Origin of the sequence: Legionella gratiana, assembly GCF_001467695.1 — a bacterium.
GTDB lineage: Bacteria > Pseudomonadota > Gammaproteobacteria > Legionellales > Legionellaceae > Legionella > Legionella gratiana.
The window spans coordinates 375,729-433,399 of sequence record NZ_LNYE01000022.1; the positions used below are offsets into that span (position 1 = coordinate 375,729).

Sequence of the window (57,671 nt, forward strand, 5' to 3'; positions counted from 1 at the left end):
ATACATTTTATGAAAAGCATGGTGGAAAAACGATTATTTTTGCGCGTTTCCTACCTATTATACGCACTTTTGCACCATTTGTTGCAGGAATTGGAACCATGCGTATCGTACACTTTACTCTATATAATTTAATTAGCGCATTTATATGGATTGCTAGTCTCCTAAGCCTTGGTTATTTCTTAGGATCTATTCCTTTAGTTAAAGAAAATTTCTCATTGGTTATTTATGGGATTATCTTCATTTCTATAGTGCCACCTATTTTTACATTACTGAATCGAAACAAATGAAAGTCTGTTACAATAAATTGCTATAATGAGTCAAAAATAACACATTGATTTTCTTGTAAAATATGCCAAACATGACCGTTTTCTGAATGGGGTTGATCTATTACCCCCTAAGGAAAAGATGAGGTTTCGATGAACTCTCAATTTCGAAAGCACGTCACCCTCCGCAAAAGCGGAGGGTCTAAATACTTTGCTAAGCATTAAGCGCCTTGTTAAAACAATTGTACTTTTATATTAAGACTTTGATTGAGGCCCCCGCTTTCGCCTGAATCTTCTACACATCTTGTCTATCGCAAATAAAACAGGATCCAATTATTTCTTTTGCAGAAGGAGACGGTATTGAGAGCATCGTCACCCTCTGCGTAAGCAGGGGGTCTCGTAAGCGTATGACTGCAAGGTGAAGTTTAGAACAAAGATTTGTTACTTTTAGACCTTCCGCTTTCGCGGAGGTTGACGATGTGCCTAGAGGCAAAGATTGGTCAAGTTGACGCCATTACCTGAACGGGATACGGAAAATAAAAATTAATCCATAAGCAATAGTTGAGATAACATACCGTTTTGAATCCAGCCTTTCAAATAGGAAGCTGCACGCATTCCTACTTCTTCAGGATCTATCCACTGACATAACCCTTCACACAAAGAACCAAAGGACATACCTTGTAGCAAGTTATCCAAAGCCCAAGCCTCTTCACAAGATAAACTATAAAATTGAAGGATGTATTCAGGTTTTCGCCACAGAACCCAAGCAGTAGGCTCTGAACTTTGTTGTAGTTCAGGCAATTTTTGATCATGAGTCAACGCTTGCCAAAGAGGAATTGTATTACACATATAATTGATTCGATGCAAAGAAGGGTGAAGAATAAATTGTAATCCTGCCCATGCATCTGGAGGAACTGCAGCCATATCTTCTACCCGCACAACTTGAGCATCCGCAGCATCAAAAGCCAAGCTCATTTTCCATTCAAAATCAGCAAGCTCCGCCAAATGGGGGTATTGAGGATATTGACTTTTAATGAAATCAGGAAGTAAATCACCAAACCAACGAATAGAGCGATAAGATGAAGGATATGCATTGACGTAATGAAGAGCAACCTCATCAAATTGCTCTGAACCTAGATAAGTATGTAACGAAGGAAAATTAGACGACAAGCATTCGATCAAGCGAAGTTTATAAGCATCACGATAAATACCTAAGCGCGTATCCACTGACACCAATTCGGTTTGAATAATTGAATCATAAATATCTGATTGGCCTGATAATAAAAACTGTTGAAATTGCTTTTGCAAATGCAGAAGATCGGTCATATAAACACCTCCTCAATGAATACAGATTCGGCAATTTCCTCAGCGTGCTTTATTTCCGCAAGTAAATCAGCCAAAGGCGGCATATTGTCATCTCGTTCTATCATAGTTGAAACAGGACCCAATCGTTGTAAAGTTGCTGCATAAAGATCCCAAACAGGCTGGATTACTGGTGCATCATGTGTATCAATAATGTAATGACCATGATTGGAATGACCCGCCAAATGAATTTGGGCCACACGATCAGCAGGCATAGCAAAAATATAGTCCATAGGATTGAACTGATGGTTTACAGAACTTACATAGATATTATTTACATCGAGTAAAATATAACAATCTGCTTTTTTTACAATTTCAAGAATAAATTCCCATTCCGTCATTTCAGATTGCTTATAAGTAAGATAGCTGGATACATTTTCAATTAAAATAGGCCTACCTAAAAATTCCTGGACCTGATGAATACGAGAAACAATATGATTTACTGCCTGACGCGTATAAGGAATAGGCAATAAATCATGGGCATTAATCCCATTGATTCCAGTCCAACATAAATGGTCAGAAATCCAAACTGGCTCAACTCGAGTAGCTAAATTCTTTACTTGCTGTAGATAATCATGATCCAAAGGATCAGAACTGCCCAATGAAAGAGAAACACCATGCATCACTATAGGATAGTGGGCTCGAATTTGATCAAGATAATAAAGTGGCTTTCCTCCGGGAACAAGATAATTTTCAGTTAATGCCTCAAACCAACCTAAATTAGGTTTTTGAGTTAAAATTTCTTCATAATAATTAGGTCGTAATCCCAGACCAAAACCAAGAAAAGGCATTTGTTGCACAATTTTATTTTGTGGGGTACTCATAATTCAGCCTAATAGACAAAAAAATCCAGGCATGTAACATGCCTGGGTCATGCGATAACTTATCTATAATTATTGAACAACAGTACCGCCTGCTTTTTGACAATCTTCTTTGTTCATTTCTGCTACGCCTTTTCCTTTACACGAATTTTGTCCTTTACACGCATTATCAGCTGTTTTGCAAACACTTTGTCCTTTGCATGCATTACCGCCTTGGCACTTAACCATGCCAGCAGAAGCGTCGTCCGCAGCAAAAGCAGGAGCTACAGCAAACATAGAAGCAGCACCAATAGCTAGAGCAACGCCTGTTAATTTTATCTTGTTCATTATAATTAATTCCTTTTAGAGTTAGTTAATAAGCATAAAGGTAAAATATGATTTACCCGATAGCATTTTAGGAAGTAAAATTTATTTTTGTCAAGTTTGCTTCATTGAAAAATAAAGAATAAACGTCACCACTCTTCCAATAAAATATGCTGCTTCATTTTAAGTGAACTCGATCTACAAGGCATAGAAAACAAGGAGGGAATAAGCTCGATTTCTTATGTGTTCCATGGTCTTGTTTTTTGATAACCCACCTTAATCTTGGCTTAATACTGGTTAAATAGAATTTTATATATACCTTAACTTAAGGAGATAAAATTATGATTGATAAGAAAGCCAGTTCATTCTATTCCACTGGGGGCGCTAGTGTGGGTGCGGCCATTGGTGGATTCATAGGTTCCGCCGTACCAGGATTAGGCACAGTTGCTGGGACAAATGTTGGAGCTGCTCTCGGGGCAAGCGTTGGATTAGGTTTCTATAAGTTGGCTGAAATGAGGGGGTTTACTGGAGTAACTGGCGTTCCTCGTATGATTGTAAGTGACGCGATGGCAGTTAAAGACTTCCTTACTCAAAATCAAAACCAGCCTGGTAATCAAAATACTACTGTCAATAAAGCGAGTAATGCTGAGCAAAGCTCTTTAACAAAGGCTGCTGAAACAATTTTCTCTGAAGTAGTGGAACCTGTTCTTTCTCAAAAATTAAATCAGGAACAGCCGATTATAGAGTCAACAAATAATATGCTCCGATTAATGCCCGCCAATCAAGATAGTAATGCGAAGCAAAGCTCTTTAACAAAGGCTGCTGAAACAATTTTCGAAGCAGTGAAACCTGTTCTTTCTCAAAAATTAAATCAGGAACAGGTTAAACAGGCTGAACAGGTTGAATCGCAACAATATGAATCCACATATAGATTTTAGCTAGGAATCTCCTTCAATGACTGCAAGTTAAACATAAACATCCATTAGGACTATGCCTGAGTAACGTTTTACCCAGGCTAGGAAGGCAATTAAATGAATTTGGCGCATCTTGAACAAAATAATCCTTATCGGGCCTCACATACTAATGTATGCAATGGCACTAGTTAAGGCATTATCTAATAGTCATTACGATACGCTTACTTCAAAAACAAAGTCTATACTAAATAATAAATTAAGATGAGTAGTAACTATAAAAATGAACACTCCCTTATTCACACACAAAGAAATTTATGACTTTATCAAAATGTTTGAACCTTTTAGTGCCTTGAGTGACGCTTGTCTGAAAAAACTCTCCTATACGCTAGAAATTGAGTCTCATGTTGGTAATTCCTTACTCGTAAAAAAAGGAGAGAACTCAAATGAGCTCTACATTCTAATTCAAGGTAGACTTTTCTATCAAGTAACAGACACAGAAGATAATGTGACTTACCAGGGCGAAATGAATGAGGGTTCAATCATAGGTGAAATGTCCCTTTTATCTGATTTGCCTCGCTCTGCTAATGTGTATACGCTACGCGATAGTATCATCTTAAAATTATCAAAAAATAATTTCTTGAGATTATGCAAAACATACCCTGAACTACTGAATAAAATCACCGAATTTACCATTAAGCGGTTAACGAATTCGCTACAAGGAGTTCCTCCTACTCCATCCCGCAATAAATCAATAGCCATAATTCCTATAAAACCCATACCTGATTTTGAATTTCAATTACAAGAAATAATTTTTCGCCACTCCTATGGAGAGAAAATTCTTTTGTTAACCAGTCATTGCTTGGATATACAAGAAAATTTCTTAGATGAAAATGGGAATATGAGTAATAAAGGAATTTTATGGATTAACCAACAAGAAAAAGAATTCTCTTTTATATTTTATCTGGCGGATGAAACGCTCACAAGTTGGACTAAATTTTGTATTCGCCAAGCGGATTCACTTGCCTTTTTAACCGTTGCAGAAGCACGTGATTTTAGTTTATCCGCAGTAGAGCGTTATACCATGGAGACCCAGCATAATTTTGTAAAACGAAATGTTTTAATACTTTTGCATAATACTGCAAATCGCCCAAGCGACACCCAATATTGGCTCCAAGAACGTTCAGTGAATGCACATTATCATGTTCGCAGAAATACAGCAGCAGGAATTTCACGCATGATGCGAATTTTTACGGACAATACAATTTCATTGGTTCTAAGTGGCGGAGGAGCACGAGGCCTTGCTCACATTGGTGTCTACCGCCTCCTAGAAGAACGCGGGATTCCTGTAGATTATATTGCTGGAACAAGCATGGGGGCTATGCTCGCTGCTACATTTGCCATGGGATATACTTCTAATGAAATTGTTGATTTAGTTGAAGAGTATTTAATTAAGGGAGCAAAAATTGATTTCACTTTTCCTTATATTGCAATTGCAGCCGGTAAGAGAGCTGAAGACAATCTCATACGGCTTTACGGTGAAAAGAATCAAATAGAAGATTTATGGCTTAACTATTTTTGCGTATCAACCGATTTAATTAGCCAAAACTCTTATGTCCATGACAGAGGATTATTATGGGAGTCAATTCGGTCAAGCATCTCATTACCCTTTATTTATCCACCTGTATCTTTTAATGATAAACTACTTATCGACGGTGGAGTACTCAATAATATACCTATCGACGTCATGAGACGCTATTCAAACAGCAGTAAAATTATTGCTTCCAATATTAATAGTAAACACTCCTTCAAATCGACTCCATTACCCTATTCACTCTCCGGCTGGAAATTGCTTTATAATAAGTTCCTGGGTAAAAAAATGTCATTACCTATAAGCTTAGGCGAATTAGTCCTGCAATTATTAACAATTAGCTCGCAACAAAATACTGAACGAGTCATGTCTATGGCAGATTTTGGTATTTCTTTAAAAGTAGAACAGTTCGGTATATTAGATTTCAAAAAATATAAAGAAATTACAGAAGCGGGCTACCAGCAGGCAAAAGCTCAGTTTACTATCCAAAACGTAGCTGAATTATTAAAAAAGTAATTCCCCCATAACACCAATAAAAGTAGGATTTGAACTATTTTTTCATTTTTCTCGCCATAATCTGATCGAAAAGAGCTTTTTTTTCTGGTGACAATGAAGCGCGTCGCAAAGTCATCATTTCCTCTATTGATCCCTGCACACAATCAGGCGTTAAACGATCAAGAATTAAAAAACCGTTTAAATGATCCACTTCATGTTGTACAACCCGGGCATAAAATCCTTCTTCTATTTGCTGATAAAAATGACCCGATTCATCATAATAACTCACTTCAATTTGTTCGTAACGCGGCACTTTTCCAGACTTACTGGAGACTGAATAACACCCTTCAAAGTCAGGTTGAATAGCAGAGCCCACCACCGGTGTATAACTTGGGTTAATCATAATATGCATGGGGTAAAACTTTGTAACATTATCACGCAATAGAGTAGCTTCTTCTGGAATATAAATAGCAATAATCCGCTTAGAAACATTAACTTGAGGAGCTGCAAGACCAACTCCACCCAGCTCTTGTAATTTGCTTTTCATTGCATCAATTAAGTCTTTATCAGCTTGGCTTAAGGGAAACTGTACTTCTTGAGCCTGATGCTTTAGAACCTGATGATATTCAGGTTGCTCTATAGTTACTATTTCTAAATCCATAGCCATCCCCATTCCTCCTATGATGAAAAAAATTAATCCAACAATAACCTTCATATTTACTCATTTGTTTTTTGATTTATCACAAATTTTGCAGCAATAGTTACCAAATTTTAGCCAACAATTGCCTATAACCTTTAACTACTCGCTCCGCAGTTAAAAAATACTGTCTCTCATAAGTAGTCATGAGGCCAATAACTTGCATTCCGGCAGCTTTAGCTGCGTTAACTCCATGAGGAGTATCCTCTATTACCAAGCAATGAGGGGGCAAAACATCTAATCGTTTAGCTGTTAATAAATACCCCTCAGGAGAAGGTTTCCCAATTTGAACATCTTCAGCGGTGACAATAATATCAAAATAAGCGCGTAATTTTCCCTGCCTTACTTTGGAAAGAACCGCCGTTATTTCACTACGACTTGAACCACTACAAATGGCAATTTTTTTCACTTTAGATGCAATTTTAAAAATAAATTGATCGAAATCAGCAATTAAAGGGAGGGTATCACTTGAGTTGATAATATCGATATAGGTTGCACTTTTTTGTTGAATGAAATGATGAATTTCTTCGTTAGAAAAACTGAGTCCTTCATTTTTTAGTAACTTAGGAAACATATCTTTATCCGCTAAACCTAAATATTTATCCATGTACTCTTTATAACTTATTGTTATCCCTAAAGGTTTAAGTACCTCACAGCATGCTTTATAATGAATAGGTTCACTGTCTAGAATAACGCCATCAAAATCAAAAATAATTGCATCAAACATGGTATTCAATATCCATTTTTAAGAGAAGTTCTAAAATAGTTAAGTGATGAATTTAAGTCACTGTTCTTTTTGGTGTTTTTTATCAAGTAAATAAAAAAATGTAATAAGACTGGTAAAAATATAAAGCAACATGCTCATGTGAGTGTGTCCAGCTTTATATTGAATGAATAGTTCATCAGCAATCAAAAAGCATACGAACAAGGACATATTTAAGATAAATGCCTGCATGGTTCGATATACATAATAGTTCCTATGGGTATAATAGGAAATGAACGCACGCCAATAAAACACTGCAATGGTCACTACCCATAGATTGATTATTGAAAAAAGGATCAGACACAGCACATCATTATCAAGACGGTACAATTTAAGGAAGGTGTAGATCCAATCAAGATTATGAGATGACGCAGGAAAATTGGTTGGCAATAGGCCAAACCCAACCATGAGATTGCAAAAATCGGTCAGAAAGACAACAGATATCCATAATGCCCACATGAGTATAATGCTCTGAGCAAAAATTTGAAATAATTGTTCTGTGGCTGCTTTGATAAATAGTTCCTCGTCCAAACATGAACTCCTTACGTAGTATGAAACTCATGTAGTTTAATGGATCTACAAATATGTTCAATAATACAATTGTTTCATACGACCAAGAGCAATATGAAACTTGACAAAACAAGAAGTTGAACCAGAATTTATTAACAGTAAAAAACTTTTTACATGGATCATAAGGTTTAAATGGAGAAAAGTTATGGCTACTTCTAATAGACTTAAGGAGCAATATCCTATGAGCGAAATAGAAGCAATTTACAAGCGCCGGGCTGTACGTAATTACCTACCACAAATACTTGACCGTGAAACAATCAATTCATTACTTGATGCGGCAGTTCAAGCCCCTACTGCCATGCACGAGGAACCTTGGTCTTTTGTTGTAATTCAAGACAAAGAGACATTAAATAGTTTATCAAATAGTGTTAAAGCGCGTATCTATGCCGAAACCCTTAATTATCCGAAAACACAAACCAAACATCTATTAGAATTGGTGAATAATCCTGATTTTCATGCATTTTATAATGCAAGTACTTTAATCATCATTTACAGTAAATATCATGGTCCATTTGTCGCAGCTGATTGTTGGTTGGCTGCTGAAAACCTCATGCTGACCGCGTGTGCACAAGGACTTGGTACCTGTGTGATTGGCCTTGCGATTTCAGCTCTAAATACTCCAGAGTGGAAAACAAAACTAAATCTACCCTCTAATATAGAAGCTATTGCGCCGATTATTGTAGGTATTCCTGCCAGTGAAACTCAAGCGGTACCTCGTAAATCACCAGAAATTTTGTTATGGAAATAAAGACATCACTAAGGATATAACTCATGAAAAAAAATCATAAAATCACGCTATTACCCCATTAAAACTTCCTCCTTTCCCTACTAAAATTCTTAATAAACAGTAGCATAAGAAGAGCATGGAGGTTCATCTTATTAGTTATAGAAAATAGGATGAACCTCCAAAGCTGAGCATCATAGAGAACTTCACTCCATTAAGAACAAGAGTCTTATGGCTCGATAGGATCACGAATTTGTGTTCTCTACCAACAAATCATGAGTTGCTTTTTGGTAAGTATTTAAAAAATTATCCTGGACAACTATAGCCATATTGTTAATTGCTTGCACTGTATCGGATTTCTTAAGAACTCCGGTTTTAAATTGCCATTTGCTAGGTAATTTAAGCGTTGAACCTAACTGTGAAAGCGATTGTTCTGTTTGTGGTTTTTTTTGAACACTATAGGACTGCATGACATATACATTACCTTCTGGGTCAATAAGCTCATAAACAGGTTTACCTGCATCATAAACCCATGTTGTTTGACGGGCCACTTGATGTTGCTTATAGGGAGCGCCTGATTTAAATAAACTCCAAAAACTAACATGAAGAACACCCGCTTCACGCATCTTTAACCCATTAAATGTTTTGATATCAGGATTCACTAAATCGGAGTTTTTAAGTCCATCAATAACCCAATAACGAGGTCCATTTAAATGGACATGAGCAGAACCTGTTTCACTTTTCACCAAGGCGGGTGTTATTTTATCCCAAATTTCTTCCGGGCAATTATTGAGCCCAATTGTATTATATACCGCATAGTCTCTGGGGCTTTTTTCTAAAAGAATTTCACAATATCGTTGTCCACGCAGATGCGATTTTTGCGCTGCAAATGAGAAAGTGGGTAGAATTAATAAAGCTAAAGCTAGACTTTTTATGTAATCAATACGCATTAGTACTCCTGTAATTTAAATCTATTAGACCTCAAAAATGATACCTAAGAAACGCGATAAAATATAGCTCAGTAATCACACTAATATTAGTTGCTCCTGTTTCTTCAAATTTAAATTTTTATTTTTTAACAAAATCACTTTGAATACGACTTATAAAGTGACAAAACATAACACAAACTAAACCGATTAATCCTCCTATGATAACGTGTGTAAAACGCTCTGAAGCAACACTTGCTGAATGAGTAGCCAGCATCACGGCTATTGCAACAAACAAACAACGGAAAGTATAGGCAATAATATAACGACGAAATGCAACTAAGGTTAAAAACACACAGCAAGCAGTAAGTGTTAAATTTAAAGAGGTATTAGGTATAAGAAATTGGCCTAAGAGAATACCTGAAGGGACCCCTATAGAAACACCTATAGCTCGTTGACGCAATTTTTGCGGACTTGTCGCAATATCTCCTGTAATGACACTTGCTGTTCCCCAAATCATCCATTGTCCATTTTCCATATGAAAATACTCTACCAAAAATGCTGAAATACAAACAGCGATCGCCATGGAAATCATATTTTCCATATAAGGATTTTGCTCCCCTAAATCTTCTAAACCTCTGAGTCTTAGTGGATGGTAATGAGTAACTTGCTTTTTATAAAATGCTTTCATTTTATCATACTGCGCGATCAATAAACTAGGAAGCAAAGCAACCAAGAGATAAGGTAAAAACTGAGGGGCTTGTTGCAACAATTTTGTTGGCTGAGTTTCAGCAGCAAACTCTGTAGCAAGAATAATCGCAGGAATAAACGTCCAACTCCCTAAATGACGTAATTTATTTCCCATCATTGTAATCCAAAATATGGTCATTGCAGCCAAGGAACAGGAAATAACATAAAGCACAGGCTTAAGCTGTGTTAAAAACAGTAAATACAACATGATAATCACAATAAATCCATGGAGCAATACACCTAATGCCGTCAACTCCAGTCGTTCCTCGACGATTAAAGTGGCCATGGTTAAAACAGAGGACTGTAGCCACAAAGGATTATTGGTTCTTAAATAAAGAAATGCAAAAGGGAGTAATGCAATGATACCCCGTAGCAATGACCAAATCTTAATTTCATTTTTTAATGCATTTATGGCTTTAGAGAGAATGTTCATAATAAATTTTTTAACTCATTCACAGAAACAATCGTGCTGATTTTTTCCATTAATTGGATGGAAAATAGATGTTCTTCTTGAGTTCCTGCAGCGCAAATTTCTTCGACAATATAGACCTGATAATCACGATCATGAGCATCACGTGCTGTACTTTGCACCGCCCAAGAAGTACTTACTCCCCCTAAGATAACACGTTCGATTTGATTTGCTCTTAAAGCAGCATCAAGTGCAGTTCCATAAAATGCACTAATACGTGGTTTCACAAGCACTAAGCTGTTACCCACATGCAAGTCTGGATGAAACTCTGTTCCCTCAGATCCTAATTTTAGTGCCCCCAATTCATGAACCTTACCAAATATAGGAGAATGTTTAGGTTGTTCAATATAGTGCGCACTAAATCCAACTTTAACCATAATCGTTAACCAATTTTTCAATTTTGCGATTTCAAGTACTTCATTCACCTTTTTAATAATATTTCGTTCAAGTGCATGGGATGCGGAACGCGCGAGCTTGCCCTGAGGATGCATAATATCAATAATATAATCTAAACCTATAAACGCAGTACGCATCATTATCTCCTATAATTTTTTTACCAAATAGGGTCTCGCTAGACTGAGTCAAAATGACATGTTTTTAGAGCACCGAAACACAGCATACACGAAGTGTGTGAGTATCGGAGCGCATCAAATCATGTCATTTTGACCAGGATAGTAAAATTGTCAACAGCCCCTAATAATCGATTGAATTATTTTTCAACTAGTACTTTACTCATTGATTATTGAGCTTTTTTATATTGTTCTTCCACAAGAAATGGGACATAATCTAATCGACAATCAAAATATATAATCCTAATTATGCCAAATTAATATACAAAAAAGAACGATTAGAATAGCTCTAGTAACCGTAGCCATGATGATGGATATCATCCCTGGTTGTGAATCACTAGGCTATGTTGGGAAAAGGACTATTTATGCAAAGGAAAAGGCTGCTACATTGCTGTTTTAGTTTGATGATGATGTTCGCTTCCACAACAATGGCTTATGATGAACCTGTTGTTAATCTAGGTTACACGAGTTTCTATGATGGAAGCCCTCCTTCGGGTCCAGGCTTTTATTTTCAAGATTATTTTCAATACTATACGAGTAATCGATTTAATGATAAGAATGGCAATAAACTTCCACTCCCACGTACGGATTTGGATGTTGTTGCTAATGTGACTCAATTCATTTACGTCACCACAAAAAAAATTTTTGGAGCCACTCTCGGGTTTTCAACACTTTTACCCTGGGTTGTAGACGACAAAGTAGACGACGGATTAAACAATAAAGTACTTAAAGCAGAAAATGGTCCTGGTGATTTATGGTTCGGTCCTGCCCTCCAATTTGATCCTATTATGCGCAAAGATGGCAAGGGGCCTTTATATGTTCAACGAATTGAATTGGATGTTATTGCGCCAACAGGTCGATATGGCAATATCAATGCAATAAATCCCAGCAGTAACTTTTGGTCATTAAATCCCTACTGGGCATTCACACTTTGGTTAACTCCCAAATTATCTACTGCTGCCCGCTTTCATTACCTCTGGAATGGAGTCAACCATAGTCCAAATGCTTCTTTGGGACCTAATGTACGTTCGACTCAAGCTGGCCAAGCTATTTTTGCTGATATTGCAGTAGGTTATGCACTTATTGAGAAATTCACAGTAGGGGTGAATGGTTATTTTTTCAATCAAATTACCAATACACGATTCAATGGCATAGAAGTGCCTGGTAGAAAAGAAAGCGTTTGGGCAATTGGACCTGGTATGGTATACAGTCTGAGTAAAAATCATTTTGTCTTTTTAAACGTATATTCGGAGCAAGACGCTAAAAATCGCCCTCAAGGCACTAATGGCATCCTACGCTTGGTTGTTCATTTTTGACTATTACGTTCGTCATTGCTTCATTAGGCTTTTCAGTAGGATGTGTTGACAATTCGGTTTGATAGAGGAGCATTTACCTACTCATTCCATATCCTCCGCCTCCAGGCGTTTCAATAACGAAAACATCACCTGGATGCATTTCAACACGAGCACAACCACCCAGCTCTTCAACCGTACCATTTGCCCGTTGCACCCAATTATGCCCTAGCTTTCCCGAAGCTCCCCCCTGAACTCCATACGGAGGTATGACACGATGACTGGAAATAATATTCGCTACCATTGTTTCTAAAAACCGAATTCGCCGCACAACACCATCACCTCCACGATGTACACCGACACCCCCACTTCCTTTTCGTAGGGCAAACTCTTCTAACAAAACGGGGAATCGCCATTCCAAAATTTCGGGATCGGTGAGATAAGTGTTAGTCATATGTGTATGAACAGCTGAAGCACCATCAAAATCTGGGCCTGCTCCGGATCCTCCACATATAGTTTCATAATATTGATAGTGCTCATTTCCAAAAGTGAAATTATTACAAGTTCCCTGCGAAGCAGCGACCACTCCTAAGGCACCTAATAAAGTATCAACAATACACTGTGACGTTTCCACATTACCTGCGACAACAGCAGCAGGATAATTTGGATTTAAAATACTTTTTTCTGGGACAATGAGTTCAATTGGCACAAAACATCCATTATTTAATGGGATATTTTCTGCAATTAAACACCGTAAAACATATAAAACAGCAGCCTTACAAATAGCTGTAGGTGCATTAAAATTACCTGGATGCTGTGCACAACTGCCAGTAAAATCAATTTGTGCCTGCTTTTTTTTGCTTATCAATCGTAAGCACCACTTTAATCGGGCTGCCATCATCTAAAGAATAAGTAAATTCGCCATTATTTAAATGTTCTAATAAGCGTTCAACAGATAAAGCAGCATTGTCGCGCACATGTTTCATATAAGCATGAACAACATCCAACCCAAATTGCGCAACTAGATCCAATAGAGCCTGTACACCACGTGCATTCGCTGCGATTTGCGCTTTGAAATCTTCTATATTTTGGTGGGGATTTCGAGCTGGATATCGTGCTTCAGTGAGCAAAGTTAGTATAGCCTTTTCTAAAAAATGACCTTGATCCATCATTTTAAAATTATTAATTAATATCCCTTCTTCTTCTATCACTCTACTTTCCGCAGGAATAGATCCTGGGGTAATCCCACCAATATCAGCGTGATGGCCACGAGAACCAACTAGAAACAATAAATGAGTTCCTTCTTTATTAAAAACAGGAGTAATTAAAGTGATGTCCGGCAAATGAGTTCCGCCATGATATGGGGCATTTAAAGCATATACATCGTTAGGATGCACTTTTTGATTGCTTTTCAATATAGATTTGACACTTTCACTCATTGACCCTAGATGCACTGGAATATGAGGGGCATTTGCAACTAATTCACCATGATCATCAAAAATGGCACAAGAAAAGTCCAGTCGTTCCTTTATGTTGACGGAACTTGCTGTTTTACGCAAAACCTCTCCCATTTGTTCTGCAATATTCATAAAACGATTATTAAATACTTCTAACATTGCCGGATCAACGTTGATATCTACTTTTTTAGTCGCTAAAGTTTGATAACGTGTTAATAAGAGATGTTTTTTAGGCGTCACTTCAGCTTGCCAACCTGGTTCCACAATAGTAGTCGCATGATTGTCTGTAATCACTGCACAGCCTTGAATGCAATCACCAGCCCTTAACTCTTCACGTAGATATATAGAGGCGTTATGGAAAGAACCATGAGTAAAAACTTTAACCATTCCACGTTGAGGTATTTTATGTTCAGAACGGCATTGGATTATTTTTTCAGTAAATTCCACATCTGTTTCACTTGGAATAGAACACTCAATAGTGATTGCTTCAACGATTAAAGGTTTTCTATATGCAGCAAAACCAAATGTCTTGCGGTGTTGTGCTATAAATGCTTCTCTCATCGATTTCATTGTTCCAAACTCGACAATTAACTGGGTATCTGATCCTTCATAACGTAAATGCACGTGACGTTTGCTCTTCATTTCTCGGTTTTTTAAACCTTGAGATTTTAATTTCCGATGAGCCATTCGTTTCATTTTTTCAAATTTCGAGTGTAAAAAAGAAACTATGCCGCGCCGAAAATATTTTTCAATTGCTTGTTCATGCACCACGCTGATTTCTGCTAATCCCATGCCATAGGCAGAAAGTACACCCGCTAAAGGATGAATTAAGATTTTTTCAATACCCAAATTATCAGCAACCATACAGGCATGCTGCCCAGCAGCCCCACCAAAACAATTTAAAACATAGGGTCTTACATCGTACCCACGTTGTATGGAAATTTTCTTAATTGCATTGGCCATATTTTCTACAGCAATATTAAGAAAACCTTCAGCAACTTCTTCGGCTGTTTTTATATGCCCTGTTGCATCATTAATTTTATTTACTAAATCCTGAAAATGTTGATGCACTATCTGTACATCAATTTCCTGATTTGCTCCAGAACCAAAGACTTTAGGAAAGAATTGAGGTTGTATTTTGCCAAGCATCACATTGCAATCTGTAATTGTAAGAGGACCTCTTTGACGATAACAAGCAGGTCCAGGATTTGCACCAGCGGATTGAGGTCCAACTGTGTAACGTTGGCCATCAAAATTCAGGATTGACCCACCTCCTGCAGCAATAGTATGAATCATCATCATCGGTGTACGAATATGCACCCCGCTAAATTCATAACTAAAACTCCGTTCATATTCACCCGCGAAATGGGAAACGTCAGTGGATGTCCCTCCCATGTCAAAACCAATAACTTGATTAAAACCAGCGTGCTGACTGGTCTTAATCATTCCAATAACCCCACCTGCAGGGCCGGAAAAAAGGCTGTTCTTACCCTGAAATAATTTTGCATGAACCAGACCACCATTAGATTGCATAAAAAACAAAGGGATTGTACTTAATTTATCACGTAACCCTTGTATGTAACCGTGTAAAACTGGAGAAAGATAAGCATCAACAACAGTTGTATCACCACGACTTACTAATTTCATAACGGGTGCTATTTCATGACTTATAGAAATTTGAGTAAAACCAATAGACTGGGCAATTTTTTTTAATTTTCGCTCATGTTTCGTATATTGATACGCATGCATCAATACGATAGCAATTGTACGGTATCCCTTAGCATAAGCTTTTTCCATCTTTTGCCGTGCATCCTTTTCATCTAAAGGCTGTAACACGGTACCTTTGGCATCAATACGTTCATTGATTTCAATAACTTCGTCATAGAGCAAAGAGGGTAATTTAATATTTAAAGCAAAAAGTTCAGGGCGGTTTTGATAACCAATTCGCAAAGCATCACCAAAACCTTGAGTTATCGCTAAAAGTACTTTAGCACCTCTGCGTTCCAATAACGCATTCGTTGCCACCGTTGTTCCCATTTTGATAAATGCAATTTCATCAGTAGGGATAGAAGTACATTGCAAAATATTTTGAATGCCTTGAATGGCTGCATTGGAATAGCACTCTGGATTTTCAGACAATAGCTTATCACTATACACTCGTCCTTCAGGGCTACGTGCTACAATATCAGTAAAAGTACCGCCCCTATCAATCCAAAATTCCCATTTCTGTTTTTTCATCTTGCCCAATCCTTGGCACTTTGATAAGTTAAATTATACTACACGGTTATAACTTTATCGTTCTAAAGGACATTTATGCCAATGAAAATCGCTATTATTGGAGGCTCAATAGCAGGTTGTGCTTTGGCCCTATTATTAAAGGACAAGTTGCAAGTTACTGTTTTTGAGCGAGGGCATAACTTACAATCACGAGGAGCAGGGATCACTTTATCAGTTGAATTACTGCAATCCTTAATCAACAAAAAACTTATTGATGAAGATACCCCATCGCATAGACTGACTGCACGAAGTTTTTACTGCCAATCCAATAAAGATCCTATTTTCGGCAAATTTTTATGGCAACAAAATCTTTCCATGGCCAGCCTACATTGGGACACTTTATTCACCAATTTAAGAAAAAGAATACCCAATCAAATGTATCATCAAGACTGTCAGGTAGTTGAAGTACAACTTCAGCACGCAACTAAGAAAGTTACTTTAGCATCGGGTGAGGAACATTCCTTTGATTTTATCGTTTTCGCCGATGGAGCTCAGTCTATGGGGCGAGAGCTCATATCGCCTCAAGTTCAATCTGAACTTCACTATTCAGGTTATGTGGCATGGCGAGGCACTTTAGATTTTAACGTGATAAACAATAAATCACTTTTCGATTCTCAAGGACTGTATTATTGCTTTAACAAAGGGCATTTATTAACTTATCCCATATATCATCATCAAATCAACAAACTCAATTGGGTTTTTTATGAAAAATTAGCTCTTGAAGATCTAGAAGCATTAGGTTCTACCTCGTTAACCAATTTTTCAACAAAAGCAAAACAACATCTACATCAATTAGCTCATGACAACTTACCCCAAATAGCTGCCCAAATAATACTCGACACTCCATCTCCATTTATGCAAAAAATTGTGGATGTATGCAGCGATCGACTTACATCACAAGGAGCTCTTTTATTAGGAGATGCCAGCACTGTATTACGCCCTCATGTAGGAAATGGTGCCTCTTTAGCGATACAGGATGCTCTCAGTCTCAATGGACATTGCATCCAAACTAATGACTTTCAACAAGCGGTTGTTGCCTGGGAAAAAGAGGCTCTTCCTAAAAGATTAGCCATGTATGATTTATCAAAACGAATGGCCGAAGCCTTAGTTTTAAATCCTGTAGTATGGCAAAAAATGAATGAATCGAAAATGTCTTCGTGGTGGGAACAAATTATTCTTGGCGAACAATGGTATACAACTATGGATCAAAAAAACTAGCCCTTAGAAAGTATAACGATTGCCGAGCTCTGGTCTATCAAATCCCATTTGTTCAACAATATCGGCAACTTTTTCATCATCGTTCAATTTAATCCTGAGAAAATCCAAAGCTTCGGTAGGAATTGTTGCTTTATTGCCATCATTTTCAAATCTCACAATATGACTAAGCTCTCGACCATTATGTTGCATAGGATATTTTTCTCCCGCACCATAATAAGAAACCCCTTTGAATCCGAATTCATTCAATAATTGCTTAAAAGTTTGTGCATCTTGCGCAGTATCAAAAGCCATTTTGAAGGTTCCTTTCATACCTCCCTTACTCACCACCGGGATATCGCTGCCCTTTGGAGCTGATTTACTGTCAAACATTTCTTGAATGGCTGAGCTAACCTCCTGACTCGTACCTTTTTTTGGTGGTGTTTGACTTGATTTTGGTGATGTTAAGCTTGATTGAGGTATGCTTGAGCTCTTATCGTGTAGATCTGGTGACCTCCTTTGTCGTTTTTGATTAAAGTGATCGACTAAACCTTGAAACTGCCTTAGATCTCCACTTTTTTCCCAATTGGAATTTGAACTTCGCCTAAACTCATAGCCAACAATCCTATTGTTTTGAATAACAAGACGTTGATTACGATTCTTACTGTACTCATACGTTGGCTGAGGAGGTGAAAAAAGATTCTGGAAGGGATTATGATGATTCACATGAGTTTGTGGGGGTGTTGGCGATGTCGTAAATGATTGTGCATTTTGTTGCTTATTTTTAATCGATGTAGCAGAAGTTTTTTGTACGAGTGTTGGGCTCAAGTCCGACGTATCAGGCTGATTGAATCCCTGATCTTTTCCTGATTTTTTTCTAACGTCGGTAAGTGCAACTTGAACTCCTTGCTGGTATTGAGTTTGTGCATTTGCATAGTAACCTGCTACTTGCGTTGTTTTGAACGTTTTTAACTCCGGCATTGGGGAGTTTTTATCAAATTGCTTATTTTTAATCAACATAGCAAATGCGGTTTGTGAATTACCAAGAATGTTCTTCCCTTTACCACCGGGACCGGTTCCCCATTCTTCTTCTACTTTTTTCCCTGCTTTTAAACTACTAGTATCTTCAATAATAGTAGCAGGTCCTTTATTGTCTCCAAAAGCATCACCGAGCTCGATAGACTTTTGAATGCTATTGCGAAATTCTTTAGATTGCTGATATTTAGCCGCGTTAATTTGCATTTGCACAAAGATTTTGTCATTATCCCATGCTTTATTAAATACGTTATTGTTCATATATGCGTGATGGTCATTGGGAATATAGTAAGGGCTACTTTGCTCTGTTATTCCTTTAAGAATGGTTAGAGGATCTTTCTCAGCTTTCCAAGTATCATAATAATCTCTTTTATGTTCTGGTTTTATTTTTTGAAAATGCAGATAATGTTCCGAAGTTTGAAAGTGAACTAGTCCTATATCCGGATCTATAAAATCATAGCCTTTACCATTATTATCATCAAAATTACTTAAAGCGAAGTCTTCTGTACCTCTTTGATAACCGGACACACAAACATTTGTCCTATTAGGAGGTTGTCCATTATTAAGATAAAGTTGTCCGCCCATAATACGCCTCTCATACAAACATATATATACTCATTATATACAATAATATATCCTTGCACGGCTGAATAAGAGTTAAATTTTAGGATGGATAAAAATCTTGAAGGAAAAATATTAAAAATTTTTTGATTTACTTATGCCTCTCTCGTAGATGTATCAAATAACGGGTACCCAAAAAACCGATAATCACCCCAGCAAAATTTACCCAATAAATTGGCCAGGAAAAAATTCCAAGACCTACAATATTAGGACCCGGACAAATTCCAGTAATCCCCCAACCAATACCGAAAACTGCTGCGCCAAGCATCAGTTGCCAGTCAATTTTTTCTTTAGTAGGCAAATCATAACCTACATGGAGTAAGGGTTTGCTCAACCAGTGACGTAATTGGAACAAGAGAAAAGTAACCAATAAAGCACAAGCAAAAGTAACATATAAATTGATACGGAATGTAGGAGCACCAATTTTTAAACCCGATATAATAATATCTGGACTGTACATACCTGTTAAAATTAAACCAAAACCAAATATCAAGCCAGCAATTAATGAAATAAACCCTTTCATATTTTATCTCCTTAATGAACCAGCCAAGCGGTAATAATTGCAATAGGGAAGAAAACTCCTACGGCAATCATAGAACGTTTACGTAAAAGCGATAATCCACATAATCCATGGCCACTGGTACAACCGCTACCAAGAAAAGTACCTCCCCCTACAAAAACGCCACCAAGAAACATAAGTCCATAATTTGTTTTAAAAACAGCAGTGGGATTAGGCACATCCTGTGTTAAATTAAAGAGTAATCCCGCTAAAAACAATCCGGCAAGAAATAAAAGATTATCCCGATTGGGTCTATACGTTGTAAAATCCCATGAACGAAAAAGAATGCCGCTACAACCAAGAATCTTCCCTTGAATCAATAACATACCTCCAGCAGCTAATCCAAGGAGAATCCCTCCTAGAATTACTTTCAGTTCAATGATCATTTTGGCTCTTCCTTGCGTTCCATTCACTCCAACTTTCAGGATAACCTTTTAAAAATTGTTGTGCAAACCGATAGAAACGAGACAGAAAAATAATTCTTTGCTCATAATAAGGTGTTAAGTAGGGATCCGCTCGATTGACCTCAAATAAATTATAATAAGGTGGAATTGAAGCATGACGTGCAATAATGTCATCAAAACTTACTTTATTTGCATTTTTTAACATATCATACATGACTAAAAAAGTAGTTGTACGCCCTTTTCCCCCCCGACAATGTATATGAAACCAAGCATCTTTGGATGCATTTTTTATTATTGTCAAAAATGCATCAACTTCTGAGTCACCTGGGGCCATATGATCAGTCACATATAATCTATGATATTCAAAACCTAATTGAGACACTAATTCCTTCTCATTTTTAACTTTTTTTACCGGAATGGTTTTACCGCTCGCGTACTCCTGTGCCGCAAATTGTTGGGAGGATAAAACCCCACTTATTTTTTTCTCTATTCTTAATGAGTTCAGCCAATTTTCTTGTGCAAGAAGACTTTGACTGTTACTTTTTCCTCGATTTATCCAATCATATTCACTCATTAAAGTAATTGCTCGACCATTCAGATACCCATGACTTTCCTGACGTAAATCTAATACCAGTACGGATTTGCTCTTTACACTCTTGTGTTTCGCAATATAGTCTGCAATTTCTTTCCATCCTTTTTCACTAGGCTCCTCACTACCAGAAATCAATAATTCATTAACACCCAGGGTATTCCCTTGATAAGCATCAACAATCATGGAGGCATTGCGTAACCATTTTAACGGAGAAGAAGCAAGCTCACTGTCTTGGACAATACAAGGATTATTAAGCGTCGCATCACATATTTGAGTTCCTGTTTGGGCCAAAACAAATCCTTGAGGTACTATTAGAGTACTAAGAATCATAATGCCCTTAAAATAACCCATGAATTAAACTCTTAAACGAAACATGATTCATTCTATGTTATTTTTTTTTTACCGCAAGCTTATTAAAATAAATTATTTTTTATTGTTTTGAATGGTTACAATATGCATGAATAAAATGAATCACTACATCAGCAAAATGAGCATCCCACAAATTATGATGTCCTTTATCCGGGAACTCGAGCCATTTCTTGGGTTGGTTTGCAAAATGAAACAGAGTTAAACCTTGAGTATAAGGAACGATCTCATCTAATTGACCGTGCACTATCAAGATAGGTGCCTGAATCTTTTGAATACGTGATAAAGAGTCATACTTATCAATTACCGGTATTGGTAACCAAAAATAATGGTATCGGGCTAAAGCAGTGAGTGAACTAAATGGAGATTGTAACACCAAGGCACAAATAGAAAACTCTGTCGCTAATTGTGTGGCTACTCCAGTACCTAAGGATTCACCATAAAGTACTATGTTATTTTCTTGAATACCCTGTTGACGCAAAAATTGCATCGCTGCTCGTCCATCTTGGTAAAATCCCAATTCTGTTGGGCTGCCAGGATTTCCTCCATAACCTCGGTATTCAAGTAATAACACCCCAAATCCTGCTGAAATAAATTGACGCGCCAAATACATGCGATAGCCAATATGTCCAGCATTCCCATGCAGATATAAAATCGTCGGTTTTTTATCCATGGGCGGTTTATACCAAGAACTTAGAGTCAACTCATCAGTGACATGTATCTGAATCACTTGCATATCTTGTGCTTGGAAATCTTGAGGATTAGGTTTTTCAATAGCAGGGAAATAAATAAAATGACGTTGCAAGAAATAAGCGATAACGAAAATTAAAAGAATTAGAAAGAGAAGAAGAAAAAATTGTTTTAGAATCATGATACTTTTTACTCAAAATAGGATTAATTCGATACAAAAATTACTTGATTTTGCAGCTCAAAAGATGTTTTAAACTCTTGTGAGCATTCTTGGAGATTTTTAATCAACCATTGACAGTCTTGATCACTTGCATAACGCAACTTGAAATTCTTTCTCACCATAGGAACTAACTCCAATTGTGTCAAACCTTTATATTTCTCAAACGAGAAAAAATACATCAATGCCAAATCACTTCGAAACTGCTCCCAGCCTCCTATTCCTTCATAATCATTAATCAAATCCCCACAACCATAAAAAATCAAACCTTGATTGTGCCATTCAATACCTATGGGATGATGAGCGGAATGCCCATGAATTATATGAACACCCAGATCATCAATCAGCTTATAAGCAAACAATTGATGTTTTTTAGGTATCTCATAGCCCCAATTTCCCCCCCAATGGATGCTTACAATACATAAATCATCTGTTTGCCTGTATGACTCAATCACTTTTTTGATTTGATTTATCGCATTCTCACCTAAATCACTCAATAACCAAACTCCCGGATGATCCAGAGTAGCGCCCCATTCTCGTAAAATACCACTGGAACAAAGTCCCATTGAAAATACTAAAATTCGTCCCTGAAAACCAGAAACTGTATAAACAGCAGGTTGAGTTGCTTGCTGAACATTTTTGCCTACACCAGCATACTCTATTTGAGCCTTATCCAAAGTCTCAAGAGTTTCTAAAAATCCAGCAAATCCCCAATCGAGCACATGATTATTGGCCAAAGCACAAATATTAATAGGTATAGAGGTAATCACATCTATATTTTTAGGATGCATGCGATAATTTATCCCTTTATACGGCCAAGGAGTATTGCTACTCGTAATACTGGTTTCTAAATTAATTAAATGAAAATCAGGCTTTCTTTTATTGAGTTCAGCTAATCCATCACCCCACACATATGCTCCTTTATTACCTAAAGGAATTGTTCCATTAACTCGTTCAGCAAGCCTGATATAATCACGAGCATCTTTAATGTAGGACTCATAAATTTGGGGCTCACAAGGGTGTGTTAAAATTTGATCAATACCTCTCCCAGTCATGACATCACCGCATAAAAAAACATTAAGTTTAGGTGTTAATCGCATGATAATTCATCCTGTGCTGTATATACTAAATTATAGGATTAAGGAACATCTTATACGTCTTAAAATCAGGAGAATGTGGTGGAAAATAAGCAACGGCAGCTTTCACTATGGTATGTTCTATTGATTTTTTGGCTTGTCATCCTCTTTCAAAATTTTTTTTTCGCACCACATCCCGTAAATATCGCCTACAGTGATTTCATAAAGCTTTTAAAAGCAGATAAGTTGGACAATGTATTGCTCGGTGAAACTTTTATTACTGCAAACTTGAAAGCAGAGGGCCTAGATGGATTGCTTCCCCAAGATAAAATAAAAGAAATTAAGCTATCCAGTAGTAAAGAACAGCAAATCACTACAGTCCGAATCAATGATCCTTCCCTGGTCACTACTTTAGAGTCAGCAAAAGTAACATTTAATGGGGAAGCCGAAAATAAATGGTTAACTCTAATCTTATCCTGGGTTATCCCCGCCCTACTTTTCTTTGTTCTATGGAGTTTTTTAATAAGGCGTATGAGCTCAACTGCGGGTGGGGTATTAGACGTAGGTAAAAGCAAAGCTAAAATTTATATGGAAAAAGAAACTCATGTCTCTTTTCAGGATGTCGCAGGAGTCGATGAAGCAAAAGCAGAGCTTATGGAAGTAGTCGAATTTCTCAAAAATCCCCAACATTATACACGAATCGGGGCTCATATACCTAAAGGAGTCCTCTTAGTTGGTCCTCCAGGTACAGGAAAAACACTACTTGCACGCGCTGTAGCAGGCGAAGCAGAAGTACCCTTTTTTTCAATTAATGGCTCAGAGTTTGTGGAAATGTTTGTCGGTGTAGGGGCAGCACGAGTTCGAGATCTCTTTACCCATGCCCGAGAAACAGCACCAGCAATTATTTTTATCGATGAGCTTGATGCCCTAGGCAGAGCGCGTGGTGCTTATCCTATTGGCGGTGGGCATGATGAAAAGGAGCAAACGTTAAATCAATTACTTTCAGAAATGGATGGTTTTGATCCAAGTGAAGGACTCATACTTCTTGCTGCAACAAACCGACCAGAAATCCTCGATCCTGCATTATTACGTGCCGGACGCTTTGATCGCCACGTATTGGTTGATCGACCTGATAAAGTAGGTAGAGTACAAATTCTGCAAGTACATCTGAAAAAAATAAAACAAGCACCTGATGTTGATCCCGAAAAAATTGCTGCATTAACTCCTGGTTTTTCCGGGGCTGACTTAGCAAATCTTGTCAATGAAGCAGCTCTGCTCGCAACTCGCCATAATGCAGACTCCGTAAACATGGATGATTTTACTAATGCTATTGAACGTATGGTAGCAGGTTTGGAGAAAAAAAATCGTTTACTCAACCCCAAAGAGCGTCAAATAGTCGCTTATCATGAAATGGGGCATACTTTAGTTGCTCTTTCTTTAGCAAACGTAGATCAAGTACATAAAGTTTCAATTATTCCGCGTGGAATTGGGAGCTTGGGTTATACCATACAACGACCGACTGAAGATCGTTATCTCATGACTGAAGAAGAATTAAAAAATAAAATGAAAGTACTTCTCGGTGGTAGAGCAGCAGAATTTATTGTTTTTGGTCGTTTTTCAACGGGGGCAGCGGATGATCTTGTTAAAGCAACGGATATCGCGCGAAGTATGGTCATGCGTTACGGTATGGATAAAGAACTTGGACCAGTAACTTATCAAAAAGAACGTTCTTCGTTCTTAGAAGTACCTGTAGGACGTAATGAGCGAGAATTCAGTGAAAAAACGGCTTGTGAGATTGATGCTGCAGTTCGTAAAATAATCCAGTCCGCATTTGATGATGCAGTAGACCTCATTAAGAAACGTATTCAATCTTTAGAGAAAGGTGCACAGATGTTATTGCAAAAAGAAACCCTAAATGAAGAAGATTTAATTACCCTGAATATAAAATAACGTGAGTTCAACATAAGCAGAGCTCACTAAACGCACGATTCAATTCTAAATAAAACAGTTTTGGGTGAAAGCAATAGTCTTCTCTCGTTCATCAGGACTCAACTGTCTTTTTTAAATCTAAAAGTTGCACCGCATTTGTCCTATCAAAATGAATTAATCCATCAAATTGATACGGCAATTGGGTAAAAAAATAATGACTGAAACGTTCCGTATCCGGGCGATAAATCACGCCTATGGCTCTTTGTAATCGCGGAATTTTTAGATAATGCTCCAATTTTTCATGATTTAATAAACTTAAGAAGAAATTTTCATACTTGACCTGATGAAAGAGCTCTTCATAACTTCCAGGAAGACCAGGGATTACCTGTTTTTTCTGCCCAGCTCGGCCCCAATCTGATGCAGCCATAACAGTTCCCTCATAGGTTGAAAAACCAAGTGAATAAGAATGATTATCGTATTGTTCTCGCACCAGTTGTCCGAGATTAAGCTCGTCACGCTCCCCCATTTCAGTCGCTCGGGCATCACCTATGTGGGAATTATGAGCCCAAATAATTATTTTGGCGGGTTTATTAAAACGTGCTTCTAAATGATCCGCTAATACATTCAGCGTTTCGGCCATATGGCGATCACGAATATTCCATGTTGAAACTCTGCCTTCAAGCATAGAACGATAATAGTTTTCTGCATTTTTTACTAACCGCGCATTTTGGGTTGCAAAAAAATACTCATCTTCCACAGCTATTCCATTCCGATGTAAATAATCAAATGCATGATGTTGTAAATCAATGAGCTGAGTGATTGCCTCATTAATACATGCCTTTTTAATTCCTGTTTTAATTAAATAACCATACATTTGCGGATCCTGATGCATATGATCAAAACATGCATAGCGTTGTTTTGCTCGTTCAGCCGCTTGAGGATCCACTTTACTTAAAAAATCAATTACTGCTTGCATGGATGCGTTTAAACTATATAAATCCAAACCATAAAATCCAATTTTTTGTGCTGGAGGTAAATCATCATTGTGCCTACGTAACCACTTGAGAAATGGTGGCAAGGTGGTGTTACACCACATCCATTTGGGAAATCGTTTAAATGCGCCAAGAGAATGCGCACTCTGATTTGCATTTCCATCCCCTTGCAAATAACGATGAACTCGATACACATCAGGCCAATCGCCTTCAATGGCTATGGCCATAAAACCATGTTCTTTGATAAGGCGTTGAGATAGTTCAATGCGCGTCTGATAAAATTCATGCGTTCCATGAGAGGCTTCTCCAAGCATGACAAAGCGAGCCGTTCCAATTTGCTTTATTACCGCATCATAATCTTCACCTTGTTGTTCCAGTGGAATTACTGAATGGTTAAGCTCATCAACTAATTTTTGCAAAGCATCCTGGCTCATAAAACCTCCTTAGAGTAGATTACGCTCCTTTGAACCCTCATTATTTTGTAAAATACTGATCAAACCATTTTTGCGCTAAGTGCGCTACTTGTTGTAACGTTCCAGGTTCTTCAAACAGATGGGTTGCTCCAGGAACTATTTCCAATTGAGTAGTACAGTTCATTTGGTCCATCGCTTGTTGGTTCAGCCCTATCACTATCTCATCATTACCGCCAACAATAAGTAAAGTAGGTATCTTGACTTGAGGTAAATAATTTCCAGCTAAATCGGGTCGACCGCCACGCGATACAATTGCCTTAAATAATTTAGGCTCCTGAGCTGCTGCCTCGAGAGCAGCACCACCGCCAGTACTGGCACCAAACAAGCCAATAGAAAAATGATAAGTAGATAATTCATCAACACACCAATGAGCTACATCAATTAATCGTGAAGCCAATAAATGAATATCAAAACGAAATTCACGAGTCACATTATCAATAATATCTTCTTGTGAGGTGAGCAAATCAAAAAGCAAGGTTGCATAGGCTCCTTGGTTCAAAATGCTTGCTACATATTGATTACGACTGCTAAATCGACTGCTTCCACTCCCATGCACGAAGAGTATAATTCCTTTAGCATCTTCAGGTATCCTTAAAAGACCATTGAGATAAACATTTTTACTAGGAATAGTTACCGGGTGCTCCATATCAGTGCTATATGCATTCATAGGTATTCCTTTTTTTCATTCCGTTGATTATTCCAGTATAGACAACAATATCCTTTATAATTGCAGGATTTTTTTATTTTTTGGCTTTGACAAGTAGTACCCTTTATTGGAATCTCCTGAATAAATAGATTATAGTTCATTTAAGTCTAACACTTAGTGAGTTGAAACAATTACCTCCTCAGTACTATGCTTATTATGAACGCGGATTAAAAGATATTGAGAACGCTGTTGTTCTCATTAAGGAGGATCACCATGTTCACGATCCAAGTTCTTGATAACATATCCCCTCAAGGCTTGAGTTTGTTTCATCCTGATCTTTATCAATTAGGTCTTAATCCTATTGATCCCGATGTCATTTTAGTACACTCACACAAATTGCATGATCATCCATTTTCAAAAAATTTAAAGGCTGTAGCTCGAGCTGGATCAGGTACTGATAATATCCCCATTGAAGCACTTACAAAAAAAGGTATTCCGGTGTTTTATGCTCCTGGTGCAAATACGAATGCAGTAAAAGAATTAGTGATGGCTGCTATGATTATGGGCTATAGACATTTGGATCAAACTCAAACGTTTATTACCGATTTAACCAAAGCGAATAGTCCGTTATTTGATCGGAGAATAGAAACTGCTAAAAGGAAATTTATTGGTCATGAAATTTCAGGTAAAACTTTAGGAGTTATTGGTCTAGGTAACATAGGTGTAAAGGTAGCTAATGCAGCATTAGCTTTAGGAATGAGCGTATTAGGATTTGATACCAACATGACTTTGAATAATGCGTTAGCACTCATGCCTGGAGTTGAGAAAGTTACTGATATGAATAGTTTGCTGACCCATGCGGATATTATTACTTTACATATTCCTTTAAATGCAGAGACCGAGCATTTAATTAACGAAGAAAATATTACTTTATTAAAACCGAATACTCTTCTACTGAATTTTTCACGTGAGCAAGTGGTGAGTGAATCCGCTATTCTACAACAATTAAATAATAACCAATTAATGGGTTATATTACAGATGATCCAACAATTAACATCGCAGATCATTCTAATGTTTTATGTTTTCCTCATTTAGGCGCAAGTACCCAAGAAATGGAACAAAGTGCTTCGGAGATGGTAATTCGAAATATTTGTAATTACTTAGAACATGGAGGCATAGAGTATTCCGTTAATTTTCCAAATATATCATTGTCGGTAGCGCAAATACCCAATTGCCATCGTATACTCGTAATCAACCAAAATATTCCAGGAGTAATTGGAAAAATTACCCAGAAAATAGCCAAACTAGAATACAATATTGATCAAATGGAAAATAAATCTCGAGGACCAATTTCAGTTAATCTTATCGATCTCTCTGGTTCAAAAGAATCGCTTCCACTACTTTGTAAGCAATTAAAAGAAATTTCAAGTTTAATGCAGGTACGGCATATTGCAGTTCATGGTAAACAGTAAAAATTGGCTTAATGGGCATAAAATACCGTCTTTTTAGTAAGCCATAAAGATGATATTATATGTAGAATTTTTATACAAAAATACACATAATAAATGTTTGGACTTAATGACCGAGTAGGAAAGACTTTCTTTAATGAAGCATTGCATGATGAACTTTTAGTAACAAGTCGTTTTTTTACGTTACAAGGAGAAGGACCCTATCGTGGACACCCTGCTTACTTTATCCGTTTGGCTAAATGCAATCTAGCTTGTTCTTTTTGTGACACCTATTTTGATTCTGGTGAATGGAGAAATTTTGCCTCTTTGTTGCAAGAAACCGATCTGATTATTACGGATTTTTTTAAAAAACGTAACTTGTCAACTCCCTCTTGGGCGCAAGGTTTTGCCAAAAAAATGGTACTGGTGATTACTGGCGGTGAACCTACTTTGCAACAGAATTTATCTGCCTTTTTAGAAATCGCCCAACCCTATTTCCAATCAACTCAAATTGAATCAAATGGTATTTCTGTTTTACCTAAACTTCCTAAAAGTACCACTTTGGTAGTGAGCCCTAAATGTCTGGAAAAAGAGGGTAAAGTAATTCGTTACCTAAAACCCAATCCAAAAACGTTGGAACGGGCTGATTGTTTGAAATTTGTGATATCTGCCCCTGAAAATAATCAATATGCACCCTACAGTGACATTCCCTTATGGGCACATGAATGGGCAAAACAAACGAACAAACAAGTCTTCATAAGTCCAATGAATATTTATCAAAAAGAGTCACAGCGTGTTAAAGCCATACGTGATGAAGGACGTGATCTCACTATGACTGAACGCTCTGAACTCAATGAAGTAATTAGTTTTTGGGAGCCTGGACTTCTCGATCTGAAAACAAATCAACGCAACCATGAGTACGCAGCAGAATACTGCATGAAGTATGGATTTATTCTTAACCTACAAATCCATCTTTATGCCAGTCTTCCTTAAACGATAAGCGTTACTGTTTAAGACTTCAAGGGGATGACGAGCTCATAATCAATCTTCTTAATGCCAAAAATCATCCTTGTTTTTACGCAAAAAGGACAGGGATCATATACAAATAATTTCATCATCTTAATGATACCTTTTGTCGCTCTTTGAGGTTTTGGTTTTATTTATTAAAATTTCCAGCGAGCGTTTTGTTATTAATACGTATGAGATAAAAATATCCCGCTCCTCTTTTGCTGGGATATTTTTATCCTCATTCTATAAGATAAAACCATCAGAAACGAATCAAACCGTGGCTACCATATCATGGCCACAACATGTTGGTGATTTGATTTGTCCACAACCATTAGGACACTTTGCAACTTGTACCTTGCTATCATTGGTCTTTATAGTATCACCCACTAATAATGCATTACATTTACTGCAGGTAATATTTTTTACCGCCATCCCACATTTATGACATTTGTATTCCATTACCAGACCTCCTTCTATTAATTTTATTTGTTCAATATAGGCATAAAAATGAAATTTGTAAAATTTCAAGAAAGGAAAAATACTATAAACGTTTCCATACTTTATTCCTTGTCGTAATGGATCAGAGGATTAGCTTACGTAATCGCAGTGCATTAATAATCACTGAAACAGAGCTTAAAGCCATTGCTGTTGCTGCAACCATAGGATTTAAGAGTAATCCTGTTAGTGGATAAAGCACCCCAGCAGCCAAAGGAACACCGAGTCCATTATAGATAAAAGCAAAAAAAAGATTCTGTCGTATATTTGCCATAGTTGCTTGAGACAAATGATGCGCTTTTGCAATACCATTTAAATCACCATGCAATAGGGTAATTCCAGCACTTTCAATCGCTACATCAGTACCCGTCCCCATAGCAATACCAATGTCAGCAGCTACTAAAGCAGGTGCATCATTCACCCCATCTCCGGCCATCGCCACAACCGCTCCTTTTCCTTTTAATTCACTTACGATTCGTTTTTTATCCTCAGGCATAATCTCAGCGATTACATTTTTAATTCCTAAGCTCTTAGCTACTGATTCAGCCGTTGTTTTGCTATCACCAGTGAGCATAAAAATATCAATATTATTCTTTTGCAACGCTCGTATCGCTTCGGGTGTACTTGGTTTAATTGGGTCTTCTACTGCTAAAAGAGCAGCTACATGCCCTTCTACAGCAAGAAACATCACTGAAGCACCTTGAGAGCGAAGCTCTTCTGCCTGATGAATGAGTGAATCGTCTTCTATGCGGTATTCTTGCATCAATCGAATATTTCCAAGTGCAACGTGCACGTTATTCACTTGGCCAAGAATGCCTTTTCCTGGTAATGCTTTAAAATGGGTTACAGTGGCGAGCGACAAGTGTTTCTCTTTGGCCGCACTCATAATAGCATGAGCAAGAGGATGCTCACTATGAAATTCAAGCGCCGCCGCTAAAGCCAAGAGTTCATCCGTTTCAAACTCTTTATTGGTGATAATTTGTGTTAACTTAGGTTGTCCTAATGTCAATGTCCCCGTTTTATCCACCACGAGCACATTAATCTTTTCCATCTGTTCCAATGCTTCAGCATTTTTCACTAAAATGCCATTTTGAGCTCCTTTACCAACCCCCACCATAATAGACATTGGTGTGGCTAATCCTAATGCGCAAGGACAAGCAATAATTAATACAGAAACTGCGGCGAGCAAACCATAACTTAATGCTGGTTGAGGACCAAAGAAAAACCAAGCAATAAAAGCGATCAGCGCAATCAGAATTACTCCAGGCACAAACCAACCAGAGACCGTATCTGCTAATCGTTGAATAGGTGCTCTACTTCGTTGAGCGTCACTAACCATTTGTACAATATGTGCAAGCATCGTATCACTACCAACGTGTTCCGCCTTCATCATAAAGCTGCCATGCTGATTTATTGTAGCGCCAATCACCTTGGATCCTACATCTTTACCTACTGGCATAGCTTCACCAGTAACCATAGACTCATCAACATTACTATGTCCGTCAAGTACCTCCCCATCTACAGGAATTTTTTCACCAGGACGAACACGCAGTGTATCTCCGACCCGAACTTGATCGAGTGTTATTTCTTCTTCATTACCCTCGTGATTAATTCGACGAGCACTTTCTGGAGCTAAATTCAACAAAGCTCGAATCGCACCTCCAGTTTGATTTCGTGCCTTTAATTCCAACACTTGCCCAAGTAAAACAAGGGTGGTTATAACCGCGGCCGCCTCAAAATAAACATTGAGTAGCCCTTTATTACGGAACGCTGCTGGAAATATTCCGGGAAACATCAAAACGATAGTACTGTAACCCCAAGCAACTCCTATACCCATGGCAATTAGAGTAAACATATTTAATTGACGTGTTTTAAGTGATTGCAGCGCTCGCTCAAAAAAGACTAACCCACACCCAAAGACCACAGGAGTTGCTAATATAAATTGAATCCATGCGGATTGATTTGTAGAGATAAGATCATGAACTAGATGTCCTCCCATTTCCAATATAAACACGGGGAAACTCAATATCAATGCAAACCAAAAACGGTATTTCATACTTTTATATTCAGGATTTTCTTCTTCTACAGACACGGTTTCTGGCTCCAGAGCCATCCCGCAAATAGGACATGTTCCAGGATCAGATTGTCGAATTTCAGGATGCATGGGACAGGTAAACATGCCCGTGCCAATTGTATTTTCAGTTGGACCTTGCTGAGGCATGTGATGATGGTGATGACATGATTGATGCCCTTTTGCTGAACCATCAGTTTTATGATGGTGCTGATGTTCATGCTCGGAAGCTTCCATTTTCATAATTCATATCCCTGTTCTTAATACTTCTTATCTAATCCTATCCGATACTCACGTATATAAGGAATTATAGCCTCATATTAAATCAGCGATCGTATATTCCTCATTTTCTAACAACTTCGCCATAATTTGATTAAATTCTTTGCCAATAAGATCTTTAGCTTGTGTTGTTAATGGACCATTAATGGAAAATAGATATTCGCCTTTTTGATTTTTTGAAAATAAAATCCAAAGAACGCGACTGTTTGTAGGGCGATCCTCGCTGCTAAAATGGTTCGCATACTGATAACTTAAAGGTGAGACATTCGGATCAGGATTAGACTTACCAAAAAAAGAAGGCGTAATATTAATCAATACTCGCAACCGCTCTGGTTTTTGCAAAGGAATGTTTATCTTCAATAACTTATTCAGTTTCAATTTAAAGGCTGTCGAGTAATCAATAGTTTCTGCCCAGCTTAAATATTCTAGATAGAAATCAATAAGTCTCGAGTTGAGCTTACTTTGTTTAAATGGTTTGCTTAATCTAAATTTATTCCATGTATAAAGCAAATAATGAGTCATTCTCAATCCGGTGCCTTGAAACTCATTATTTTTAATCACATGAGAGCATTTTTGATAAGGAGCTGCTTTTAATTGTTGATCATCAATTGCTTTAATGAAGTCAATAAAGCGATATTCTTCACTTAAGGTACTGTTTATTCTTTTATATTCTGAAAACAAACCAACTATCGAATTATATTGGCTACCTTCTCTGCCACTATGAATTTGGATAAAAGGTACTTTCGTTTGACGACTCAACTTATAAAATACAATATGACAAACCGCAATTAATCCAGTGCTCACATTTATATTTTTTGCCCTATGCCATTCAATAAATTGCTCTGCTCGACGAGAATCAATTGGATAATGAAATAAATAGTGTTTCTGGTTGGCTGTAGACATAAAATGCTCAGGCCCCAGGTATAACATTTTAAATCCTTTATTATACTCTTGCCAAAAATCAATTTTCTCTTTTAGGTTCTTTTCATAAAGAAAATTATTCTTTTTGACATAACTAAGGAATGAATCGCTTTCTGGTTCGATACTCAATCTTTCTCCCTGCACAAGCATGTCATAACAGCTTTTGAATTGACTCACCACCAAATCACACGAAGGACCATCGACAATAATATGAGGTATTACTATATGTAATTCATGTAAATCACTATTTATTTTATAGAGGAATACTCGAATCAAGGGTTGTTCGCTTAGAGGTATGGCACTCAGCATATTTTTTTGAAATTCCTGGCTCAACACCTTTTGTTCGTTATCTAAAGAAATGTCTTTATAAATTAATTCAAATTGCCCTTGTCTTTTCAACACTTGAACAGGTACTTCTTTATTAAAGCTCAACCAAAATGCACTATTTTTCTTAACCACAAAATCAAATGCTTGCGCAACATACTCCTTCTTGAGCTTGCCTTGAATTTGCAGCTGAGTACCTATGTTATAAGAATATCTTCGTTTATTAAGCACCCAAAATACGTATTGAAAATCACATAAAGGAACTTCTTCTTGTATTGAGCTTTCAAGAAGTTGGCTCTCTGTTTTGTAATTAAAATCAAAGAAATTTTGTAATTCATCGACAATGTTTTTTGCTATTTTGCTAACACTTGGCTTATTAATGAAATACTCTATGGATAAATTAAGAGTTGGACATTGCAATTTATCATGAACCCGATTTCTAATCTCAATCGCCATTAATGAATCCAATCCCAATGAAAACAAACCATCATCAACTTTGATTTGCTCCATACTATTTAATCCTAAAACATCTGCAACGATTTCGCGTAAAGCTTGGCTCAATATTGCAATAGACTCTTCTTGGGTATGCTGGCGCAAAGCATTTAAAAAATGTTGATCCACGGGAAGAGTATTCTTAGCCAGTTCCGACAACCACGTTTGTTTTGGTGCAAATTTAAAATAGATTTCCCAATTAATAGGACATACGGCAATTTGTGCAAACTTAGTTTTTAATAAAACATCAAGAATATCGATACTGGATTTATCAAGAGAGGTAAATCCCCGTTGTTGTATTGCCTGGGATAAATTAGCAGTCATTCCTAGAGCTTCAAAAGGTCCCCAATTTATGGCTATGCCGGGTAATCCTTGTTGTTGCCTTAAATAAGCTAATCCATCCAAAAATCCATTGGCTGCCACATAGTTTGCTTGCCCTCTTGCTCCTAATACAGAAGCTGATGATGAAAATAACACAAATAGATCCAAAGGAATATCTTGAGTTAATTGATGCAGAATCAAAGCGCTATCCATTTTCGCGCTTAATACAGATTGCATCTCTTCATCACTTAAATTAATTAAGAGGCCATCTTGCACAATACCTGCAAGATGAAAAACTCCTTGCAAAGGATGGGAACTTTGTTCCATCTCAGTAATGAGCTGTTCCATTTGCTGAAAATTACTGGCATCAGCTTGATAGTGTTGAATGAATATATTTTTCTTTCGAGCTCTATTAATCAATTCCTTGATGGAGTTAGGACATTCAGATCTGCTCGTAATAACAATATGTTGCGCCCCTCGTCGCATGAGGTACTCAATTAATAGTTTTGCTAATCCACCAGTCCCACCTGTGATCAGATAACTCACATCACTTTTAAATAGCAGTTCTTCTTGGGTAAGGTTGGCCGGCAATTGTATTTTCTTGAGTCTCGGAACATAAACGGAATCTCTAACGGCAAATTGATTTTCAGAATTATTAGTGGAGAACAAATCTCTTAAAACCGCTGATAAAGTACTCTTCGTATCCAAATCAACGCTATAATTTTTATTGAGTTCGAATTCATTGCTAAAGCTCTTCCAAAAAGAACTTGCCATGGTGTGATAAGGATTAACTTTGTCTTTATCATGAATTGCATAAGCATTTTCTGTCACTAAAATAAAACTATGGGGTCGTAACTTAAATAATTTCTGACAACAATGAAATAAGACATTGAATTGGCTTTGATGATATAAAAATACGATGTGCTTATTTTCGATATTTCTTATCTCATTGAGATTATCTATGAGTTGATAATTCAGATCGGCAAGTACTCTTTTTGCGTATACAGGATCAGAAGCAATCACCGACAATTCAGGAATTTCTGTTTGCACGGATAAATTAGGCTTCAGTGTATTCCATCGAATATGGTAAAGATGTTGAAGATTAGGTTCGTAGGAAATGAAATGAGCTCGAGTCACTTTTCGTAATTTAAGCTTTTCAATTTCTCCAATCAATAACCCCGAATTATCATAAAATTTTACATCAAAACAAAGCTCATGCTCATTCTCAGAAATTCGTTGGTTTAAATGCACCCAGACATTTCGAGGAGCCTCTTGAAAGGTAATCATGCGAGCAAATGTATAAGGCACATAAGTTGAATGCTCTATATGATTCATAATAAATAACCAAATACTTTGCATGGCCCCATCAAGCAAAAGAGGATGATAATAATAGCTTTGTCCATCACCGGTTTTTGGCAATACTACTTTAGAGAGTATGTTTTCTTGATCCATATAACTCTCTTCCAATACCTGAAATTCTTCATCATAAAAAAAAGAATGATATTTAAAATGCTCATAAATTTGTACTAATTTGACATGGCGTGCAAAAGATGATTTTAAGGTATTCAGATCGACAGACTCAGGTATTGAGGGTGCTACCAAACTGATTTCCATTTCTGAGAATAATTGCCAATTGTCCTCTTGTTTTGCAAAAATGTTTATTTTGTATTGATTATCATTTTGAGGTTTAACCTGTATCTGAATATCTTGCTCAGGCTTAGGATATAATGGACGCTCAATATGAAACTTTTCAATACAAAAAGCATTACGTTTTAAAACCAATTTCGCGGTAGCTAAACCTGACTCAATATATGCCGTTGCAGGGAAAACAACTTTATCAAAGATAAAATTTTGTTGGATATAAGAAAAATGATCTAAATCCAGCTTATGGCAGAATAAATATTCATTGCCAGGTAGGGAAAACATTTGTCCTAAAAGTGGATGAACTATATCTAAAGATGCATTTTGGGTTGATTTTTTTTCAACCCAAAATTCAACGAGATCAAATGGATAATGAGGTAAATTGACTTTAGCATAATCATTGGCGACAGTTTTATAATAGGAACCCCAGTCAACTTGTTTGCCTTGTAAGTAAAGTGTAAATACTGATTTAAGCGCTGGCTCATGTAAATGAAGTGCTTCATTGAACTGCCCCCTTTCTAATAATCGGCTCGCCTCTTGAGCCGTTTCAGCCACTAAAGCTGCTCGATAAGCATAATGTTCTCGGCAGGTAGCTGCAGTAAAACAGATATCACCAAAATCATCCGTCGTTGTTGCCAAATACTGTTGATAATTGTGAGTTAAATTATCTAGAGCAACTTGGGATTTAGCTGAGAAAACAAGAAGATGAGGCTTACGAACTTTTAATTGCGCTCCGCTACGCACATCCAATTGCTCTCCTCTGCCCACGTCCCGAGGTTTAGATGTTACGAAAGGCGCAGGAAACTCTTGTAAAATAATATGTGCGTTGGTACCACTAAAACCAAACGCATTAACTCCAGCACATTTAAGTTTAGCATGAGTATTCCAATCCATTTTTTGCAGAGCAAGACGTGTTTCACCCAACTGTATATGGGGATTTAATTTTTTAAAATTTAAAAGCGCATAAATTTTTTTCTTTTGCAAACTGATCACTGTTTTAATAATACTTGCAACACCAGCAGCACTTTCAAGATGGCCGATATTGGTTTTGACCGCACCAAGATATAATGGATTATCTTGACCTCGTCCTTTTCCATAAACTTTATTGATTGCATGAACTTCAATAGGATCACCCAAAGGAGTCCCTGTTCCATGAGCCTCAATATAACTTATATCACTGCTTGCTAAATCAGTTTGACTTAAAGCCTTCATCATCACTTCCTCTTGGCTTAAACCATTAGGAACTGTTAATCCTGCAGACTTCCCATCATTATTCACTGCTGAGGCTTTAATGACAGCTAAAACAGTATCTTTATCACGTAATGCATCAGACAATCTTTTTAAGAACAGCACACCACAACCTTCAGCTCGCGCATAACCATCCGCATGTTCATCAAAGGTTTTGCATTCTCCATCAGGAGACAATGCCTTAGCTTTACATAAAGTAATATTGGATTCCGGCATTAGTAAAACGTTGACGCCACCTGCTAGTGCGTAATCGACTTCCCTATTTTTTAAACTTTGACACGCATAATGAATAGCCACCATCGATGAAGAACATGCAGTATCCACGCTGATTGATGGCCCTTTAAAGTCAAAAGCATACGCTACTCGTCCAGGGATAAGATTAGATACGTTACCCGTAATGGAATAAACACTTAATTCTTCATTTGAAAAACCAGATTTTTCGAGTTGCGCGTAATATTCATTAGGACCTACACCGGCAAAAACACCTGTTAAACTCCCTCGTAAAGACTCAGGAGTGTAATTCGCATGTTCTAATGCATTATAAGAGCACGCTAAAAATATTCGCTGTTGAGGCTCCATCAACTTCGCTTCACGCGGACTAATGCCAAAGAAATTGGCATCAAAACCTTTGATATTGTCAATTAATCCAAGTTTCTTAACATATGATTTTCCTGGAGCATCCACATTGGAATCATAATAGTGCTTATTATCCCACCGCTCGATAGGAATCTCTCTCATACCACTTAGTCCTTCTTCGAGCAATGTTTCAAAAGCAGCAATATCTGGTGCATTAGGAAAATTACAGCTCATACCAATAATAGCAATCGAATCATCTGTTTGTTCTACTATGGGTTTAGGATCTTGCTTTTTAATTAGATGCTGCTCCAATTCAGATTCTATATGTTGAGCAAGTTTGTTAATCGATGGATAATCAAAACCAATGGTGGCAGTCACTTTAAGTGATGGAGCTAGCTTTTCCTTAAGCATAGTTGCCATTTCAGTGATCATCAGTGAATCAAAGCCTATTTCAAAAAATCCTTCATTCTCATCCAAATCTTCAGCATCTGATAATTCAAGGATTTCTTTACAAATGGCAATGATCATCTCATTACAGGCTTGTAATCGATTTTCTGCACTCACTTCAAGATAATCATTAAGCCATGCTGATAAATTTTGATCAGGCATATGGCCTACTATGATGAGATCACTAGCTAAATAGTGATGAAATGCAGGCAAAGGTTTGGGAACAAAATCAAGCATAAACTTGAGGTAATCCGGTGAAATAATGGCGGCATGACTTAACTGCTCATTAATGAGAATTTTAATAAAAGCATGGCCTTGTTCATTACTAATTAGTGACTGCTTTAGGCCTTGATCTTGAGAGCGTTTCTTTGCCATGCCCGCTTCGCCCCAAGGGCCCCAATCAATCGCAGTGCCCACCAAACCTAGACGTTGACGCTCAGCAATTAACGCATCCAAAAAGCTATTTGTGCCACTATACACTGACTCTTTATTGCTGCCAAATACGGATGAAATCGATGAATAAACGACAAAGAAATCCAAATCAATATCTTGACTCAGCTCATGTAAATACCATCCCCCCTGAACTTTCGCAGAGAACAAATAATCAACATCTTCATTGGTATGTTCAATCAATGAGGCTTTAACTGCGGCACCAGCAGCATGAATAATTCCCTTGAGTAAACCATCTGTATTCAGTTCTAAAAGCAAAGTCCGTAGTTTTTCTTTATCAGTAATATCCAAACTGATGGTGCGAATTGTTCTGCTCGGATAATTGGATTTAAGTTTTTTTATCGCTTCTTTTATTACAGGTTTATCTACATTTCTTGAAGTAAGAATAATCTCTCTTGCTCCTGCAGAGAGTAAAGCTTGTGCGGTTACCAAGCCTAAACCACCACAGCCACCAGTAACAAGATAACGACCCTCTCCATAAAGAGAGCACTTTCGGTCTGCTAATTTGGTTCTTTTCAAACGCGCAATGAATCGTTTCCTATCTCTATAGACAACAACATGTTCGTAATTCGGATCCTCATTATAATTTATTTCATCGATAACTTGCGCAATATAATAGTCCTCATCTGTTTTTTCCGAATCGATAAGGATCGTATGGAATTGAGGTAGTTCTAAAACCAAAGTACGGCAAAATCCAATCAGTGAACTATTGCTCAAATTAAGTTTGCCAGTAGCAAATTCAGGTATCGCATTTGTCGTGAGCACAATGAGTTGTAATTTGATGCGCTTATCATTGAGTTCTTTGATCAAAGCTAATAAATTTTTTAGCGTACTTTTTTGAAAAGCAATATTAGACTCAATATCGGTGTCTAAAGGTAAATCCAAACCCATTGCAAATATAATCCCATCGAGTTTTTCTAAAGGATAATTATCCTCTTCTGAAACCATAGATAACCCTTGAGCTCTAAACCTAGAAGCGAGATGTTTCGCCCCCAAGAGCAGCCAATGATTGCCTTGGATTTTTCGATGATTTTTAGTACAGGGTTGATGTTGCCATTGTAATTGAAAGCACCAATCTTTAGGCATAGGTATGTCTTTTAATTTATCTTTTGTTTCAAACCAATGTTCTTCACGATCAAATTCGTACAAGGGCAACTTAATTTTTATAAAGAAATTATTCTCTATCAATCTCTCGTCACTTTCCTTATTTCGTAATAACGTGTTCTCAGACTCTAACTCTGCTGCAAGGACATTATAGTAATTAAGCCAATCAATCTTAACTCCCTCTTGGTATGCAATCTGTAATTGCTCCAAGGTCATTGATTCTTGCAAAAACAAAGAATTACTTTTCTCTTTTTTGATTTGATAAATGCTATACTCATTTTTTTCAAGAAGAAGAGCAGCTTCTTTTGCTGTTCTTGCTTTAATTGCTACTCGAAATAGAAAATGACTTCGACAGGTTGCTGCTGTATAGCATATATCAGCAAACTCGTTATCGGTGCTTGCTAAGAACTTCTGATAACTTGCTAAGAGTAACTCAAGGGCAGTATTGCTTTTTGCTGAAATTAGTAATAAGGACTCTTCCGGTAAAACACGTGGCTCCATTTTTCGTAGTGGTGCTTCCTGCAAGACCATATGCGCATTGGCGCCACTAAACCCAAATGAACTTACACCCGCGCATCGTAAACCTTCTTTTTTACGCCAATCGAGAGTACTTAATGGAATAACTGTATTTTTTAACTCAATTTGTGGGTTTAACTTTTTAAAATTAAGATGTTTAAATAATTGATGTGTATGTAAACTTAAAACCGTTTTAATCACTCCTGCCACACCTGAAGCGCTTTCTGAATGGCCGATGTTCGTTTTAACGGAACTGATGTAAAGAGGATTCTCTTGACTGTGAGCCTCACTAAAAATTTTAGTGAGTGCATTCACTTCAATAGGATCAGCTAGCGGTGTGCCTGTGCCATGCGCTTCGATATAATCAACATCAGCTGGTGATAGCTTTGCTTTAGCAAGTGCGCTTCGTATTACTTCCTCTTGCGCGATCCCATTAGGAACCGTAAATCCCCCACTCTTGCCGTCGCTATTAATTGAAGTTCCTTTAATGACCGCAAGAATCGTGTCCTTATCTTTGAGTGCCGTACTTAAACGTTTTAAAACAATGACGCCACATCCTTCACTGCGTGCATAACCATCTGCATCTTCACTAAATGTTTTGCAGCGACTTTCTGGGGATAACATTCTTGCTTTTGAAAGAGTAATATTCGAATCAGGTGCAAGCAAAATATTGACACCCCCTGCTAAAGCCATATCGCAATCACCAGTTTGTAAACTCAAACACGCATCATGAATTGCAGTCATAGACGAAGAACATGCTGTATCAATAGCTTGTATTGGACCATGAAAATCAAAAGCGTAAGCCACTCGTCCGGGAATAGCATTCAACACATTTCCCGTGGCGAAATAAATATTTAGATCATCCAATCCCACGCCTAAACCCGCTAAAAGTCGTGGATATTCGTTCGTGCCAACACCAACAAAAACGCCTGTTTTACTGTCTTTTATTGCAGTTAGAGAAAGATTCGCATTCTCTAAAGCATGGTAGCTTGTTTCCAGAAACACACGTAGCTGCGGAGACATCAGCTTGGCTTCTCGGGGACTAATATTAAAAAACTCAGCATCAAAATTCCTGATGTTTTCAATAAGTCCAAGTTGTTTAATATAAAGTCTTCCTAAAGCATTAACATCAGGATCATAAAATTTTTCATTATCCCAACGATCTATAGGAATATCGACCATACCGCTTTCACCGTGTTCCAACAGAGATAAAAATTCATCGATATTTGTTGCCTTAGGAAAACGGCAACTCATTCCTATAATTGCAATAGGTTCATTATCAAGTATGTTGACTGTAGGTTGTCGAACAACTGGAGTGGGCAACAAGATTTGTTGCACATGTCTTGCCAATTTATCCAACGTTAAAAAAGCAGGGATTGACATTTTATAGGAGAACAATTCATAAAGACTTTGATCGAGTTCAGCAAGTAGTTCTTGAGTAAATCCTAAAGATCCAAAATCTTCATATTCATCAATACGTTCTCTTTTTAAAAGAGATTGCATTTTAGCTGCAATTTGATTTTTGATGGTTTCGACTTGTTGTTCCCTGGATTGCTGTACTAGTGCATCGGGTACCTTTTTTACTCTGGGCTCATGCCAATAGGATTTCCTATCAAAATGATAAAGCGGTAAATCTACCTTATTGTATGGAACATCATTAGGGTCTAGTTTAATATTAAATCCAGCGAGATACGCTTCATAAATACTCTGGGCATCAGAAGTTATTTCTCTCACTTCTTTTTTGAGGGTTACTTTGTGCCACTCATAATCTTTAGACTCAAGTTTTTTGATTAATGTTTTTTTGTCGTTAACAATGATAGCGCAGCGATATTTGAAGTGATCACGACAATGAATAAGCGTATAACAAATATCATTCAAGCACGCAGAGGTATTTTTAAGATAAGTGGTATAACCTGCTATCATATGCTTTAATGAATACTCACTATTTGCTGAAATGACAAAACATTGGGGTTTGTCATCATCTGCACATTCTAGATTTACTGCATTATTTGGCTCCTCAATAATCGCACTCACATTGGTGCCGCTAAAACCAAAATTAGATACTTGTACATACCTCTTTTTATTTTTCAGTTTTTTAAATTCAATTACTTGAATAGGAAATAGTGCAGGTATTTTTGTCGGATCAATTGCTTGATTTGGTTTTGAATAATGGAGATTTGGAGGAATTTTTTCATACTGTAAAGCACATATCGCTTTTATTAGCGAAGCCATCCCTGACGAGGCGATACTATGACCTATATTGCTTTTTAGTGCCCCAATAATCAGAGGTTTCTCTTTAGAGTGCAGTCCTTGATGCACCTGCTGAATTGCATTAAATTCGACTGAATCACCAACAAGGGTACCTGTTCCGTGAGCCTCTAAGTAATCGATATCACCTGCTGTCAAATTCGCTTGTGCCAATACTTCTTGATGAAGTGCAATTTGCGCCTTAATATTTGGTGCAACTAATACTGTGCCATCATCACCATCTTGATTCATAACCACACTTTTTATCACCGCGAAAATGGTATTATTGTCTTTGATGGCATCGCTTAAGCGTTTCACAATCACTACACCACAGCCTTCGCTACGTACAAAACCATCTGCTTTTACATCAAAACTACCGCATTGATCATGAGCCGATAACATGTTGGCTTTAGTTAAGCCAATAAAATTTTCAGGACAAAGATTCAGATGAACCCCACCAACAATTGCCAACGAACATTGCCCCATTCTTAATGAATTTGCAGCAAGACAAAGCGCAGATAAAGAAGAAGAACAAGCAGTATCTACAGCCAAACTTGGTCCTTTTAAATTGAGAAAATGAGAGAGTCTTCCTGCTGCAGCACTACTTGCTGCTCCAATTTGAGTGTACGCATTAAATTCGATATGGTCTTTATAATTCAGTTGACTGTAATCTTGCGCTGAAGTGCCATAAAATACCCCCGTATTCGAATTACTAAGCGAGTCCAGTGTGATATTGGCGTGGTTCAAAGCACGAATGGCTACCTCTAAAAAAAGTCGATGCTGCGGATCCATTTGTTTGGCTTCAACAGTAGCGATCTTAAAAAAAGTCGCATCAAACAATTGAGGGTGATTAAGAAACCCCCCTTTACGACCAATTATTTTATCTGCTTTGTCACGATCAGAATCATAGTATTCATCAACATCCCAACGATTTTCGGGCACTTCTTTAATGGGCGATTGACCTTTGAGCAACATTGTATAAAATGAATCAACATCTTCTACATCTGAATCCATTCCAGGAAACTGACAATTCATGCCAATAATTGCAAGGGGCTCATTAAGAATATCGTTTCTATTATTTTCCTGGTTTTTTTTCACCACTTAAAATGCTCCTATACCAGCAAATGTAGTATTTAAAAAATAACAATAATAGGAATTTATAACAAGACACTCCATTCTTTCGTGACCCTAGACCTTTTACATCCAACAGATTTTACTTGAGTTCAACCGTGAGTGCTTCGAAGATCGGAGTTTACTGGTACCGCAGAAACACTTACAACACAGCAATCAGGCAAAAGATACGGTTACATAAGGGTCTATTGCTGAACACTAGTTTCTTTTATATGCTTATTTAACAGATCCCCACTACATTTATTTTATATGAAAACAATAATGTCATGGTTTAAAAGATTATTCGCCGTTCCTCCTGAAAAAAAACATCATGACACTCATACCTATTTAATAGCACAAAAAGATGCAATAAAACGAAAAAATGCGAAAAGTGTAGATGATTTTTACGAAAATTATTTTTCCCTTATTGCTACCGGTGCCCGATTAAAACTCGTGGAAGCAATGTTTAATTTGAATCTATTTGCCTTATTTGAAAGAAATGAATTTGTTTTAGAACAAGAAATCATCGAAAAATTAGGTTTGATGCCAATCAGAGCCCAAAAATGGCTTCATCTACTTAGTTGTGAATATTTTTTAATAAAAAATGAAATAAACGGTGAACCCGTTTATAAATTAACTGATGAATTTTATCAGTGGATGCTCAGTGATCAATGGTGGAGCATGCAATTCTTCTTTAATAGCTGGAATGTAGCTGCCGAAGAAAATCTTACTGACGTCTTACGTTATGGGAAAGTCAAAACTAGTGTTTCCTGGCCTCCTAAAAAAGATACAGAAGTGGTATGGTTAGAAGATTGGATGATGAACACTGCAGAACAACCGATTCGTTGTATCTTAGAACACATTAATTTTAAAAAAGTAACAGCTCTTTTGGATGTAGGAGGTGGAGATGGGACCATGGCTTGTGCTTTTGTTAGGGAACATCCTCATTTAAAAGCTGCGGTTTATAACTTACCTAAACCGGCTTCAATAGCAAGAAAAGCGATTGCTGATAAAAATTTAAGCGATCGAGTTCATGTCATTGAGGGAGATTTTATTAAAGAAGATACCTTTCCAGTAGGCTTTGATCTCATTTTGTTTACCCGAGTACTCTTTGATTGGAATGAAAAAGTTGATAGAAAACTATTAGCTATGGCTTATCAAGCACTGCCTAAAAATGGCCTTGTAGGCATTTGTGAATTCTATAAAGAAGAAAATCATGATCGCTGTCTTTCTGCAGAATACCGTTATATTTTTCACGATGATTTTACACCTCATGTGATGAAAACTACCGAGGATTACCGACGTATGTTGACTGACGCTGGCTTTACCATTACTCAAGAAAATAGAGATGAAAAACCTGCTTTCTTTTACTGCTCGTTAATTTTGGCCCAAAAATAAGGGCGAATAGCAAGAACTATTAACTTTCTTGTTTTTATCGGGAAAATGGCGAAGATCTGTTTCAAATGTCTTAATATTTTCTTAATGATGCGTTGTTATCATTGGTCAAATTTTTGATAACATTGAGAGAGCATTTAAATGGTAAATGAACAAGATGTATCTACCCTAATTGAGTTAGATAAGACAGAACTATCAAAAAAAGAGAGGAAACAAGTTTCATGGGCTGATGGAAAAGATAACGGAAAAATTGATGATCAATTCCTTGATGTAAGAACAGCTGCATCACCAACAAAAAAGCTTCTAGATAAGAAAATCCGTCAATTAATTGATGAAGGCTACACAGAAATTGAAGCTACATCTCTTGTAGGAAAACCAATAACCCCAAGTGGTAAAACTCTTTTAAATCATCCAACTTTTTATACATCTCCAGAAAGCATTAAGCAACAAAAAGAAGAAGCCAATCGATATAGCTTTTTTTCTATGAAAAACATTGGATTAGGGGCTTTAGCATTGGGAACTGTTGCCACCTTAGGAATCGTTTTATCAAAAGTAAATAAGTAATTTTGCAATGTGACTATGAGCTATTTTTACGACTTACGTTTTGTTGCTCGCTAGCACACGAAAGTTCATTGCTAGCGAGCATGAACATTGGGGAGTTCTGTTAAATCACTTTATCATAATTTGCGTCGTTGCTAGTGAATTATATCCGTCATCCAACATTAATTTTACGTCATAAGCTCCTGGTGCAAGTGGCCAACTTGCATGAGCTTTGTACCAATTAATCCAATTTCCTTGTACGTTTTTGTTTGCATATTGAATAATGCCATTAATTTCCCCCTGAGTATAAAGACGAACGGTTTCATTCATTGTTCTATTCCTATCTTTAGGAGAAATACTTATATAATCATAGTAATACCCAGGTGCATTTTTCCAGATAATCTTAAAGGACTCACCCGATTTTAGTGATTTTTTTGAGACCAAAATCTGAGGCTTTTTATTTTGATATTCTCCTTTTACAAGAAATAGTTTCATGTGTTGTATCGGAAAATGAGATGCCTTAACTTTAAAACGTGAAACGATTGCGCGATGATCTGATGGCCAAGGAGTAAGAGAAAGACCCACATTCTCGCCATTTTTCTCACCGATGAGTTGGCTGTTAATTACTTGGACAGGACCTGAAGAAAAAATAAAATCAATACGATCAGGTAAGTCTTTATAGGAAGGATTGTAATTATCGATGGAACTTTTTACTGCTGCTCGTTTCGCAGGCCAGGTAATACTTGGATATTGGTAAGCATTAGGGAATATTTGTCTGTATGAATCTATAAAACCTTTATTTGCTGCATATTGAGTCACAGGCCAATTCATCACATAACGGTGATTGCGTTGTTTCTGTAGTGTGGCATGAGACCAATCCAAATGAGAAGGTGAATTGAAATCACCTGTTAAAAATACAGGCACGCCTTTTTTGGCTAAAGCTGCTAATTGATCAATGACAGGTTTTATTTCTGGCAAACGTATTTTCAATTCGTTTTTACGAACAGTTCTTGCATCAAAACCTTGCTTAATGAGATCGGGACCATAGGGTTCATCAGGTAAATGCACATTGGCTACAGCAACAAATTGTTTCGGTTTTATTTCAATTAAGACAAATCTTTGTTGCGGTGCTGTTTTATATAATGGAAATCGTGAAATAACATGTTGATATGGATCATAATGCCAATTTAATGCTTTTGCTAAACGCTTAATATTCCCCCACGCCTCTTGAATACCCACTACATCCGCTTTAGATTGTTTAATTGCTTTAACCACCTGATTAAAATCAATTTGTGTTCCGCCATTTTCAATATTAAAAGTCATGATAACAAACGGTTTTTCATTTAATTCTGCATGAGCAGTAGCAATAATGAATAAAAGAATAAAAAATAAAAAGACATCGGATTGGAATTGAAACAACCGCCTTAAGCAATTCATTTTGCTGCCCTTAATTTAATGTGATTTCGAGATAATGATCTTATAAGATCCGGCCTATTCCTGGAACCATTCAGTCTATAAAGTCATTTATGATACAATAGCGTTAAACAGCAAAAAAATGCAGAAAATGGATAACTATTTCTGCATGTAACTCTGTTAAACTAATCTTCTCAATTAGCAACAATTAGAGATGTTGATGAACAAATCTACCACCTATTTTCTGCAAGGTATGTGCTTTCTTATTCTGGCTCAGATTATGGTAGGCGTGAATATTGTTGCTTCTAAATATGTGCTGTCGTCAATCCCAATTCTGTTTATATTAACACTACGATTTACACTAGCCGCTATTATTTTATTTTTTTTGCATTGGCTCACTCCATCCAAAAAAATCTCAATGAGCTATTATTTTTCTAAATTAAAACAAAAAGATTGGTTTTTTATAATCGCACAAGCGCTTTCTGCAGGAGTGCTTTTTAATTTCTTTATGTTAGGAGGGCTGCAATACACTGATGCCAATGTTGCTGGTATTATTACCAGTGCATTACCTGCACTTATTGCACTCATGTCTTGGATTATTCTTAGTGAAAAAATATCAGGGAAAAAAATTATTTGTGTGGGGTTTGCAACTTTAGGCCTAGCCATTATTGGATGTGATAAATTAAACGGTGTCCAAGCAAGCCATTCATTTTTGGGAGATATGCTTGTTTTGCTTTCTCTTATACCCGAGGCAACTTACTATATTTTAAGTAAAATGCATACTCCCTCGCTTCCTGTATTTTTAATTTCCTCCTTACTTAACGCAATAAATGCTATATTATTGTTGTTTTGCCTGTTTTTTTGCCCTTGGGATAATTTATCGATTCACTTTTTTGATTGGCTCATTTTATTTGTTTTAGGCTTAAGTACAGGTCTTTTTTATGTTTTTTGGTATCTTGGCTGTCAACAAGTAGATGGAGTAATGGCTTCTTTATCCACAGCGGTAATGCCATTAGCTACAGTAATTCTTGCATGGATAGTACTTGGTGAGCACTTAACCACAGGCCAAACTATAGGTATGGGTATGGTTCTTCTCTCTATTGCAACTTATGCGAGACGGTAGAAATACAAAATGGATATGCCTATGAGGCATTTATAACAACGATAAAATTAAGGATCTAAATTGATTGCTCAAAAAAAATGGGAGCATTTTTCTCATGAATCCGACATAGGTGTGAGAGGTTTTGGTTCTACTTTATCTGAAGCGTTCGCAATGGGGGCTCTTGCGCTGACCCATGTTATTACCCATTCACAATTAATTCAACCGCTAAAAAAGTTTCATATACACTGCGAGGCCCCCAATCAAGAAATTTTATTCGTTGACTGGTTAAATGCCATTATTTATAACATGGCAATCCATAAGATGCTTTTTAGTCAGTTTGATGTCACGATTAAAGGATTGAAGTTAACTGCTATAATAGCAGGAGAACAAGTGGACATTACCCGGCATCAACCCGCAGTGGAAGTTAAAGGAGCTACTTTTACTGAATTAAAAGTTCATCAAAATAATCAAACTTGGATAGCACAATGTGTAGTTGATGTATAATTCTACAATAATCAATTGCAATGCACCTTTTTTAGGAAATAAGGCAAAACGATGGACTTAAATTTGTTAGAAAAAATCAGTGATTTTGAATGGCGAATTCCCAAGCATAGAAGGATGCGAGTGCCTGGATTTATTTTTGCTTCGGAAAGCCTGTTGCGCGATATGGATATGAAAGTGTATGAACAAGTGTCCAATGTAGCTACGTTACCAGGAATTGTTTGTGGCTCCTATGCAATGCCTGATGCTCATTGGGGATATGGATTTCCTATTGGTGGAGTTGCGGCCTTTGATCCTGAGAATGAAGGAATCGTATCTGCAGGAGGAGTCGGTTTTGATATTTCTTGTGGGGTAAGGCTCTTAACCACTGGACTTAAACGTGAAGAATTTGAACCTTATAAAGAGCAACTTGCGGATGCTTTATTCGCCCATATTCCAGCTGGTGTAGGCAGCAAAAGTCGCATTAATCTGACTTTGAAACAAATGGATGATATGTTACGTGGCGGTGCTGTTTGGGCAGTCAAGCAAGGATATGGAGATCAGGAAGATTTAGAGCGTATTGAAGATTATGGTTGTGTTGAGGGAGCATTACCAGAGCATGTTTCAGAACATGCAAAAAAACGTCAAAAAAATGAAATGGGTACTTTAGGATCAGGTAACCATTACTTAGAGATACAAGAAGTAAGCAAGATATACTGCGAAAAATCAGCTGCAGCATTTGGTTTAGCTCAGGGTGATGTAGTTGTGAGCATTCACTGCGGTTCGCGTGGTTTAGGTCATCAAATTGGAACCGATTTTCTACGTTCCATGTTAATTTACGCGCAACAACATGGAATTCAATTAATCGATCGGGAGTTAGCTTGCGCGCCTATTTATTCCTCAATGGGTGAACGCTATTTAGGAGCTATGCGTGCTGGAATTAATTGTGCCTTAGCGAACCGTGAAATCATTACCCATTTTATGCGCGAAGTTTTTCAAGATGAGATACCTGGCACCAAAATAAGACTTATCTATGATGTATCGCATAATACCTGTAAAGAAGAAACGCATCTGATAGAAGGTAAACCAAAGCGTTTATTCGTGCATCGTAAAGGTGCTACACGAGCTTTTGGACCAGGTCATCCCCAATTAACTGCTTCTTTTAGTCATGTAGGTCAACCTGTCATCATTGGTGGCAGCATGGGAACGGCTTCTTATGTTTTAGCAGGAGCAGCGAATGCTGAAAATAAGTCTTTTGGTTCAGCATGTCATGGTGCAGGACGTGCCATGAGTCGACATCAAGCAACAAAACAATGGCAAGGGCGAGAAATAATAACTCAATTAGCACAACAAGGCATTTTGATTCGCAGCCGTTCTTACCGAGGAGTGGCAGAAGAAGCTCCTGGAGCTTATAAAAATGTGGATTTTGTTGTCGATGCCGCACAAGACTCCGGTTTAACTAAGAAAGTAGCCCGATTGCTCCCTATTGTGTGTGTGAAAGGATAATTTTTTATTCATGAATACCTCTTCTTTATTTCCTCTAACGCCATTCCGATTGGATTACACGGTTTGGGCGTTACAACGAAGAGGAAAAAATAGTGTGGATCATTGGGATGGCCATGGGTGTGACCTCCAATTGATGTATGATCCCCTTATAAATTTAGCCTATTTCTGCCCTAACAAAATCTTTACCCAACAATTCAAATGGTTCTAGTGGAGCCCAATTATAAAATGGCTCTGATGCAACACCAAACATTCGCCTTAATGTGGTTTCAGAACTTCCAGCAAATATTACTTTAATAGTATCTTTTCTTACGTCTAAGGCCGCTCTCAATGCATGCGCAAAATGGGAATTTTCTTCATAAACAAGTACTTGAGCTTCAGTTTGTGACATAATCTTCTTAAAAGTTCTTAATGTATTTAAGAAGTATTAAATATATCTAAATAATACTTATCAATTAGATAAGTTCTTAAAGGTTATTAAATCAAATAAGAACTTTTAAGAACTTTCAAAACAATATAACTTACTGTTTAAGCGATTAATTTTTTTAATTACTTCTAATTCATGAGCCAATTAGGGGTCGTGGGTGAGTAGAACGGCCAGATCACTCCGACCGAACCCTCCTCAGAACCGGACTTGCGGAACTACCGCATCCGGCTCCCGATAGATCAGTGTCCCCACACATATTTCAGCGTTGTTCAGAACATCGATACCGTTTTCCAGTATTTTGGAAACCCTTCGGCTTGTAGTACTTGCAACAGCTTTTTCCATGTCACCCTTCGCTTACCCCCACGGCGATTTAGCCACTGCAGTAGTATACGTTTTGTCCGCTCCAGAAATTGCCCAATTCGCCTTTTATTGTCCGACACTCCGTGGTAATTGACCCATCCTCTCACTACCCTGATGACCGTCCGAATTACCTCGTTTGTGTCTTTTACGTTTAGATTTTCCCAGAGATACTCCCTCAGCCCTCTGAGTTTAGCTGCGAATCGATCTTTACGGCTTGTATATTTCAACCGCCAAAAGCCTTTCCTCGCCATGCCCCAGTAGCAGGTAAAGCCTAGGAAATTAAACGTCGGCAATCTAGCACCTTCTTCTGAGGCTTGTTTTGCTGCAATTCGTCCCGCTGGTATTACTTGGGATTTGTCCGCATGCATTTCTAACCCACCTCGAGCAAGACGCTTGGGTAGCACTTCATAAAATCGTTGCGCTTCACTTTGCTTTTCAAACACGAAGACCATATCATCCGCAAAGCGGATCAACTCAGCCTGTCCCCTGATATGGGTTTCTGCAATGGCAGTGAACCACTCATCAATTAGGTAATGTAGATATACATTGGCCAAAATTGGCGATAAGATAGAACCCGCTGGACAACCGCGCGAGTTCTTAACTTCCTGCTCTCCTTCCAGAATAGGTGCCGTAATCAATACCTCGATTAGCCTTAGGAAGCGGTTATCTGTTATTTTATTTCGCAGTAACTTCATGATCACTCCATGTGGAATTGAGTTGAAGTACTTACGTATATCGATTTCCACTATAGCACCCTTTGGATTTCTGTAGGTTGCTTGGCTTAGTGCCTTTAATGCCGTATGACAGTTCTTTCCTGGCCTATACCCATAGGAACAGGCTAAGAATAAAGGCTCGTAGATCTTGTTCAGTATTGTACTGACTGACAACTGAACTAGCTTGTCTTCTAAACAAGATATAGCTAAGGGCCTTGTACTGCCATCTTCTTTCGGTATTTCCGTTATTCTTGCTGGTTTCGGTCTGTAGGTCCTTCTGCGTAACTTTTTGATGAGTGCTTTGATATTTTCATCTAGCTTCTCACCATAAGCTTCCTTGCTGATTTTATCGATACCAATGGCTTTATTCCCGTCTAGCCTTCGGAACTGTTCTTTTAGCATATCAGAGTTTAACAAGTGTCCCAGATTGTTAAATAAGATTGGCTTGTCTTTCCCTGATAGCTCGCCTATGCGCTCAAGTTTCGTTAACCATGATGGTCTGTCGTTGCTGTGTACAGTCATTGTTTCTCTCTTTACGCTCGATCTATCTGCCAGCCCTTCGCTCCACAGGCGTTACCCCGCTTCATCACTAATATGACCGACTCCGACTTCCATCTGACTCATTTCCAAGGCCTCGTGTTTTGCACTTGCGCCTCAGATACTCCCTCCATGGAGAAGCAGTGGATCTCCTAGGTTCCACACATAACTTTATAAACTCGCCAACGCTTACAACTCCGGCTGGTGCTATTTGATGGATTTATCAGTTTGACCATCAAGTAGCTGTTGCCTGCTACTCTTCCAATGGTATCGGCACCAAACGACTAGTGGATTTCGGAGCTATTAACCAGCGTTCAACTCCTTTTCGGCTCGAATATTTCGCTGTCTACGCTTCATCTTCTTCGTTACCTTAGAAAATGCAAGACTCGCTACGCAGCGATCTGATTTATCTTCTGCGACAGGACTTTCACCCGCAAGTTATGTGCAGCTTTGCCTAGCGCACTGGAATAACCACCAAAAGTGTTAATTCTGAGAAAAGCTCTATTCTAGATAAAAAAACCTAACATCTTTAACTTTCTACAGAGTGGCATAAAACACTAAGTGTTTCATCTCCAAATAATTGTATTTTAGACGGATATTTTCTAAGTAAGGAGTTATAACTATCAGCGGAAAGATTTTCGCGATTATATTTGCCTTGAGTTGTGGCTTCCCAAAATAGTAAAAAATCATCCACACAGGCAAATTCAAAATCACAGATAGCATAATTTTCTATAACCGGGAATAATTTCTGGGCTAGCTCCTGATTTAATCCTATTTTCGTATACAGTATTTAATACTATTGTAAGCGATGATACAATTTGCAATAAGTCTCACTGCATGGGCACTGATTCGGTTGTTGACAATTTATAAGGATATAAAATGCATATTACAAAGTATATTCTCCCAGTTTTTATTAGCATGTCTCTTTATGCATACGATTCTGATTACATAGGAACACGATCAAATCCTATACCGCTTAAAGGCGGAATATTTGGCGTTCTTGAATCAGTTACTATTTATCTGTATCAAGATATGAGTTTTGATATTACAGATAATAATATCCTTATATTAAAAGGTACCTTTATAAATAATACAGATAGTATTAGTTACAGTGATCATATTGCTTTTTCAAACAAAGTTTATATTGAAAGTAATGGAAAGAAAAAAACTTGTTTACAAACAGTTTTGTATAAACCAGATATTTACAGTTATAAAACAGATTGGTTTTGCCCTGCTTAGACAATCCAATAAAACAAAATGGTTTCATTAAGGAATTTGGGTAAACAAATTACCATTTTATGCTGTGGGATATTTTGTGAAAGCTCACTTCAAGTATGCTCGGCCACTATTTGTATTCTATGCTGATGAAGTAAAAATAAGCTAATTAAGATCATTAAGAGACCTTGATAATCCTTAAGGGGTTCTGGTTAGGAACCCCCAAAAATGCTCAGTCTAAAAATAAATCAATTTTTCTATTTTGATCTCTAGTTTCCAAGTTTCAGTCAGTTTTTCGACTTAACTGACCATAATTCCACATAAATCTATTTTCTGGTAATATCACATTTTTTAGTCAAAGATTATTATATTGGATCATATATGCCATTATTTACCTCACAAGATCTCGTGCCTTTAGCTAAAAGTAATTTAGGTTTAAGACTCACAGGGAATACAAATGAGGCAAAATCAGGTGGATTTGGCGACGCAATACCGTTATCTCATCTTGGTGGAGCTAAAGATATTATAGAATTTGTAACGTTGTCTTTTCTTCCTGAACCGCCAAAAGATCAAATGGAGGCTATCTATAATCGATACAAGAAAATTGATATCCACTCGAATGATTGCATGCCTCGATTGATACTACATTATGCTGCAAAGAATAATATTGGCGATGCTAAGGAACGGTTATCTTATCAAAAAGATGATGTAATGACAGCGTTTTATTTTAAATTAGAACTTATGTCGATTGAGTCTGAAGCTAAAAAGCTAGTTTCTTTTTATACCTCTACATCAACGACAGCCCCTTTAGAATTAATTACAAGCCAGTGTCCTTATTTAGCCCAAGAATTAGCTCATAATTTTAATGAAAAATTTCTGTTACGCTTGAAGATAAATTGGGATGCATATGCAACTAGTGATGACATGGATTATCTATTTTTGTCAGACAATCTTCAGATCCGAAACTATGACGAAGGTTACGATTTTAATAATTATCCTTTGGGAAAAGTAGGCCGCCATCAATTTGATGCTGCAAATGTTGTAGAGCAGGTAATGTTTTTAGGTGGTGAAAATCGTACGCCTGATGCTGAGAAGAATTTAGAGCAACGTATTTTTAATTCTATAAAAAGTATTATGCGTAATAATTTATATCAATCATTACGTCAGCTTCATCAAAATATCGAAACAAAATTATCACAACATTTAGACTATCCTATTGATTTTAAAAAGGCTTGCAACGAGATGATCGCATTAGTTGCTAAATTACAAGAAAATGAACAGCTTTCATTTGAAGAATCGATTGATTTGATGAAAAGGACAGAAAGCTTAATTGATAATCCAGCAGAATATAAAACATTTCTTACTGCAGCGAAAAATTATCGTATGGTTTCTGGAGGAAAATTATCAGCATATATGATGTTGATTGCTGGTTGGGCTGCTAAGATTATGACAATAAACTGTATTGGTGATGCTTGGATTAAGCTTGCAACGGAAAAGCTCGAGTTAATTTCAACATCTCAAGAACTTGCTAATGTTATTCAATCCTACTCAACCAGTCTATAAAGATAGCTTGTTGTCTTATCTGGCCTTAATATAGCTATCCAGAAATGAATGAGATTTCATCATGCGACCTAATTGTTTTCTAAAATCCTATAAAAATGGTGTAACACTGAGTTCAGAAAACACTCATCATCGTCATGCACCCAACATTCAGTCTATTATGCGTTTGCCCTTCAATGTTTATATACTGGATCATGGAAGCCGTATTAAACAAGCGAATGAACCCTGTTTAGCTTCTGCTGGTTTACTTTCATTAAACGATGCTTATAATAAAACCGTCCAGGATTTAGTGTCTCCTCAGTTTTCTCAAACTATTTTGCAAAAGGATCAAACTGTTTTAAAGCATAGAAAATTGCAAATATTCGATGAAACAGGCGTCATTAATAACAACTTAGTGAATACCATAGTACCCATTAATCAATTTGTGAACAAAAACATGTGTTTTTGAGATACAACGTTTACAAATTTAAAGATCAGTTATTTCTAGGCAATAATTAGTGCAATTTTTGGAAATTAAATCCTCGTATCAATAAGAATAAAATTTGAATAATTCTTATAACCTGGCAAAAATAGACAGGTTACATGTTTATATTAAAGCAGTAAAATTCCTTATTTTTGAGTTGAGGTATTTACTGATGTATCGATCTACTGTAGAAGAAAGTGCTCGTTTAGAAGATAACCTTCTAACTGCTAGCCGTGATGGGAAACTTGATGAAGTAATGCGATTAGTACAAGCGTTTCCCGATCTAATACATTCACCTAATGTTGCAGGAAATACTCCTTTGCATCTAGCAGTAATTAAGGGACAGGTTGAAATAATTGAGTTTTTATTGAAAAATGGAGCAAAAATAGACGCAGTCAATAATTGTGGACTTACGCCATTTTGCGAATCTTTGCTGCGTGTTCCACCCTATCACGATCACTATCCATTAGAAACCTTTGAAAGAATCGTAAAACTTTTCATAGAGGCTGGACTTGATTTAAACGAAACGGCTCATATTTCTAAAAGTTACCTAGGTGACCTGGCATTCTCTGGAGCCTTAGAAGCAAGTAAAATTCTCGTAGCAAATGGTGCTGATATCAATATCCAGGACCAGTTTGGCTTTACTCCTTTGCATAGTGCTGCTTGTGGTGTTAGAAAAGGTTATTTTGAAAAAGAGCAAGCAGAAGTTGGTAAATGGCTTATTAGTATTGGTGCTGATAAAAATGCTAAAACCAATGATGGCAAAACAGCTCTCGATTTTGCAAAAAAATTTGAGCATTCAGACCTAGTTAATTTGTTGAAACCTCATTCCCCATATCCTTTTTTCTTACAACATCTTAAAGTTGAATCTAAACAACTAGCTGATAAAAAAGTAGCCAATGCTTTATGGCTATCTGATAAAGATGTGACAACTACCAATATCTCTAAATCAGAATTTGGATTATGGGCAGAAAAAAAATCTCTATGCTTTAATCAAGACAATGTTGAAGAATCCCTTTCACAGTATGTGATGAAAAAATAGTATCGAAGCCTATTTGGTTGCATTTGTTTGCAGATAATAAATGCAGCCATTTTTGAACAGAATACTTAAATTTACAATACTAATTCATATTACGAGGCGAGTCAGGATACCTGTAAATCACTACTTAAATTGAGTGGTTATAGCGCTCGCTAGGCTTGTTATTAACTCAGGTCAATAAGCAAATTGCTAAGATAAGCCCAATGGAAATCCAGTATTTAACTTGACCTCTTTACCTAAAGAATTACCGTGACTGTACAAAAATTACCTATAAACTACAAATGAAATTCATATAAGTCGTCATACAGTTCAGATTATTTTATTGAAATCCAACTGATTAACTAATAAATTTATTTATAAATTATTTAGAATTCACACTGTTCATTTGAAGTAACGAGACAATGTATTGATCTTCCAAAAAAAGGATTGAATCATGTCTACAAACAAAAAATTAAAATCTTATCGGCAAAAAAGAGACTTTAGGAAAACCCAAGAGCCCAGAGGTACTGAAAAAAAGAAAAAAAATGACACTATCTTCGTCATTCAAAAGCATGATGCCAGCCACTTGCATTATGATTTTCGTTTACAAATGAATAATGTATTAGTCTCTTGGGCTATTCCTAAAGGACTTTCAACAGCAGCTAATAAGAAAAGATTGGCCATTCGTACAGAAGATCATCCACTCGATTATGCCAAATTTGAGGGTATTATTCCTAAAGGAGAGTATGGTGCTGGAACAGTTATGGTATGGGACTATGGTCATTATGAACCAATTATTGATGATGAAGATAAAAAATCAATGCTAAAAGCATTAAAAGAAGGTTCTTTAAAATTCTACCTCTATGGAGAAAAAATAAAAGGAGGTTATGCCATGACTCGTACCAATTTCAAAAAAGATAAGGAACAATGGATAATTTTCAAACTCGATGATGATCAAGCTGATGCTCGGAAAAATCCGGTCAGCACGAAACCAAATTCAGTATTAACTGGTCGTTCTTTAGATGAAATTGCTAAAGATGAGAAAGAAAATGAATAAATTATTCAAACAATTATCCAATAAAATGAAAATGTTATTGGATAAGAGAGAACAAAATAAGCATATCTCCCCTATGTTAGCGACGCTTACTGAAGATTACTTTTCAGATGAGCAGTGGATCTATGAGCCAAAACTTGATGGACAACGCTGTCTTT

Annotated in this window: 45 protein-coding genes (2 of these 45 cut by a window edge); 20 read left to right on the forward strand and 25 right to left on the reverse strand. The window is 37.1% G+C overall.

Annotated features, from left to right (window positions below):
- Positions 1-287: the 3' end of a DedA family protein gene (locus Lgra_RS09520; RefSeq protein WP_058499018.1), read on the forward strand. It extends 346 nt beyond the left edge of the window; only the last 287 of its 633 coding nucleotides appear in the window; its start codon lies beyond the left edge, outside the window; its stop codon occupies positions 285-287.
- A 519-nt stretch (positions 288-806) separates the two neighbouring features.
- Here the strand turns inward: Lgra_RS09520 and Lgra_RS09525 are convergent.
- The 3 genes from Lgra_RS09525 to bufA2 all read right to left on the reverse strand — a co-directional run bounded on the left by Lgra_RS09525 (position 807) and on the right by bufA2 (position 2,773).
- Complete coding sequence (locus tag Lgra_RS09525; RefSeq protein WP_058499019.1) at positions 807-1,589, reverse strand: HvfC/BufC N-terminal domain-containing protein; 783 nt, start codon at positions 1,587-1,589, stop codon at positions 807-809.
- A complete protein-coding gene (gene bufB / locus Lgra_RS09530) occupies positions 1,586-2,449 on the reverse strand; it encodes an MNIO family bufferin maturase (RefSeq protein WP_058499020.1) in 864 nt (287 codons plus the stop codon). Before bufB ends, Lgra_RS09525 begins: the two co-directional genes overlap by 4 nt.
- 69 nt (positions 2,450-2,518) lie before the next feature.
- Positions 2,519-2,773 carry a BufA2 family periplasmic bufferin-type metallophore gene (bufA2, locus tag Lgra_RS09535; protein WP_058499021.1) on the reverse strand — a complete coding sequence of 85 codons (255 nt, stop codon included), beginning with the start codon at positions 2,771-2,773 and terminating at the stop codon, positions 2,519-2,521.
- A 317-nt stretch (positions 2,774-3,090) separates the two neighbouring features.
- On the opposite strand from bufA2, the gene Lgra_RS09540 reads away from it, so the two are divergent.
- Together Lgra_RS09540 and Lgra_RS09545 are read left to right on the forward strand one after the other, a co-directional pair.
- The gene (locus tag Lgra_RS09540; RefSeq protein WP_058499022.1) at positions 3,091-3,687 is read left to right on the forward strand and encodes a DUF6861 domain-containing protein; all 597 of its coding nucleotides are present in this window, start codon (positions 3,091-3,093) and stop codon (positions 3,685-3,687) included.
- Positions 3,688-3,943: 256 nt separating this feature from the next.
- The gene (locus Lgra_RS09545; RefSeq protein WP_058499023.1) at positions 3,944-5,767 is read left to right on the forward strand and encodes a patatin-like phospholipase family protein; all 1,824 of its coding nucleotides are present in this window, start codon (positions 3,944-3,946) and stop codon (positions 5,765-5,767) included.
- Positions 5,768-5,801: 34 nt separating this feature from the next.
- Here Lgra_RS09545 and def read toward each other — a convergent pair whose 3' ends face one another.
- From def to Lgra_RS09560, 3 genes are all read right to left on the reverse strand, one after another.
- Positions 5,802-6,407 (reverse strand): peptide deformylase, encoded by a 606-nt coding sequence (gene def, locus Lgra_RS09550; protein ID WP_172468425.1) that lies wholly within the window; start codon positions 6,405-6,407, stop codon positions 5,802-5,804.
- A gap of 100 nt (positions 6,408-6,507) precedes the next feature.
- Complete coding sequence (locus Lgra_RS09555; RefSeq protein WP_058499024.1) at positions 6,508-7,170, reverse strand: HAD family hydrolase; 663 nt, start codon at positions 7,168-7,170, stop codon at positions 6,508-6,510.
- Between the two features lie 57 nt (positions 7,171-7,227).
- On the reverse strand, positions 7,228-7,737 hold the full coding sequence (locus Lgra_RS09560; RefSeq protein ID WP_058499025.1) for a hypothetical protein: 510 nt from the start codon (positions 7,735-7,737) through the stop codon (positions 7,228-7,230).
- Positions 7,738-7,921: 184 nt separating this feature from the next.
- Here Lgra_RS09560 and Lgra_RS09565 point away from each other — a divergent pair, with 184 nt between their 5' ends.
- Positions 7,922-8,524, forward strand: a complete 603-nt coding sequence (locus Lgra_RS09565) for a nitroreductase family protein (protein ID WP_058499026.1) — start codon at positions 7,922-7,924, stop codon at positions 8,522-8,524.
- Between the two features lie 221 nt (positions 8,525-8,745).
- On the opposite strand, the gene Lgra_RS09570 is transcribed toward Lgra_RS09565, so the two are convergent.
- The 3 genes from Lgra_RS09570 to Lgra_RS09580 all read right to left on the reverse strand — a co-directional run bounded on the left by Lgra_RS09570 (position 8,746) and on the right by Lgra_RS09580 (position 11,178).
- Positions 8,746-9,450 carry a hypothetical protein gene (locus Lgra_RS09570; protein WP_058499027.1) on the reverse strand — a complete coding sequence of 235 codons (705 nt, stop codon included), beginning with the start codon at positions 9,448-9,450 and terminating at the stop codon, positions 8,746-8,748.
- A 118-nt stretch (positions 9,451-9,568) separates the two neighbouring features.
- The gene (locus Lgra_RS09575; protein WP_058499028.1) at positions 9,569-10,609 is read right to left on the reverse strand and encodes an FUSC family protein; all 1,041 of its coding nucleotides are present in this window, start codon (positions 10,607-10,609) and stop codon (positions 9,569-9,571) included.
- Positions 10,606-11,178: a cysteine hydrolase family protein gene (locus Lgra_RS09580; RefSeq protein WP_058499029.1), complete on the reverse strand. Its 573-nt coding sequence runs from the start codon at positions 11,176-11,178 to the stop codon at positions 10,606-10,608. The genes Lgra_RS09575 and Lgra_RS09580 overlap by 4 nt, the downstream gene beginning before the upstream one ends.
- Positions 11,179-11,579: 401 nt before the next feature.
- Between Lgra_RS09580 and Lgra_RS09585 the strand changes: the two genes are divergently transcribed.
- Complete coding sequence (locus Lgra_RS09585; protein WP_058499030.1) at positions 11,580-12,530, forward strand: SphA family protein; 951 nt, start codon at positions 11,580-11,582, stop codon at positions 12,528-12,530.
- 73 nt (positions 12,531-12,603) lie between these two features.
- On the opposite strand, the gene Lgra_RS18290 is transcribed toward Lgra_RS09585, so the two are convergent.
- Positions 12,604-13,374, reverse strand: coding sequence for a hydantoinase B/oxoprolinase family protein (locus Lgra_RS18290; protein WP_238584411.1), 771 nt, complete (start codon positions 13,372-13,374; stop codon positions 12,604-12,606).
- A complete protein-coding gene (locus Lgra_RS17230) occupies positions 13,343-16,201 on the reverse strand; it encodes a hydantoinase/oxoprolinase family protein (protein ID WP_238584412.1) in 2,859 nt (952 codons plus the stop codon). The genes Lgra_RS18290 and Lgra_RS17230 overlap by 32 nt, the downstream gene beginning before the upstream one ends.
- A 75-nt stretch (positions 16,202-16,276) precedes the next feature.
- Here Lgra_RS17230 and Lgra_RS09595 point away from each other — a divergent pair, with 75 nt between their 5' ends.
- A complete protein-coding gene (locus Lgra_RS09595) occupies positions 16,277-17,458 on the forward strand; it encodes an FAD binding domain-containing protein (protein WP_238584413.1) in 1,182 nt (393 codons plus the stop codon).
- 3 nt (positions 17,459-17,461) lie between these two features.
- On the opposite strand, the gene Lgra_RS09600 is transcribed toward Lgra_RS09595, so the two are convergent.
- From Lgra_RS09600 to Lgra_RS09625, 6 genes are all read right to left on the reverse strand, one after another.
- Complete coding sequence (locus Lgra_RS09600) at positions 17,462-19,054, reverse strand: hypothetical protein (RefSeq protein ID WP_238584414.1); 1,593 nt, start codon at positions 19,052-19,054, stop codon at positions 17,462-17,464.
- A gap of 127 nt (positions 19,055-19,181) precedes the next feature.
- The gene (locus Lgra_RS09605) at positions 19,182-19,613 is read right to left on the reverse strand and encodes a DUF6691 family protein (protein ID WP_058499031.1); all 432 of its coding nucleotides are present in this window, start codon (positions 19,611-19,613) and stop codon (positions 19,182-19,184) included.
- 11 nt (positions 19,614-19,624) lie between these two features.
- Positions 19,625-20,035, reverse strand: a complete 411-nt coding sequence (locus tag Lgra_RS09610) for a YeeE/YedE family protein (protein ID WP_058499032.1) — start codon at positions 20,033-20,035, stop codon at positions 19,625-19,627.
- Positions 20,025-20,996: a phosphatase domain-containing protein gene (locus Lgra_RS09615; RefSeq protein ID WP_058499033.1), complete on the reverse strand. Its 972-nt coding sequence runs from the start codon at positions 20,994-20,996 to the stop codon at positions 20,025-20,027. The genes Lgra_RS09610 and Lgra_RS09615 overlap by 11 nt, the downstream gene beginning before the upstream one ends.
- A gap of 79 nt (positions 20,997-21,075) precedes the next feature.
- Entirely contained in the window at positions 21,076-21,882 is an 807-nt protein-coding gene (locus Lgra_RS09620) for an alpha/beta hydrolase (RefSeq protein WP_058499034.1), read from the reverse strand.
- Positions 21,883-21,905: 23 nt separating this feature from the next.
- Positions 21,906-23,018, reverse strand: a complete 1,113-nt coding sequence (locus Lgra_RS09625; RefSeq protein WP_058499035.1) for a CapA family protein — start codon at positions 23,016-23,018, stop codon at positions 21,906-21,908.
- A gap of 78 nt (positions 23,019-23,096) precedes the next feature.
- Here Lgra_RS09625 and ftsH point away from each other — a divergent pair, with 78 nt between their 5' ends.
- The gene (ftsH, locus tag Lgra_RS09630) at positions 23,097-24,944 is read left to right on the forward strand and encodes an ATP-dependent zinc metalloprotease FtsH (protein ID WP_058499036.1); all 1,848 of its coding nucleotides are present in this window, start codon (positions 23,097-23,099) and stop codon (positions 24,942-24,944) included.
- Positions 24,945-25,035: 91 nt separating this feature from the next.
- Here the strand turns inward: ftsH and Lgra_RS09635 are convergent, their stop codons facing one another.
- Positions 25,036-26,349, reverse strand: a complete 1,314-nt coding sequence (locus tag Lgra_RS09635) for an erythromycin esterase family protein (RefSeq protein ID WP_058499037.1) — start codon at positions 26,347-26,349, stop codon at positions 25,036-25,038.
- A gap of 40 nt (positions 26,350-26,389) precedes the next feature.
- Positions 26,390-27,055, reverse strand: coding sequence for a dienelactone hydrolase family protein (locus Lgra_RS09640; RefSeq protein WP_058499038.1), 666 nt, complete (start codon positions 27,053-27,055; stop codon positions 26,390-26,392).
- Positions 27,056-27,307: 252 nt separating this feature from the next.
- Between Lgra_RS09640 and Lgra_RS09645 the strand changes: the two genes are divergently transcribed.
- On the forward strand, positions 27,308-28,507 hold the full coding sequence (locus Lgra_RS09645; RefSeq protein ID WP_058499039.1) for a 3-phosphoglycerate dehydrogenase family protein: 1,200 nt from the start codon (positions 27,308-27,310) through the stop codon (positions 28,505-28,507).
- 93 nt (positions 28,508-28,600) lie between these two features.
- Positions 28,601-29,476: a 7-carboxy-7-deazaguanine synthase QueE gene (locus Lgra_RS09650; RefSeq protein ID WP_058499040.1), complete on the forward strand. Its 876-nt coding sequence runs from the start codon at positions 28,601-28,603 to the stop codon at positions 29,474-29,476.
- A 285-nt stretch (positions 29,477-29,761) separates the two neighbouring features.
- On the opposite strand, the gene Lgra_RS09655 is transcribed toward Lgra_RS09650, so the two are convergent.
- The 3 genes from Lgra_RS09655 to Lgra_RS09665 all read right to left on the reverse strand — a co-directional run bounded on the left by Lgra_RS09655 (position 29,762) and on the right by Lgra_RS09665 (position 43,724).
- Positions 29,762-29,950 carry a hypothetical protein gene (locus tag Lgra_RS09655; RefSeq protein WP_058499041.1) on the reverse strand — a complete coding sequence of 63 codons (189 nt, stop codon included), beginning with the start codon at positions 29,948-29,950 and terminating at the stop codon, positions 29,762-29,764.
- A gap of 121 nt (positions 29,951-30,071) precedes the next feature.
- Positions 30,072-32,294, reverse strand: a complete 2,223-nt coding sequence (locus Lgra_RS09660; protein ID WP_172468426.1) for a copper-transporting P-type ATPase — start codon at positions 32,292-32,294, stop codon at positions 30,072-30,074.
- A 78-nt stretch (positions 32,295-32,372) separates the two neighbouring features.
- Positions 32,373-43,724, reverse strand: a complete 11,352-nt coding sequence (locus Lgra_RS09665; protein ID WP_058499043.1) for an SDR family NAD(P)-dependent oxidoreductase — start codon at positions 43,722-43,724, stop codon at positions 32,373-32,375.
- A 291-nt stretch (positions 43,725-44,015) separates the two neighbouring features.
- Between Lgra_RS09665 and Lgra_RS09670 the strand changes: the two genes are divergently transcribed.
- A complete protein-coding gene (locus Lgra_RS09670; protein ID WP_165482870.1) occupies positions 44,016-45,131 on the forward strand; it encodes a methyltransferase in 1,116 nt (371 codons plus the stop codon).
- Positions 45,132-45,269: 138 nt separating this feature from the next.
- Complete coding sequence (locus Lgra_RS09675) at positions 45,270-45,692, forward strand: hypothetical protein (protein WP_058499045.1); 423 nt, start codon at positions 45,270-45,272, stop codon at positions 45,690-45,692.
- Positions 45,693-45,797: 105 nt separating this feature from the next.
- Here Lgra_RS09675 and Lgra_RS09680 read toward each other — a convergent pair whose 3' ends face one another.
- Positions 45,798-47,105, reverse strand: a complete 1,308-nt coding sequence (locus Lgra_RS09680; RefSeq protein ID WP_058499046.1) for an endonuclease/exonuclease/phosphatase family protein — start codon at positions 47,103-47,105, stop codon at positions 45,798-45,800.
- 196 nt (positions 47,106-47,301) lie between these two features.
- Here Lgra_RS09680 and Lgra_RS09685 point away from each other — a divergent pair, with 196 nt between their 5' ends.
- Genes Lgra_RS09685 through Lgra_RS09695 form a run of 3 tightly spaced genes read left to right on the forward strand, consistent with a single transcriptional unit; the run spans position 47,302 to position 50,169 of the window.
- Positions 47,302-48,204 (forward strand): DMT family transporter, encoded by a 903-nt coding sequence (locus Lgra_RS09685; protein ID WP_083502888.1) that lies wholly within the window; start codon positions 47,302-47,304, stop codon positions 48,202-48,204.
- A gap of 60 nt (positions 48,205-48,264) precedes the next feature.
- On the forward strand, positions 48,265-48,687 hold the full coding sequence (locus tag Lgra_RS09690; RefSeq protein ID WP_058499048.1) for an archease: 423 nt from the start codon (positions 48,265-48,267) through the stop codon (positions 48,685-48,687).
- A gap of 51 nt (positions 48,688-48,738) precedes the next feature.
- Positions 48,739-50,169, forward strand: a complete 1,431-nt coding sequence (locus tag Lgra_RS09695; RefSeq protein ID WP_058499049.1) for an RtcB family protein — start codon at positions 48,739-48,741, stop codon at positions 50,167-50,169.
- A gap of 154 nt (positions 50,170-50,323) precedes the next feature.
- Here Lgra_RS09695 and Lgra_RS09700 read toward each other — a convergent pair whose 3' ends face one another.
- Both Lgra_RS09700 and ltrA read right to left on the reverse strand, forming a co-directional pair.
- Positions 50,324-50,557: a hypothetical protein gene (locus Lgra_RS09700; protein ID WP_058499050.1), complete on the reverse strand. Its 234-nt coding sequence runs from the start codon at positions 50,555-50,557 to the stop codon at positions 50,324-50,326.
- Positions 50,558-50,862: 305 nt separating this feature from the next.
- Positions 50,863-52,188 (reverse strand): group II intron reverse transcriptase/maturase, encoded by a 1,326-nt coding sequence (gene ltrA, locus Lgra_RS09705; protein ID WP_058499051.1) that lies wholly within the window; start codon positions 52,186-52,188, stop codon positions 50,863-50,865.
- 894 nt (positions 52,189-53,082) lie between these two features.
- Between ltrA and Lgra_RS09715 the strand changes: the two genes are divergently transcribed.
- The 6 genes from Lgra_RS09715 to ligD form a co-directional block, all read left to right on the forward strand.
- Complete coding sequence (locus tag Lgra_RS09715) at positions 53,083-53,442, forward strand: hypothetical protein (protein ID WP_058499053.1); 360 nt, start codon at positions 53,083-53,085, stop codon at positions 53,440-53,442.
- Positions 53,443-53,826: 384 nt separating this feature from the next.
- Positions 53,827-54,981 carry a hypothetical protein gene (locus Lgra_RS09720; protein WP_238584415.1) on the forward strand — a complete coding sequence of 385 codons (1,155 nt, stop codon included), beginning with the start codon at positions 53,827-53,829 and terminating at the stop codon, positions 54,979-54,981.
- 61 nt (positions 54,982-55,042) lie between these two features.
- Entirely contained in the window at positions 55,043-55,426 is a 384-nt protein-coding gene (locus tag Lgra_RS09725) for a hypothetical protein (protein WP_058499055.1), read from the forward strand.
- 94 nt (positions 55,427-55,520) lie between these two features.
- Positions 55,521-56,483, forward strand: a complete 963-nt coding sequence (locus tag Lgra_RS09730) for an ankyrin repeat domain-containing protein (protein ID WP_131743534.1) — start codon at positions 55,521-55,523, stop codon at positions 56,481-56,483.
- A 430-nt stretch (positions 56,484-56,913) separates the two neighbouring features.
- Positions 56,914-57,516, forward strand: coding sequence for a DNA polymerase ligase N-terminal domain-containing protein (locus Lgra_RS09735; RefSeq protein WP_058499057.1), 603 nt, complete (start codon positions 56,914-56,916; stop codon positions 57,514-57,516).
- Positions 57,509-57,671, forward strand: partial view of a non-homologous end-joining DNA ligase gene (gene ligD, locus Lgra_RS09740; RefSeq protein ID WP_083502889.1) — the start only. Its footprint extends 842 nt past the window's final position; only the first 163 of its 1,005 coding nucleotides appear in the window; its start codon is at positions 57,509-57,511; its stop codon lies off the right edge, out of view. The genes Lgra_RS09735 and ligD overlap by 8 nt, the downstream gene beginning before the upstream one ends.

Excerpts from the sequence above, each read along its gene's own strand:
- Lgra_RS09525 (WP_058499019.1), bottom strand. The coding sequence starts at position 1,589 with ATGACCGATCTTCTGCATTTGCAAAAGCAATTTCAACAGTTTTTATTA.
- bufB (WP_058499020.1), bottom strand. The coding sequence starts at position 2,449 with ATGAGTACCCCACAAAATAAAATTGTGCAACAAATGCCTTTTCTTGGT.
- bufA2 (WP_058499021.1), bottom strand. The coding sequence starts at position 2,773 with ATGAACAAGATAAAATTAACAGGCGTTGCTCTAGCTATTGGTGCTGCT.
- Lgra_RS09540 (WP_058499022.1), top strand. The coding sequence starts at position 3,091 with ATGATTGATAAGAAAGCCAGTTCATTCTATTCCACTGGGGGCGCTAGT.
- Lgra_RS09545 (WP_058499023.1), top strand. The coding sequence starts at position 3,944 with ATGAACACTCCCTTATTCACACACAAAGAAATTTATGACTTTATCAAA.
- def (WP_172468425.1), bottom strand. The coding sequence starts at position 6,407 with ATGGATTTAGAAATAGTAACTATAGAGCAACCTGAATATCATCAGGTT.
- Lgra_RS09555 (WP_058499024.1), bottom strand. The coding sequence starts at position 7,170 with ATGTTTGATGCAATTATTTTTGATTTTGATGGCGTTATTCTAGACAGT.
- Lgra_RS09565 (WP_058499026.1), top strand. The coding sequence starts at position 7,922 with ATGGCTACTTCTAATAGACTTAAGGAGCAATATCCTATGAGCGAAATA.
- Lgra_RS09570 (WP_058499027.1), bottom strand. The coding sequence starts at position 9,450 with ATGCGTATTGATTACATAAAAAGTCTAGCTTTAGCTTTATTAATTCTA.
- Lgra_RS09575 (WP_058499028.1), bottom strand. The coding sequence starts at position 10,609 with ATGAACATTCTCTCTAAAGCCATAAATGCATTAAAAAATGAAATTAAG.
- Lgra_RS09580 (WP_058499029.1), bottom strand. The coding sequence starts at position 11,178 with ATGCGTACTGCGTTTATAGGTTTAGATTATATTATTGATATTATGCAT.
- Lgra_RS09585 (WP_058499030.1), top strand. The coding sequence starts at position 11,580 with ATGCAAAGGAAAAGGCTGCTACATTGCTGTTTTAGTTTGATGATGATG.
- Lgra_RS17230 (WP_238584412.1), bottom strand. The coding sequence starts at position 16,201 with ATGAAAAAACAGAAATGGGAATTTTGGATTGATAGGGGCGGTACTTTT.
- Lgra_RS09595 (WP_238584413.1), top strand. The coding sequence starts at position 16,277 with ATGCCAATGAAAATCGCTATTATTGGAGGCTCAATAGCAGGTTGTGCT.
- Lgra_RS09600 (WP_238584414.1), bottom strand. The coding sequence starts at position 19,054 with ATGGGCGGACAACTTTATCTTAATAATGGACAACCTCCTAATAGGACA.
- Lgra_RS09605 (WP_058499031.1), bottom strand. The coding sequence starts at position 19,613 with ATGAAAGGGTTTATTTCATTAATTGCTGGCTTGATATTTGGTTTTGGT.
- Lgra_RS09610 (WP_058499032.1), bottom strand. The coding sequence starts at position 20,035 with ATGATCATTGAACTGAAAGTAATTCTAGGAGGGATTCTCCTTGGATTA.
- Lgra_RS09615 (WP_058499033.1), bottom strand. The coding sequence starts at position 20,996 with ATGGGTTATTTTAAGGGCATTATGATTCTTAGTACTCTAATAGTACCT.
- Lgra_RS09620 (WP_058499034.1), bottom strand. The coding sequence starts at position 21,882 with ATGATTCTAAAACAATTTTTTCTTCTTCTCTTTCTAATTCTTTTAATT.
- Lgra_RS09625 (WP_058499035.1), bottom strand. The coding sequence starts at position 23,018 with ATGCGATTAACACCTAAACTTAATGTTTTTTTATGCGGTGATGTCATG.
- Lgra_RS09635 (WP_058499037.1), bottom strand. The coding sequence starts at position 26,349 with ATGAGCCAGGATGCTTTGCAAAAATTAGTTGATGAGCTTAACCATTCA.
- Lgra_RS09640 (WP_058499038.1), bottom strand. The coding sequence starts at position 27,055 with ATGAATGCATATAGCACTGATATGGAGCACCCGGTAACTATTCCTAGT.
- Lgra_RS09645 (WP_058499039.1), top strand. The coding sequence starts at position 27,308 with ATGTTCACGATCCAAGTTCTTGATAACATATCCCCTCAAGGCTTGAGT.
- Lgra_RS09650 (WP_058499040.1), top strand. The coding sequence starts at position 28,601 with ATGTTTGGACTTAATGACCGAGTAGGAAAGACTTTCTTTAATGAAGCA.
- Lgra_RS09655 (WP_058499041.1), bottom strand. The coding sequence starts at position 29,950 with ATGGAATACAAATGTCATAAATGTGGGATGGCGGTAAAAAATATTACC.
- Lgra_RS09660 (WP_172468426.1), bottom strand. The coding sequence starts at position 32,294 with ATGGAAGCTTCCGAGCATGAACATCAGCACCATCATAAAACTGATGGT.
- Lgra_RS09670 (WP_165482870.1), top strand. The coding sequence starts at position 44,016 with ATGTCATGGTTTAAAAGATTATTCGCCGTTCCTCCTGAAAAAAAACAT.
- Lgra_RS09675 (WP_058499045.1), top strand. The coding sequence starts at position 45,270 with ATGGTAAATGAACAAGATGTATCTACCCTAATTGAGTTAGATAAGACA.
- Lgra_RS09680 (WP_058499046.1), bottom strand. The coding sequence starts at position 47,105 with ATGAATTGCTTAAGGCGGTTGTTTCAATTCCAATCCGATGTCTTTTTA.
- Lgra_RS09685 (WP_083502888.1), top strand. The coding sequence starts at position 47,302 with ATGAACAAATCTACCACCTATTTTCTGCAAGGTATGTGCTTTCTTATT.
- Lgra_RS09695 (WP_058499049.1), top strand. The coding sequence starts at position 48,739 with ATGGACTTAAATTTGTTAGAAAAAATCAGTGATTTTGAATGGCGAATT.
- Lgra_RS09700 (WP_058499050.1), bottom strand. The coding sequence starts at position 50,557 with ATGTCACAAACTGAAGCTCAAGTACTTGTTTATGAAGAAAATTCCCAT.
- ltrA (WP_058499051.1), bottom strand. The coding sequence starts at position 52,188 with ATGACTGTACACAGCAACGACAGACCATCATGGTTAACGAAACTTGAG.
- Lgra_RS09715 (WP_058499053.1), top strand. The coding sequence starts at position 53,083 with ATGCATATTACAAAGTATATTCTCCCAGTTTTTATTAGCATGTCTCTT.
- Lgra_RS09725 (WP_058499055.1), top strand. The coding sequence starts at position 55,043 with ATGCGACCTAATTGTTTTCTAAAATCCTATAAAAATGGTGTAACACTG.
- Lgra_RS09735 (WP_058499057.1), top strand. The coding sequence starts at position 56,914 with ATGTCTACAAACAAAAAATTAAAATCTTATCGGCAAAAAAGAGACTTT.